We start from the raw sequence: 47,510 nt of genomic DNA, 5'->3' as shown, positions 1-47,510 counted from the left end.
CCGTAGGGCACCCAGGTCGTCGTAGCTGCGCCGCAGGGTCCGTTCGATCGAGCGGTTGCCCATCTGCAGCACAGGAATCTTCGCCACCCACTCCTGCCGGCGCCGGTCCCGGGGGGACAATCCGTCCCCGTCAGTATGGACGAACGACGCGGCGGGACCGGCTGCCTCGATGCCGGGCACCACGGTCAGGACCGTGCTCCACTGGCCGTGCGGTGCGACGGTCACCCGGTATGTCAGGGCTTCGGGTGTGACGTCTGCCCCGGGGGCCCGGATGACTACGCCCTGCCGGACCTCCTGCCAGAGCGCCCGGATGGTCAGCGCGTCGCCCTCCGCGTGGCGGGTTTCCTCCCACCGCCGCTGGATCCGCGCCTCCTTCACCTCGAAAAGATCCGCGAAATCCGCCTCAATCCTCACGGAGATCACGCATTCGGCCGGCTCCAGGGAGTAATTGCGGACGGTGACCTGCTCCTGGATGCCGGCCCCCACTTCACGCAGCCGCTCCACGATCAGCGGGCTGTCGGCATACCCGTCCGCGCGGGGGACGCGGCCGGCAAACAGCGCCCGGTACGGCTCCTTCGTCTCAGCCGCCAGCGGCTCCAGCGGCTGGCCGTTAACCGTCAGGCTCCAGCCGGAGAGGATGCGGGTGTCGAGGACGAAAAGACCATGCGGATGTTCGGGATGGATGTCCCCGTTCGCCAGGGAGATGCAGAAAGACGATCCCTCCACCAAGGTGACCGCCCCGGAACCCAACGGCCCGGCCGCCGTATCAGCATTCCATCCAGCCATCCCGGCTCCTTCAAGGAATCAACACCAGCGCGCCCTGGCGGCTCAGGCCACGCTGCTGCCCGTCGCCGTCATTCTCTCCGATCGACGCTACTCCTGCTGGCCCCCCGATTCCAGAGCCCGCGGCTAGATGAGGCCCTGGGCGAGCATCGCGTCGGCCACCTTGACGAAGCCGCCGATGTTCGCACCCAGCACGTAGTTGCCCGGGTCGCCGTACTCCTCGGCGGTGGCGGCGCAGCGGTCGTGGATGCCGACCATGATCTCGGTGAGCCGCTGTTCGGTGTGCGCGAAGGACCAGGAGTCGCGGCTGGCGTTCTGCTGCATCTCCAGCGCGGACGTCGCCACGCCGCCGGCGTTGGCTGCCTTGCCCGGGCCGAACAGGATCCCGGCGTCCTGGAAGACGGCGACGGCGGCGCTGGTGGACGGCATGTTGGCGCCCTCACCGACGGCGAGCAGGCCGTTGCGGACGAGCCGGGCGGCAGCGTCGCCGTCGAGCTCGTTCTGGGTGGCGCAGGGCAGCGCCACGGTGGCGTTGACGTCCCAGACGGAGCCGCCGTCGACGTAGGACACGGCCGGGCGGCGGGCCCCGTAGTCCTTGAGGCGGCCCCGCTCGACTTCCTTGATCCGGCGCAGGAGGTCGACGTCGATCCCTGCCTCGTCCACGATGTAGCCCGAGGAATCGGAGCACGCCACGACGCTGGCGCCGAGCGACTGCGCCTTGGCGATCGCGTTGATGGCCACGTTGCCGGAGCCGGAGACCACCACGCGCTGGCCGTCAAAGGACTGGCCGCGGGTTTTGAGCATTTCCTGGGTGAAGATCACCGTGCCGTAACCGGTCGCTTCGGGCCGCACGAGGGAACCGCCCCAGGAGATGCCCTTGCCCGTCAGGACACCGGATTCGTAACGGTTGGTGATGCGTTTGTACTGGCCGAAGAGGTAGCCGATCTCGCGTCCGCCGACGCCGATATCCCCGGCCGGGACGTCGGTGTACTCGCCGATGTGGCGGTAGAGCTCTGTCATGAAGGACTGGCAGAACCGCATGACCTCGCCGTCCGAGCGTCCGCGGGGATCGAAGTCGGAGCCGCCCTTGCCGCCCCCGATCGGCATGCCGGTCAGGGCATTCTTGAAGATCTGCTCGAAGCCCAGGAACTTCACGATCCCCAGGTACACCGAGGGGTGGAACCGCAGGCCCCCCTTGTACGGGCCGAGGGCGGAGTTGAACTCCACCCGGAAGCCGCGGTTGATCTGCACCCGGCCGGAATCGTCCGTCCACGGCACCCGGAAGATGATCTGCCGCTCCGGCTCACACAGCCGCTCGAGGATGGCGCCTTCCAGGAACTCGGGGTGGCGGTCGTGCACCGGACCCAGGCTTTCGAAGACTTCCGTCACCGCCTGGTGGAATTCACCTTCGCCTGGATTCCGGGCCAGCACCGTGTCCCGGATGGCTTCGAGCCGCGCGTCCATGCAAATCTCCTTAACCCGGCGCCCGTCATGGAGTGCACGCTTTCATTGAACTGATTGGTTCCGTGGCCGGGCCGCCAGCACCCGCTGCGGCTATGTCCTGCCTACGGCCTGTCTATGGCCTGCCTTTGATTAGATCACTTTCGGCGGCGCCCGCGCCCCGAACGGGGTGCCGTGGCTGTCCGACGGCACCGGGCTTCGGGACTTACAGTCCAACTTTCGACAGGATCGCCGTCAGCGCCGCCCGGACGCCGGTTGTGAGCGTGGGTTCCATGGCCGGGCCGAAGTGCGGCGAATGGTTTCCGGGCACGGGCGCCTCCGAGGCCAGGCGTTCCGCGGTGTAGCCGCCGAACATCCAATACACCGAGGGCACCCCGATGGCGTCGGCGAGGGTGCCGAAGTCTTCGCTGCCCATCAGGGGCGGGACCTCACCGACGGCGTCGTCGCCGAGCGCGGTACGGAATTCCGAGATGAGCGTGGCTGTCTGCTGCGGATCGTTGTAGCAGCGCGGGAACGTGTAGAGCTCCTCGATTTCAGGTGCCGGGGCGTTGGAGGCAGCGGCCTCGGCGTTGATGATCCGGCTGATCGCGGCGAGGACGTCGTCGCGGACCTCCTGGTCAAACGTCCGCACGTTGAGGGTGAATTCGGCGGTGCCGGGAATGATGTTTTCCTTCAGGCCGGCGTGGAAGGTCCCGACCGTGACGACGGCGGAGTCCATCGGATGCAGTTCGCGGGACACGATGGTCTGGAGCCTGACCACCATGTGGGCGCCGAGCACGATCGGATCGATGGCGTCCTGCGGCTGGGAACCGTGCGCCTGGCGCCCGTGGACTGTGACCTTCAGGGAATCGGCCATGGCCATGGCGCTGCCCTGGCTGATGCTGATGGTTCCGGTCAGGCCCGGCATCACGTGCTGGCCGTAAATGATCTCCGGGACCGGCGCCTTGTCCCACAGGCCGTCGTCGACCATCGCACGGGCGCCCGCGGCGGTCTCCTCGCCGGGCTGGAAGATGAACACAATGGTGCCGGCCCAGGCATCCGTGGCGTCCGCCAGCAGGGTGGCGACGGTCAGGGCCGCCGTGATGTGGGTATCGTGGCCGCACCCGTGCATGACCGGGACCTCGGTACCGTCCGGCAGGGTGCCGGTGGCCGTGCTGGCGTAGTCGAACCCGGTGTCCTCCTTGATGGGCAGGCCGTCGGTGTCGGCCCGGAAGGCGACCACCGGGCCGTTGCCGTTGCGGAGCACACCGACGACGCCGGTGCCGCCGCAGGCAAAGGTCTCCAGGCCCAGTGCCTTCAGGCGCCGGGTGATGAATGCCGCCGTCTGGTGTTCCTGCATCGAAAGTTCCGGGTTGGCGTGCAGATGGCGGTACAGCGCGTGCATCTCGCCGGTCTGCTCGTCGGTGAGCTCCCAGTTCCCGGATGCGAGCCTGGACGTGGTGGTGGTGGTCATCGCAAGGTCCTTTGCTGGAGTTGGAAGGGGCGGTTTCTAGCTAACGACGCAACACTGGCTGAACGTGGTGTTGATTTATGGGCCGGCCGCGCCCCGACATTGCGGCTCCAACTCATAGGCCGGATCAGCAGGACGGGTCAGCCGGACGGGTCAGCCGGTTTCGACAGGCCTTTCAGTGGCGTGTCCATATTGGGACCAGCCACCGACGAACAGTCTGCCTTGGCCTAGTCCCAATTGCTCCATAACGAGCAGGTTGTGACAGGCAGTGACACCCGATCCGCAATAGGCAATGGTGTCCCCGGCGGCGACGATGCCGGCACGCTCGAAATTCTCGCGAAGCCGCTTGGCCGGGATTAGTCTTCCTGATGGGTCGAGGTTCTTCCGGCAGGGGACATTCACAGCGCCGGGTATGTGGCCTGGGCGGGGGTCGATAGGGTCTTGGCGTCCCTCGAAGCGGTCACGATTCCTCACGTCCATGACCTTGTATTGATCAGAAGACGCCTCCGAGATATCCGCAAGCAGAGTCTTAGGCCAGGCTTGGGCTGAAAAGTCTCCTTCCAGTTTTTGCGGGGCCTCCGTAGCGAGTTCTCCTGGGTAACTGGCGATACCCCCGTCCAGGACCGCGGCCATGCGGCCCGTCGACCGGAGCATCCACACGATTCGGGCCGCTATGACGCCGCCTGCGTCGTCATAAGCGATCACGATGTCAGAGTCATCTATGCCGGCTTCGCGCATCCCTTGGGCAAACACTTCCGGATCGGGTAGCGGGTTCCTCCCGGCGTCTTTCGAAGCCGGCCCGGAAAGCCACTGATCCATGTCGACGAAGACGGCATCCGGGATATGGCCGGCATCGTAAGCGTCCTTCCCCGAGGATCCATCCAGGTACCAACGGGTATCCACGAGAACGAATCGCCCCAAGTTGCCATTGCACCAGTTCCAGTCGACAAAGGGCCGCACGTTCGAATCGCCATTACTCATGATCCGGATTCTAAAGCGAGAAACCACATGTTGAGATACCGATCTCACCAAGTGGACGGGGGACCTTCGAAACAGACCCGCTGCGTCGTTTGTTGGAAACCGCCCCCGTTACTCAACATGACGACGGCGGCGGTGCGGGCCGGCGTCGTAGGTGTTACGTTTTTGGGGAGTAATGAGACCCGGCGCCAAGCCCTGACTGGCCGGTCGGCAACCCTCCCTTTCGCGGCGGGGTGCCTCAGGTGAATACTCGGCATATCGACCATTCGAGCTGCAAGCGTGAGAGAAGGAGATCGTCGTGCCCGACGCGTCCACCCAGGCGGCACCGCCCGCCACCCCCGCCACCGAAGAAAAGCTGGCCTACCGCCTGTTCACCGGCCCCGACGACCGCTCCTTCTGCGAGCGCGTTGCCGCGGCCCTGGCCGAAGGCTACGTCCTGCACGGGAGCCCCGCCGCCACCTTCAACGGCACCAACGTCATCGTGGCGCAGGCCGTCGTGCTGCCGATCGCGAGCGCGGACGCCGCCGTCGCCAGCGCGGTGGATGACCTGGAAAGCGACGGCTTCGGCGCCGACGAAGCATTCGAGGGCCACGCATGAGCTACGCCGGAGACCTCACCCCGCAGGAAGCCTGGGCCAAGCTCGAGGCGGGCGCCGTCCTGGTGGATGTCCGCACCGAGGGCGAGTGGGCGCACATCGGGATCCCGGACACCAAGGCCACCGAAAACGATCCCCTGTTCATCCAGTGGACCTTCCCCGGCGGCATCCCGAACCCGGATTTCATCACTCAACTCCGGCAGCAGGCTCCGGACAACGACGGCGCCGAGCTCGTGTTCCTGTGCCGCTCCGGCCAGCGCTCCATCGCCGCCGCCACCGCCGCCACGGAGGCCGGCTTCACCTCCTACAACGTCCTTGAGGGCTTCGAAGGCGAACCGGACCGCTACGGCGAGCGGACGGTCAACGGCTGGAAGAACCGCGGCCTGCCCACCAACCTCGGAAAGCACTAAGTGACCTTCAATCCCGACGCCGCCGGCTGGAGCCCCGACACCCAGGCCGTCCGGGGCGGACTGGACCGCACCGGCTTCCAGGAAACCACCGAACCGATCTTCCTCAACTCCGGCTTCGTCTACGAATCCGCCGCCGCCGCCGAACGAGCCTTCACCGGGGAGGACGAGCGCTTCGTCTACTCCCGCTACGGCAACCCGTCGGTCGCCACCTTCCAGGAGAGGCTCCGGCTGCTGGAGGGCACCGAGGCCTGCTTCGCGACGGCGTCGGGCATGTCCGCGGTCTTCACCGCCCTCGGCGCGCTGCTCGGCGCCGGCGACCGGGTGGTCGCCGCACGCTCCCTGTTCGGCTCCTGCTTCGTGATCCTCAACGAGATCCTCCCGCGCTGGGGCGTGGAAACGGTCTTCGTGGATGGGCCGGACCTGGAACAGTGGCGCGAAGCCCTGTCGGAGCCGACGACGGCGGTCTTCTTCGAGTCGCCGTCGAACCCGATGCAGGAGATCGTGGACATCGCCGCCGTGAGCGGACTGGCGCACGCCGCCGGAGCGACCGTCGTCGTCGACAATGTCTTCGCCACCCCGCTGCTGCAGCGCTGCGGGGACCTCGGCGCGGACGTGGTCGTCTACTCCGGCACCAAGCACATCGACGGCCAGGGCCGGGTCCTGGGCGGCGCGATCCTGGGCACGAAGGCGTTCATCGACGGGCCGGTCAAGCAGCTCATGCGCCACACCGGACCGGCGCTCTCCGCCTTCAACGCCTGGGTCCTGGCCAAGGGCCTGGAGACCATGGCGCTGCGGGTGAACCATTCCTCGGCGTCCGCCCTGCGCCTGGCCGGATGGCTCGAGGAGCAGCCCGCCGTGAACTGGGTGAAGTACCCGCTGCTGCCGTCCCACCCGCAGTATGAGCTGGCCGCGAAGCAGATGAAGGCCGGCGGCACCGTGCTGACCCTGGAGCTGTCCCCGTCCGGCGGGCGCTCCGCGAAGGAGGCCGCCTTCGCGCTGCTGGACGCGCTGCGGATCATCGACATCTCCAACAACCTGGGCGACGCGAAGTCCCTCATCACCCACCCCGCCACGACGACCCACCGCGCCATGGGCCCGGAAGGCCGGGCCGCGATCGGCCTGAGCGACGGCGTCGTGCGGCTCTCGGTGGGCCTGGAGGACGTCGAGGACCTGATCGGCGACCTCGGGCAGGCGCTCAACCAGGTGTAGGGAGCTGGGGCCGGGGCTACGGGTGGACCAGAATCTTCACCGCGGTGTCATTGTGGTTGATCAGGGTATCGAACCCCTGGTCGACGAGGTCTTCCAGTGCGATCCTGCCGGTGATGAATGGCTTGAGGTCCACCTTGCCGTCCTGGACCAGCCTGATCGTCTCGGCGTGGTCGCGCACGTAGGCGATTGTGCCCCGCAAATCGATCTCCTTCAGCACGATTTTCTGCATGTCCACCGTCGCCGGATGGCCCCAGATGGACACGTTCACCACGACGCCGGCGGGTTTTACAGCATCAAGCAAGGTATCCAGCACTGCGTTGACGCCGGCACATTCGAAGGCCACATCTGCGCCGACGCTGTCCGTGATTTCCTGTACCCGTGTCTGGACGTCTTCCTGGCTCGGATCGATCACGTAATCCGCGACCCCGCTGGAGCGTGCCTTTTCCTTGCGGGCCGCGCTGAGCTCGCTGATGATTGTAGTGACACCCATGCTTTTCAAAACAGCCGCCGTCAGCAGCCCGATGGGTCCGGAACCGCCGATCAGTGCGACGTCGCCTGTCTTGGCGCCGCTGCGGGTCACCGCGTGGTGGGCGACCGACAGCGGCTCGATCAACGCGGCCTGATCCAACGGAATGTCACCGATTTTATGGACCCACCTCGTGTCCACAACAATTTTCTCGCCGAGACCGCCGCCCCCGCCGGACAGGCCGATGAAGCCCATCTTCGTGCACAGATGATAGTTGCCGGCCTTGCAGGGTGCGCACTCGTCGCACACGAAATAAGGTTCGACGACGACATTGTCGCCGACTGCCAGTCCGTCAACACCTTCCCCGACCTCCACAATCGTCCCGGAGAATTCATGACCCATGGTGACCGGGGCTTCTTCTCCGGAGAGAGGATGGGGGTGTCCAGGCGCTGGGACAAAGATGGGGCCTTCCAGAAACTCATGGAGATCGGTTCCACAGATGCCGCACCACGCAACCTGGATTTTTACTGTCCGGGCCCGCACCTCCGGCTCCGGAACATCGTCGATCCGCACGTCATTGCGGGCGTAAAACCGTGCTGCTTTCATGTTCTCTTCTGCCTTTGTATCGATGTCTGATTCGCCAGGCTCAGCTATACAGGATGCCGCCGTCGACGAGCAACGTTTGTCCGGTGACATAGTCCGAATCCGGGCCGGCAAAGAAGGAGACTACCTTCGCGACGTCGTCGGGCGTCTCGATGCGGCCCAGGGCAATGGCTTCGACGTTCTCACTCAGGTTCTGGCCGGCCGGCTTACCGTTGATCTTGCTCAGTTCCCGGTCGATCAGCTCCCACATTCCCGTGCCCACGATGCCCGGCGCATACGCATTTACGGTGATGCCCTTCGGCGCCAGCTCCTGCGCCGCGGCCTGGGTAATGCCCCGGACCGCGAACTTGGATGCCGAGTACGCTCCGAGAATCGGAAAGCCCTTCACCGCGGCAATCGAAGCGGCTGAGATGATCCTGCCGGCGTGTTGCAGTTCATCGAACTTTGCAGCGGCCGCCTGGATGCCCCAGATCACGGAGTTAACGTTGATCCGGAAGACTTGCTCCAGATCCTCCTCCGTGATCTCCAGCACCGGCCGGACCTGGGCGATGCCCGCGTTGTTGACGATTACGTCAAAGCCGCCGAGCTGCTGTGTGGCCGTCTCGACTGCGCCCACAACATCGGCCCGCCGCCCGACGTCGGCGGCGATGAAGACCGCCCGTCCCCCGCTGGCTTCAATTTCGGCAACAACGGCCTCGCCCTTCTCCTGCTGGGAATCAAGATCCGCCACGGCAACGTTGAATCCGTCCCGGGCCAGTCTCAGCGCTATACCCCGGCCGATCCCCTGGCCGGCGCCGGTGACGAGGGCTACTTTGTTTTGAACAGTCATGTTGTTCGCATCCTTTAGGCAGGGCGACGGCTGGGCCATGTCGGCCCAGCCGTGGCCTGGTTTGGGTGGTGATCAGCGTGTGTGGTTCGATGCCTGAAGCTCATACACCGGCGTGGGCAGCCCTTCCATCCGGGCCTTGAGCTGCAGGGCCAGGTAGTTGGAATAGTGCCGGCTCTGGTGCAGGTTGCCGCCATGGATCCAGAGGTTCTCCACGTTGGTGGGCTTCCACATGTTGCGCAGCTCCCCCTCCCACGGACCCGGGTCCTTGGGCGTCTCCGAGCCGAATCCCCAGCACTTGCCTACCCTGTCAGCCACCTCGGGTGAGACGAGGTCCGCGAGCCAGCCGTTCATCGAGCCGTAGCCGGTGGCGTAGATGATCACGTCGGCTTCCAGTTCGGTGCCGTTGTCCATCACGACGGCGTTGCCCGTGATCTTGCTGACCTGGCCGTTGGCGAGTTTCACGCGGCCGTCGATGATCAGCTGGGACGCGCCGACGTCGATGTAGTAGCCGGAGCCGCGCCGCAGGTACTTCAGGAACAACCCGGAGCCGTCCACTCCGAAGTCCAGCTCGAAGCCGGCTGCTTCGAGCTGTGAGTAGAACCCGGCGTCGCGCTGTGCCATCTTCTGGTACACCGGGATCTGGGCTTCCGGCAGGATGCGGTACGGCAGGGAGGCGAACAGGAGGTCGGCCTTTTCGGTGGTGACGCCGTTGGCCAGCGCCTTCTCGGAATAGAGGTCGCCGAGGGCCAGGTCCATCAGCGACTCGCTGCGGGCGATGTGGGTGGAGGAGCGCTGGACCATGGTGACGTCGGCCCCGTGTTCCCAGAGATCGGCGCAGATGTCGTGGGCCGAGTTGTTCGACCCGATCACCACGGCCTTCTTGCCCGTCCAGTCTCCGCCGCCCGGGTGCTTGGAGGAGTGGTACTGCTCCCCCAGGAAGCTCTCGGCGCCGTCGAACGTTGGCACGTTGGGGTAACCCGAGACGCCCAAGGCGAAGACGAGCTGCTTGGGACGCAAGGTGACCGGTTCGCCGTCGCGGATGACCTGGACGATCCATTCCTGGGCGTCCTCGTCGTAGCGGGCGTTGGTGCATTCGGTGCTGGACCAGTAATTCAGCTCCATGATCCGCGTGTAGTGCTCCAGCCAGTCGCCGATCTTGTCCTTGGCCGCGAAGACGGGCCAGTCCTCCGGGAACTTCAGGTACGGCAGGTGGTCGTACCAGACGGGGTCGTGCAGGTGCAGGGACTTGTAGCGGTTGCGCCAGGAGTCGCCGGGCTTTTCGTTCTTCTCGATGATGAGCGTGGGCACGCCGAGCCGGCGCAGCCGGCGCCGAGGCCGATGCCGCCCTGCCCGCCGCCGATGATCACCGTGTAGGGCTGGTCCTCGTGGCCGAGCCTGGCTTCCTGCTCCTCCTTCAGTTCCAGCCAGGACTTGCGGCCCTTGCTGATGTGGTGGGCCACGCCCTTCTCACGGTTGGCACCCTTCTTCTCCTCGAAGCCCTTGAGCTCCTGCATGGTGGTGAGCAGGGTCCAGCATTTGCCGTTGCGCAGGCGCAGATGTGCGTAGCCGCGGGCCTGCGAGGTCTCGAAGTTGACCCAGGCCTCGGTGCTGGCGGCGTCCCCGGTGGCGTCCTCTGCCAGGGTCCAGTTGGACGGCTGGATATCCTCCAGCGTGGCGTCCAGCATGCTCCTGATCTGGTCCTTGCCCTCGAGCGTCTTCAGATTCCAGGTGAAGGATACGAAGTCGCGCCAATACGATTCGTCCTCGAACAATTCCAGTGCGGCCCCGGTGTTGTGGCTGCGCAGCGCCTCGTCGAACTGCGCCAGCCACGCCTCGGCGATGCCGTTTGCGGTCTCAGGCATGTCTCCTCTTTCCATTGCTGACGATGAGTCATTTCCCGGTTCCGTAACAGCCGCCCGGATGGTGACTCGCATCACAAGTAAATGTCGAGGGGGGTTACAACCGGGTCACACGGGCCACGCCCCTTTCCTGTGCGGTTTTCGGGCAGATCGATTCGACGGCGAGTTGGGAGTAGACGCATGCGGCACGCGTTGGCACCCGATCCCGGGCTCCGTTTCTCCTCTCCCCTGGAATACGCCAGGACGCTCCGCAGCGCGCAGGAGGCCACGCTGGCCGGCTCGCCGGATCCGGCGTTCTCAACGTCGCTGCTTGAGTCGTGGCGACGCTCCCTCGCTCTGGGCATCAATCCCGAGCAGCACAGTCCGGTGCATCTGCATGAGGTTTCTGAAGCCCGTTCTTTGGGCGCCGACCACCGTCTGGCATCCGTGGTTCCGGCTTTGTCCCAGCTGCTCGCCGATGAGTCCGCCGCCGGCCGCCACCTGCTGATCGTCACCGACCATCAGGGCGAGGTGCTGTGGCGGGTCGGCAGCGGGTCAGCGTTGCGGCAGGCCGACTGGAGTTCGTTGAAGGTGCCGACTGGTCCGAGTCCGGTATCGGCACGAATGCCATCAGCGAAGCGCTTATTTCCGGGGGCCCGGCCCAGTTGTTTTCGGCCGAGCACCTGGTGCGGACACACCACGACTGGGCATGCACCGCCGCCCCGATCCGTGACCCCTTCAGCGGGGAAATCGTCGGCGTGCTGGATGTTTCCGGGCCGATCGATTCCGTGACGCCGGACAGCCTGCGCATGGTGCGTTGCGGCGTGCGGCTGGCCGAGGAACTGCTGCGGTCCGCGGGCCCGACGGCGGCAGCGGGTCCGCGTGCCGCCGTCGGGCTTTCCCGTCCCGGCACCGCCTCCACGCTGTTCCTGCGGCTCCTCGGCGACAAGCCGACAGCAGAGCTCGACGGCGCCCGTGGCGTTCCGATCACGCTGCGCCGAGCCGAAATACTGGCTTTGCTGGCCTCCCGGACGCAAGGCTGGAGCGCCGAAGAGCTGGCCTACCAGCTGCACGGCGAAGACGGAGCGGCCGCGGCAATCCGGACGGAGATGCACCGGATCCGTTCGGTGTTGGGTGCCGTGGTGGAGCCCAATCCGTACCGTTTTGCCGCTGGTGTGCGTGTGGTGTCCGACGCCGACGTAGCGGCCGGGCATTTGCGGGCCGGCCGCCTCGGAGAAGAGTTGGCCGGGTACCCGGCCCGCTTGCTCAACCGCTCGACGAATCTGGCCGTGGAGCTCATGCGTGACGAATTGAATGAGGCTGTTGCGGCCTCGGTCCGTTCAAGCGGAGACGCCGGGGTGATCTCACGTTGGTGCGCCAGCGACATGGGCTCGGGCGACATCGCAGCCGCTGCCGCGTTGGCAAGATTGACCGGCCCCGGGGACGCGCGTTTCCAGCTGGTGCGGGCTCGCATGGAACGGATTGATCGGGAGCTGCGTGCGTAATCCCGGCGCAGCCCCCGATCACCTGCCTCACGCCACGTTGCTGACGGGAGCCGGGCCCGCGGTGCGCGCGCCAGACGGTGCTGGGGGTCGGACTGCCTCGGGGCGCCGGTCCGGGAGGAGGGGCGCGAAGAATGCGGCGAGCTCGGCCGTCGCCGTCAGCGGCAGGACGTTGGCCACGTACTGGTCCGGTCGCACCACCACGACGACTCCGCCCCGGTCGAGGCCGCGCAGTTCGAAGATGTCCGCCGTCGGATCCGTGGCGTAGACCTTCTCGTAGTCCGTGAGCTGGAACGGTCCCACTTGCGGCATGAACGCTTTGGGAACGGCGCCGATGTCGATGCTCGTGTGGTCCTGCTGGTAGATCACCTTAACGTCGAACCACGCGTCACGGTCAGCGTCCGGCGGCGTCGCGGCGAGCGGCGATTCCGGCGAGTTCGCGATCCACTCGGCGAAGTCGGCGACGGGCGACCCCATGCGGGGCTTTGCCTGGTCGGCGAAGACGTAGATGCGCCACCGGCCGTCCGCCGTGGCGTGATGGCCGAGGTGCATCGGGTTGGCGTCGCAAACCCGGACGACGGGCGCGGACTTGAAACGCTTGCCGATGGTGAAGCCGGTGGCCAGGTCCTGGTGCGCAGGCTCGGCGGTGAGAATGGACGGGCCGTACTGGGTCATGAAGCCGGCAGGGAACTCGGCGGTGCTCACGTAGAAGTCCTCGAGCTCGGAGGGGCTATCGAACTCCTCCGGCTTCTTCGCCATGAGCGTGGACCACTCCTTGTCGAAGTCGATGAGGTTCTTCGCGACGACCTGGCGCTCGGCGGAGTACGTGGACAGCAGGCTCGCCGGGCTGCGGCCCTCGAGCACGTGCCCGAGCTTCCAGCCGAGGTTGAATCCGTCCTGCATGGAGACGTTCATGCCCTGGCCGGCCTTGGCGCTGTGCGTGTGGCAGGCGTCGCCGGTGATGAACACGCGTGGCGTGCGGGTGCCGCGCTGGTCCGGGAGGACGTCGTCGAACCTGTCGGTGAGGCGGTGGGCGACCTCGTACACGCTGTGCCAGGCGACGTTGCGGACGTCGAGCGTGTAGGGGTGGAGGATGGCATTCGCGTGGCCGATGATCTGCTCGATGGTGGTGCTGCGCACGGCGCCTTTGTCGTTCTGGTCGACCTCGCCGAGGTCGACGTACATGCGGAAGAGGTGGCCGCCTTCGCGCGGGATCAGCAGGATACTGCCGCCCGTCCCGGACTGGATGGCGCATTTCGTGCGGATGTCAGGGAAGTCCGTGACGGCGAGTACGTCCATGACGCCCCAGGCGTGATGGGCCTGGTCCCCGGCGAGCGTGCAGCCGATCGACTCCCGCACCCTGCTGCGCGCGCCGTCCGCGCCGACGACGTATTTGGCCCGGACAACGCGCTCCCGGCCCTCGTCGGGGCCGGCTGTGTGGAGGAGCGTCACGGTGACGGGGTAGTCGCCTTCGCCGGTGACCTCGAGGCCGCGGAACTCAAAGCCGTAATCGGGTGACATGCGCGTGGGCGAGTTCGCCATGTACTCGGCGAAGTAGTCCAGCACGCGGGCCTGGTTGACGATGAGGTGCGGGAACTCGCTGATGCCCATTTCGTCGTCGACCGCGCGCGCACTCCGGATGATGCGGGAGTGGTCCGCGGGGTCCGGCCTCCAGAACGCCATCTCGGTGATCCGGTACGCCTCGGCGATGATCCGCTCGGCGAAGCCGAAGGCCTGGAAGGTCTCGACGCTCCGGGCCTGGATGCCGTCGGCCTGGCCGATGGCGAGCCGCCCGCCGCGGCGCTCCACGATGCGCGTCGTGACGCCCGGGAACCGGGACAGTTGGGCTGCGGTGAGCATGCCCGCGGGCCCGGTGCCGACGATAAGCACGTCGACCTCGTCGGGAAGCTGCGCCGGCCGATTGATGCCGACGCCGGCGGCTTGCTGGACTCGCGGGTCACCGGATACGTAACCGTGGTGGTGGAACTGCACGGGATTCCTCACTTCGTTGGGTGGCCATATCGCCAGGAGTGTTCGATATTAGAACTTGAATTTCTATAATCGAACAAAGATCTTTGTCCCACACTGTACGCCAGGTGTGACGCGGGTGACAAGGATCTTATCTGAGGGTTGACGGGACCCCGTTGATGAGCGATAGTGATCGTATACGATTTCGTACTTGATGAGGAGACTCCTTGGAGCAGGTCAACCACGGCACGCTGGCAGCGGCCGGCAAGGTCATCGCTGTGCACGTGAACTACCCGAGCCGGGCCGCGCAGCGCGGCCGCACGCCGGAGCAGCCCTCGTATTTCCTCAAACCATCATCCTCCCTGGCACTCAGCGGATCCACCGTCGAGCGCCCGGCCGGCTGCGAGCTCCTAGGCTACGAGGGCGAGATCGCACTGATCATCGGCAAGCCGGCCCGCCGCGTCGGCCTCGAGGACGCGTGGAGCCACGTCGAATGGGTCACCGCCAGCAACGACCTCGGCGTCTACGACCTCCGCTCTGCGGACAAGGGCTCCAACCTCCGGTCCAAGGGCGGCGACGGCTTCACCCCGATCGGGCCGGGGCTCATCCCGGCGGACGCCGTCGACCCCGCGGGGCTCCGGATCCGCACCTGGCACAACGGCCGGCTCGTCCAGGACGACACCACGCAGGACCTGCTCTTCCCCTTCGCCCGGCTCGTCGCGGACCTCTCGCAGCTGCTCACCCTCCAGGAAGGGGACATCATACTGACCGGCACCCCGGCCGGCGCCTCCGTCGCCACCCCGGGTGACGTCGTCGAGGTTGAAGTCAGCACGACGGCGGACGGCGGCCTGGCTACCGGCCGTCTTGCCACCGCGGTGGAGGAAGGCACGACGCCGTTCGCCGACTTCGGGGCCCGGCCGAAGTCTGACGATCTCCAGCGCGAGGAGGCCTACGGTTCCCGTGACGCGGCCGGCCTGCCGGCCCCCGTTCCGGTCCTGTCCGCAGCGCTGAAGGCGAAGCTGGAAAGCGTCTGCACGGCCACTCTTTCCTCCCAGCTGCGCAAGCGGGGCCTGAACAACGTCAGCATCGACGGCCTCACGTCCACCCGGCCGGAGAAGCGGATTGTGGGCCTGGCCAGGACGCTGCGCTACGTCCCCAACCGCGAGGACCTGTTCAAGACCCACGGCGGCGGCTTCAATGCCCAGAAACGGGCCATCGACACCGTCAACGAGGGCGAAATCCTGGTCATGGAGGCACGCGGCGAAAAGGGCACCGGCACCATCGGGGACATCCTGGCCCTGCGCGCCCAGGTCCGCGGGGCCGCGGCCATCATCACCGACGGCGGGGTCCGGGACTTCGCCGCGGTCGCCGCGATGGACATGCCCACGTACTACGCCAACCCGCACCCCGCCGTGCTGGGCCGCCGGCACATCCCCTGGGACACGGACATCACCATTGCCTGCGGCGGCACCACCGTTCAGCCCGGGGACATCATCGTGGCCGACGCCGACGGCATCCTGGTGATCCCGCCGGCCCTCGCCGAGGAACTCGCCGATGATTCCATCGCCCAGGAACGCGAGGAAGTCTTCATCGCCGAGATGGTCGAGAAAGGCCAGAGCGTGGACGGCCTCTACCCGCTGAACGCCGCCTGGCGCGCACGCTACCAGGAATGGGCCGCCTCGCGGGAAGCGGTGAGCACACATGACTGACGTCGCCGCCCCGACCGGCAGCAAGTCCGAACAGGCCTACGCCGCGGTCAAGGCCCGGATCATCGACGGCGACTACTCCCCCGGCTACCGGCTGGTGCTCTCCAAAATCGCAGAGGATCTGGGCGTCAGCGTGGTGCCGGTCCGGGAGGCCATCCGCCGGCTCGAAGCCGAAGGCCTGGTGAAATTCGAGCGGAATGTCGGCGCCACGGTCGCGGGCATCGACCCCACCGAATACCTCTACACCATGCAGACCCTGAGCATCGTGGAGGGGGCGGCCACCGCACTGTCCGCCCCGCTGATCGGCGCAGCGGACATCGCGCGCGCCCGCGCCGTGAACGAGGAAATGCGGGAATGCCTGGAGCACTTCGACCCCGTCCGTTTCACCCGGCTGAACCAGGACTTCCACAGCGTCCTGTTTGAGCACTGCCCCAACCCGCACATCCTGGACCTCGTGCACCGGGGCTGGAACCGGCTCGCGTCGCTGCGGTCATCAACGTTCCGCTTCGTCCCCGGCAGGGCCCACGATTCCGTGGACGAACACGAGGGACTGCTCCGGCTCATCGAGACCGCGGCGGCAGCCGACGAGATCGAAAAAGCAGCCCGCCGCCACCGCTCCGCCACCCTGGACGCCTATCTCGCCCAAACCAACACGGGGTCACTTAGCGCCCATTAACCCGCCTCGCATGGGCCGTAAATGACCCCGCGTTGCATAAGTAGTAAGGAACCAACAATGACGTTCACCGCCGTTACAGCCAAAACCCACTACGTGCCCCAGGACCTGCCCACCCGCATCCAGCACTACATCAACGGTAAATTCGTGGACTCCGTGGGCGGGGCGACCTTCGACGTCCTGGACCCGGTCTCCAACACCAACTACGCCACCGCCGCCGCCGGCCAGAAGGAAGACATCGACCTCGCCGTCGCCGCCGCCCGCGAAGCCTTCACCAACGGCCCGTGGCCGAAAATGAAACCGCGGGAACGTGCCCGCGTCCTGAACAGGATCGCCGACGCCGTCGAAGCCCAGGAGGACCGGCTCGCCGAACTCGAGACCTTCGACACCGGCCTGCCCATCACCCAGGCCAAGGGCCAGGCGCTGCGCGCGGCGGAGAACTTCCGCTTCTTCGCGGACCTGATCGTGGCGCAGTTCGATGACGCGATGAAGGTTCCCGGCGCGCAGATCAACTACGTCAACCGCAAGCCGATCGGCGTCGCCGGCCTCATCACCCCGTGGAACACCCCGTTCATGCTGGAATCCTGGAAGCTCGCCCCGGCCCTGGCCACCGGCAACACCGTGGTCCTCAAGCCCGCCGAATTCACCCCGCTGTCGGCATCGCTGTGGGCGACAATCTTCAAGGACGCCGGGCTTCCCGACGGCGTGTTCAACCTGGTCAACGGCCTCGGCGAGGAAGCCGGCGACGCCCTGGTCAAGCACCCGGACGTCCCGCTGATCTCCTTCACCGGCGAGACCACCACCGGGCAGACCATCTTCCGCAACGCCGCGGAAAACCTCAAGGGCCTGTCCATGGAGCTCGGCGGCAAGTCACCCTGCGTGGTGTTCGCGGACGCCGACCTCGACGCCGCGATCGACTCCGCCCTGTTCGGCGTCTTCTCCCTCAACGGGGAACGCTGCACCGCCGGCTCCCGCATCCTCGTGGAGCGCGGCATCTACGAGGAGTTCTGCGAAAAGTACGCCGCCCGGGCCAGGAACATCGTCGTCGGGGACCCGCACGACCCGAAGACCGAGGTCGGCGCCCTGGTCCACCCCGAGCACTACGCCAAGGTCGCCTCCTACGTGGAGATCGGCAAGTCCGAGGGCCGGCTGCTGGCCGGCGGCGGACGCCCGGAAGGCCTCCCGGAAGGCAACTACATCGCCCCCACCGTGTTCGCGGACGTAAAACCCGACGCCCGGATCTTCCAGGAGGAAATCTTCGGACCGGTCGTCGCGATCACCCCGTTCGACTCGGACGAGGAAGCGCTGGAACTGGCCAACGGCGTCAAATACGGGCTCGCCGCCTACATCTGGACCCAGAACCTGACCCGCGCCCACAACTTCTCCCAGAACGTGGAAGCCGGCATGGTGTGGCTCAACAGCCACAATGTCCGGGACCTCCGCACCCCGTTCGGCGGCGTCAAGTCCTCCGGCCTGGGCCACGAGGGCGGCTACCGCTCGATCGATTTCTACACCGACCAGCAGGCCGTGCACATCACCCTCGGCCCTGTTCATACTCCTAAATTCGGCCACACCCCCAAATTCGGCGCCTGAGCCAAACAGAACCCTTTCAAAGAAGAGAGAACACCATGACCAACTTCATCCCCACCCCCACCGTCCCGGCCCCGGACATTGTCCGCTGCGCTTACATGGAGATCGTGGTCACGGACCTCGCCAAGTCACGCGAGTTCTACGTCGACGTCCTCGGCCTGCATGTCACCGAGGAAGACGAGAACAACATCTACCTGCGCGCCCTCGAGGAGTTCATCCACCACAACCTGGTGCTGCGCAAGGGACCCGTCCCGGCCGTCGCCGCGTTCGCCTACCGGGTCAAGTCCCCCGCCGAGGTGGACGCCGCAGAGGCCTACTACAAGGAACTGGGCTGCCGCACCGAACGCCGCAAAGGCGGCTTCACCAAGGGCATCGGCGACTCCGTCCGCGTCGAGGACCCGCTGGGCTTCCCCTACGAGTTCTTCTTCGAGACCGAGCACGTCGAACGCCTCACGCAGCGCTATGACCTCTACAACGCCGGCGAACTCGTCCGCCTGGACCACTTCAACCAGGTCACCCCGGACGTCCCGCGCGGCCGGGCGTACCTCGAGGACCTTGGCTTCCGGGTCTCGGAAGACATCAAGGACTCCGACGGCGTCACCTACGCGGCCTGGATGCACCGCAAGCAGACCGTGCACGACACCGCGCTGACCGGCGGCGACGGACCCCGGATGCACCACGTCGCGTTCGCCACGCACGAGAAGCACAACATCATCCAGATCTGCGACAAGATGGGCGCCCTGCGCATCTCGGACCGGATCGAACGCGGCCCCGGCCGGCACGGCGTGTCCAACGCCTTCTACCTGTACATCCTGGACCCGGACGGCCACCGCATCGAGATCTACACGCAGGACTACTACACCGGCGACCCTGACAACCCCACCATCACCTGGGACGTGCACGACAACCAGCGCCGCGACTGGTGGGGCAACCCCGTGGTCCCGTCCTGGTACACCGAGGCCTCCCTGGTCCTGGACCTCGACGGCAACCCCCAGCCCGTCATCGAACGCACCGACGTCTCCGAAATGGCAGTCACCATCGGGGCAGACGGCTTCGCCTACACCCGCGAACCCGGCGAGGAACGCGGCTTCAAGCTCGGGGCGCAGCTGTAGCCATGATGGATGCCGCGACGATCGAGGCGATAGCGGATGAGCTGCTGGAGGCGGGCCGGAACCGCAAACCGGTCCCCCGCCTGACGGCCCGTTATCCGGAGATGACGGTGGAGGATTCCTACGCCGTCCAGCAGCTGTGGCGCCGCCGCAACGAGGAGGCCGGCCGGAATCTGGTGGGCCGCAAGATCGGCCTGACCTCCCGGGCGATGCAGGCGGCCACGGGCATCACCGAACCGGACTACGGCGCCATTTTCGATGACATGGTGCTGGAGACGGGCTGTGCGGTGCAGTGGGACCGGTACACCCATCCGCGGGTGGAAGTGGAACTGGCGTTCGTGCTGAAGAAGGACCTGTCCGGTCCCGGCTGCACCATCTTCGACGTCCTGAACGCCACCGACTACGTGGTTCCGGCCCTGGAGATCCTGGACTCCAGGATCGAGATGGAGGGCCGGACCATCGTGGACACCATCGCCGACAACGCGGCGATGGGCGCGATGGTGGTCGGTGGAAACCCCGTCCGCCCGGACGCCGTCGACCTCCGCTGGGTCTCCGCCATCCTGTACAAGAACCAGACGGTGGAAGAGACCGGTGTGGCCGCCGGAGTCCTGGACCACCCGGCCGCCGGCGTGCACTGGCTCGCCAACAAGATCGCCGCCCACGGCGACGGGATGAAGGCCGGCGACATCATCCTCGCCGGCTCCTTCACCCGCCCCATGTGGGTCTACAAGGGGGACACCGTGCACGCCGACTACGGACCCCTGGGAGTTGTGACATGCCGCTTCGAGTAGAACCTGATCCCACCTTCCGCCACGCACTGGCCGCCTCGGACCGGCCGCTCGCCGGCATGTGGGTCTGCTCCGGCAGCCCGCTGGTCGCCGAGATCTGCGCCGGGGCCGGGCTGGACTGGCTCCTGATCGACGCCGAGCACAGCCCCAACGGGCTGGAATCCATCCTGGCCCAGCTGCAGGCCGTGCACGGCTACCCCGTCCAGGTCCTGGTCCGGCCCCCGGTCAACGACACGATCGTCATCAAGCAGTACCTGGACCTGGGCGTCCAGAACCTGCTGGTGCCGATGGTGAACTCCGCCGCCGAGGCGGAGGCGGCCGTCGCCGCGACGCGCTACCCTCCGCACGGCGTCCGCGGCGTCGGTTCGGCCCTGGCGCGGTCCGCGCGCTGGAACCGGACACCGGACTACCTCGCCCGCGCCTCAGAGACCGTCAGCCTCACCGTCCAGATCGAATCCGTAGCCGCCGTCGCCGCCGTGGACTCGATCCTGGCGGTCGACGGCGTGGACGGCATCTTCATGGGCCCGTCCGACCTGGCCGCCTCCATGGGCCTGCTGGGACAGCAGGAACACCCCGAGGTGCGCGCCGCCGTCGAACACTGCCTCGCCGCCGCGAAGCAGGCCGGCAAGCCCGCCGGCGTGAACGCCTTCAACCCGGGCACGGCCCGCTCCTACCTGGCCGCGGGGGCATCGTTCGTGCTGGTGGGCGCCGACGTTGCCCTGCTGGCCCGCGGTTCCGAGGCCCTCGCCGCCGACTTCGTCCCATCTCCGGTCGTTGAGCCTGTCGAAACCCGGACCAGCTACTAACCCGTCCCCGGTGGTTGAGCCTGTCGAAACCGAGCCTGCCGGATCTCGACAAGCTCGATCACCGGAGTCCGGTGGTTGAGCCTGCCGAAACCGGCGCCCCACACACCTTACTGAGGAGACCCATGACCAATTCCCTTGCCACCCCGGCCGCCGTCACCTCCGCACGCGAAGCCGCGCTCATCGCGTCCGTCCCCACGGGCCTGCTCATTGGCGGGCAGTGGCGCGACGCGTCCGACGGCGGCACCTTCGACGTCCACGATCCTTCCACCGGCGGGGTCCTGGCCACCCTGGCGTCCGCCACCAGCGAGGACGCCCTCGCCGCGCTCGACGCTGCGGACAAGGTCCAGGCTTCGTGGGCCCGGACAGCGCCCCGCGAACGCGCCGAGATCCTGCGCCGCGCCTTCGACCTGATAACAGCCCGGGCCGAGGACTTCGCCCTGCTGATGACCCTGGAGATGGGGAAACCGCTGGCCGAAGCCCGCGGCGAGGTCACCTATGGTGCCGAATTCCTGCGCTGGTTCTCCGAGGAGACGGTACGCGACTACGGCCGCTACCTCACCACGCCTGAAGGCAGGAACAAGATCCTCGTCCAGAAAAAACCGGTGGGACCCTGCCTGCTGATCACCCCGTGGAACTTCCCGCTGGCCATGGCCACCCGCAAGGTCGCCCCGGCCATCGCGGCCGGCTGCACCATGGTGCTCAAGCCCGCGAAGCTGACGCCGCTGACCGCGCAGCTCTTCGCCCGGACCATGCTCGACGCCGGCCTGCCCGCCGGCGTGCTCAACGTGGTGGCTTCTTCCAGCGCCGCCGGGATCTCGGGCCCGCTGCTCGCCGATCCGCGGCTGCGCAAGGTCTCCTTCACCGGTTCCACGCCGGTCGGCAAGCGCCTGATGGCCGACGCCGCCGCCAACGTCCTGCGCACGTCGATGGAGCTCGGCGGCAACGCGCCCTTCATCGTCTTCGAAGATGCGGACCTGGACAAGGCCGTCGACGGGGCCATGGCGGCCAAGATGAGGAATATGGGCGAGGCGTGCACCGCCGCCAACCGCTTCCTGGTCCAGGAGTCCGTGGCGGCCGCGTTCACCGGCAAGTTCGCCACGGCCATGGCGGCCCTCACCACCGGCCGGGGCACTGATGCGGACTCCAACGTCGGCCCGCTCATCGACGCCGGCGCCCGTGACGACGTGCACGCCCTGGTCACCTCCGCCGTCGCGGCCGGTGCAACCGCGGTCACCGGCGGCGCTCCCGTTGAGGGCGCCGGCTATTTCTACCCGCCCACGGTGCTGGCCAACGTGCCCAACGACGCCGCGATCCTCCGCCAGGAGATCTTCGGCCCCGTGGCCCCGGTCACCACCTTCGTCACCGAGGAGGACGCCATCCGGCTGGCCAATGCCAGCGAATACGGCCTGGCCTCCTACGTTTTCAGCCGCGACTTCAACCGCTTGCTGCGGGTGGCCGAACAGATCGAATTCGGTATGGTGGGCTTCAACGCCGGCGTCATCTCCAACGCCGCCGCGCCCTTCGGCGGCGTCAAGCAGTCCGGCCTGGGCCGCGAGGGCGGCTCGGAAGGGATCGCGGAATACACCACCACGCAGTACATCGGCATCGCGGACCCCTACGCCGGCTGACCGGACGGGTTCACGGCCGCTGCACCGGCCTCCGTCGGCACTTCCGCTGCCTCCGCCGTCGTCGCTTGCACCGCGTGATCGACGACGGCGCAGAGTCCTGCTTCCCGGAACGGCTGGCGCAGCTGCTGGGAACCGGTCCCCCGGGCCAGGATCCGCTGGACGCCGGCACGCACCAGATCCAGCTCGCCCTGCTCCGCGAGCACAGGTGCCACAAAGTCCACCAGGGCTTCCACCACCTCCCGGGCCGGCGCAGGGCGGAAACTGCCGAAGTCCAGCAGCGTCCCCGTCAGCCCGCAGTTGCTTGCCTGCCAGGCGGCCATCCGCAGCAGCACCGTCGGCACCGGGGCGGGCTCCACGCCGTCGTACCATTCCCGGCTCGCCGATTCCACGAGCGCCCGCACCAGCACCGCGATCAGCGCCGCGTCCTCGCCCCGAAGGCAGACGTCGGCAACCCGGACCTCCACGGTGGGATGGTTCCGGGAGAGCCGGGCATCGAAGTAGACCATCCCCTCGTCGAACAGAACGCCGCTCTCCTGCAGCCTGGTCACCACCCTCCGGTAGACCGGCAGGCTGCCGAAAATCATCGAGGGCCCCGCCCCCGGCCACCGGTTCCACGCCTGGGTGCGGTAACTTTCAAAACCCGTCTCGTGGCCGTTCCAGAAAGGGGAATTGGCGCTGAGCGCTATCAGCACGGCCAGCTTGTCGCGGATCCTGTCCATGACGGCCACGCCCTCCTCGGGCGACTCCACGAAGGTGTGGACGTGCATGCCGCAGGTCAGCTGGTCATGAACCGTGAGCCCGAAGCGTTCCTGCATGGTCGCGTAGCGCGGATTGGGCGTCGTGTGGGTGGCGACGGGCAGCGGGGAGGTGGCCAGGGCTACCACGCGCGCGCCATGCGCCCGGGCCGCCCGGTCCGCGATGGCCCGTCCCCGCCTGATGCCGTGGAGCAGGCCCGCGTGGTCCAGGCACGGCACCGTCTGGGTTTCAATCTGTTCAAGCTTGAGCTCGAAGCTGAAGCCGGTGGTGTCGTGGCCCGTGGTGTGTCCCGGGTTCAGGCCCGACATCAGGGCGTCGGCGAGCGCAATCGGGGAACCCGTCCCCGGGTCCACAATCAGCAGCTCTTCCTCAACACCGAAGGTGCGCATGCATCCATTGTGCGCGGGATGGGGGGAAGTGCGCCACAACGCGGGGTCACTCCGCGCCCATGCCGGGCCGCCGCATGGGCGCGATGTGACCCCGCGTTGCTTGAATCAGTGGCGGTCAGTCCTGGAAGTACTCGATCTTTGCGCCCAGGGTGTTCAGCCGTTCGGCCAGGTCCTCGTAGCCTCGTTCGATCACGTAGATGTTGCGCAGTAGCGAGACCCCGCGGGCGGCGAGCATCGCCAGCAGCAGGCAGGCGGCCGGGCGGAGCGCCGGCGGACAGCCGACCTCCGCCGCACGCCACCGGGTGGGCCCGTTGACATAGATCCGGTGCGGATCGAGCAGCTGCACCTGGGCGCCGAGCTTGTTCAGCTCGGTCAGGTAGATGGCGCGGTTGTCGTACACCCAGTCGTGGATCATCGTCTGGCCCTGCGCGTTCGCGGCAATGACCGCGAAGAACGGCAGGTTGTCGATATTCAGGCCCGGGAACGGCATCGGGTGGATCTTGTCCTCGGGCGCGTTCAGCGCGGAGGGCTTGGTGGTGACGTCCACGAGCCGGGTGCGGCCGTTGCGGGCCAGGTACTCACCGGACACCTCCAGCCGCTGGCCCATCTGCTCCAGCGTGGCGAGTTCGATTTCCATGAACTCGATGGGCACCCGGCGGATGGTCACTTCCGAATCCGTCACGATGCCTGCGGTGATCAGGCTCATCGCCTCGATCGGGTCTTCGGACGGGAAGTACTCGATGTCGACGTCGATCGACGGGCGGCCGGTGATCCTCAGCGTCGTGGTGCCCACGCCCTCGATCTGGACGCCGAGCATCTGCAGGTAGAAGCAGAGGTCCTGGACCATGTAGTTGGGGCTGGCGTTGCGGATGATGGTGCTGCCAGGGCGGTGGGCGGCGGCCATGATCGCGTTTTCGGTCACGGTGTCGCCGCGTTCGCTGAGCACGAAGGAACGGTCTTCGGTGTCCGACGGCGGCGCCTGCACCGCGTAGAACCCGGACTTCGCCTCCACGCCGAGGCCGAACTGCCGCAGCGCCTGCATGTGCGGCTGCACGGTGCGGGTGCCAAGATCGCAGCCGCCGGCGTACGGCAGCCGGTATTCGCCGGATTCGTCCAGCAGCGGGCCCAGCAGCATGATGACGCTGCGGGTCCGGCGGGCGGCTTCCACATCCATGGACTCCAGGTCCAGGACCGCGGGGCGGCGGATCCGGAGATCGTTCGCGTTGAGCCAGGTGCATTCGACGCCGATGCTGGTCAGCACCTCGACGATCCGGTTGACCTCCTCGATCCGGGCCAGGCGGCGCAGCGTGGTGGTTCCGCGGTTGATCAGGCTGGCACACAGCAGGGCCACGCCCGCGTTCTTGCTGCTGTTGACGTCCACGGACCCGGACAGCGTGCGGCCGCCTTCCACCCGCAGGTGGGTCATCTGCGGCCGGCCCACCTTGACGATGGGCCGGCCGAGGATCGCCTCCAGCCGCTGGATCATTTTCAGGCTCAGGTTCTGTTTGCCCTGCTCCATCCGGGCGATGGCGCTCTGGCTGGTCCCCAGTTCGGTGGCGAGCTGTCCCTGGGTCCAGCCCTTCTCCCCGCGGGCCTCGCGGAGCAGCAGGCCTACATGTTCGGCAGTCTGTTGAGTCATTCCAACAAAATATCACGGATGAGTTATTCACCCCAGCGATTGGGGCCTGAGAGCCATTGATCTCACACGAATACCCGTCCCGTGCGATAAAGCCGGGGTGTGATCCCGCCGGGTGTGATCCGCGGCGGCTACTGCCGCGTCAGAAAGACGAGGTTCCAGGTGCCGGCGGCCAGGGCCGCTGCGACGGCAGCCGCGGCGATCCCGAGTCCGCCCAGCAGCACCCAGAGGTCCAGGCCGCTGAACGTCGAGGGCCGCGCCCAGGTCCGCTGCGCCCCGCCGAAGCCGCGGGCCTCCATGGTCACGGCGAGCCGGGAGGCACGCCGGATGGCCTGCACGAGGAGCCCGAAGCCCTGCCCCAGGGTGGCCCGGACGCGCTGGTAGGGGTTGCCGTGCGAGCCGACGCCGCGGGCCCGCCGGGCCATGCCGATGGTCTGCCATTCCTCGGCCATGAGTCCCACCAGCCGCATGGCCGCGAGGGTGCCCAGGACGAAGCGGTGCGGCAGTTTTGCGTTCTGGGCCAGGGCGTCGGCCAGATCCGTGGGGTCCGTGCAGCTCATCAGCAGCACGGCCGGCAGCGCGATCGCGAGCCCGCGCAGCATGAAGCCGAGTCCCAGCTGCAGGGAGCCGGCGCTGATCGACCAGATGCCGGCGTCGAGCAGTATGCTCCCGGTGTCCGGCGCCAGGATGGCGGTGCTCCAGCCGCCCAGCGCTGCCGCCAGGATCAGCGGCCAGCCGCGCCGCCACAGCAGCGTGGGGCCCAGCCCGGCCAGCGGGAAGAGCAGCAGCTCGCAGGCCAGCGCCACCGACGCCGAAACCCAGTCGATGGACAGCGCCAGCACCAGGGTGATCAGTACGACGGCGGTGAACTTGGCCAGCGGATTGGCGCGGGTCAGGAGCGCATGGTTGCCGCCCAGGCTTAGGGCTTCCCTCATGGCGCCGCTACCCCGGGCAGCTCACGGTGCGGCGCCCCGGCCCCGGGTGCGGCCAGGCTGAGCTGGGTGCCGCCCAGGACGGCGGTGAATTCCTCGTCGTGCGTCACGGAGACAACGGCGGTGCCGGCGTCGAGGAGCCCGGAGAGGAGGGAGGCCAGTTCGGCCCAGGTGTTGGCGTCCTGGCCGAAGGTGGGTTCGTCCAGGACGAGGACCTGCGGGTGGGCGGCGAGCACGGTGGCCACCGAGAGGCGCCGCTTTTCGCCGCCGGACAGCGTGTAGGGGTTGGCGTCCACCAGTTCCGCCAGCCGCAGCCGTTCCAGCAGCTCGTCCACGCGTTCTTCGCCCCGGCCCAGGTGGCGCGGGCCGAACATCAGCTCGTCGAGCACCCGGCCGGTGACGAACTGGTGCTCCGGTTCCTGGAACACCGTCCCGATCCTGGCGATCAGTTGATCGGCCTTCCATTTGTACGGGTCGATCCCGGCGCCCGCGCTGAGCTCCAGCGTGGCGGAGACCGCGCCGGAGACCGGCCGCAGCAGGCCGGCCAGGGTCAGGGCGAAGGTTGATTTCCCCGAGCCGTTCGGGCCGGTGATGGTTAGCGCCTCGCCGGCACGGACCTGGGCGGTGATGCCCGATTGGACGGGACGCGGCGGGATGGAACGGAAGCCGCCGCGCGGCCCGGCCCGGCGCGGCCGTTCCCGGGACACCGCGAGGTTCTCCGCGGCCAGCAGCAGCTGTCCGGCGGCCGGTCCGGCGGCCGGTCCGGCGGCCAGCCCGGCGCCATCCGGCGCCCCGGTACCCGCGCGGGCCCGTGCCGGCGGGACATGTCCCGGAACCCAGACACCCGCAGCGATGAGCATGTCCCGTGCCTGCGCCAGGACCCGGTCCGGCGGCCCGTCGATCAGCACCCCGGACCCGGCGGCGGATCCCGGCTGCAGCACCACGATCCGGTCCACGAGGTCTTTCCACACGGCAACCCGGTGCTCCACGACCACCAGGGTGGCCCCGGTCTTGTCCAGGCAGCGGCCCACGGCGTCGCGGACCTCCAGGACGCCGGCCGGGTCCAGGTTGGCGGTGGGTTCGTCGAGCAGGAGCAGCCCGGGCCGCATCGCCAGGATCCCGGCGAGCGCGAGGCGCTGCTTCTGGCCGCCGGAGAGGGCCGCCGTCGGATGGTCCAGCGGCAGCCCGGCCAGCCCGACGTCGTCGAGCGCTTCGTGCACGCGCCGCCAGATCTCGGCCGGGGGTACTGACAGGTTCTCCGCCCCGAAGGCGACGTCGTCGCCGAGGCGCGAGAGCACAACCTGGGTCTCCGGATCCTGCTGCACGAGCCCGGCCCGGCCCCGCTGGGCGCGGGGCGGGGCGCCGTCGATCAGCAGGCTGCCGGTCTCGTCGGCGTCCCCGGAGTCCGCCGGGGACGTCGGGGAGCCAGCAGCCGCCGCGCCGGCGGAACTGTCGCCGAGCACCCCGGCGAGGGCGTGGAGCAGGGTGGATTTGCCGGCGCCGGAGGGGCCCAGCAGCAGCACCCGTTCCCCGGGGCCTATATCGAGATCCAGCCCTTGGACCGCGGGCCGGGGCCGGCCGGCGTGCCGCCAGCCCCAGCCGCGGGCCGTGACCGCTGCCGGGCGGACGCCGTTGGAGGTCATGAGTTTTTAACCGTCGTCATGAGCGGAGCAGCCGGGAGCGGCGCCGTCAGGAAAAGACGGGTTCCGTGGCGGCCCTGCGGGAGGCGAAGGCACTCAGCACCCCGGTCCTGGCCAGGCCGCGCGTGGCCAGCCAGGACAGCGCGCCGGCGATGATGGCACCGGAGATGGCCATGAACAGGATGTACGCGAGCTTGTCCCCGGCGGCGTAGGCGATGTTCCAGCCCCATGGCAGGAAGGAGTCGTTGAGGGCACCGAAGAGTCCCGCGCCGGCGCCGGCCAGCAGGGACACGGGAAGGTTGAACTTCTTGTACAGGATTGCGGCGAACACCAGTTCGGCACCGAGACCCTGGAGCACGCCGGAAATCAGCACCGTGGTGCCGTACTGCGAGCCCATGATCAGCTCGCCGGTGGCCGCCACCGTTTCGCAGAACAGCGCCGCGCCCGGCTTGCGGATGATCAGCATGCCCAGCACCGCCGGGATCAGCCAGCCGCCGGCGTAGAGTCCGGTCAGCGGCGGGTAAATCGCATTGACGGGTGCGGAAATCAGGTTGGCGCCCTGGGACCAGGCCCAGAAAATCACGCCGCCGGCAACCGCGATCAGTGCGGCCACCACAATGTCCACCACACGCCAGTTGTAGCCGGACCGGGTGAGCGTCTTCCGTGCAGAAATATCAGTCATGTCGTCCTCCTGAGGAACAGGAGGGGAGCCGGCTCCGGCGGGCCGCGGCTTTTGCCGCCGCCCCGGGCCCTCTGAGAACTCGACTCCCTTGCGCCGGTACTAACCGGATCAGGTTCGAGGGTCTGCGGCTGTCCGCACTCTCAGCGCCCACCGGTGGTTTCCCTGGATTCCTCCAGTGATGCCCGACGGCGGCGCTCCCCTGTCGTATTAAAATCATGTCGTATTAAAATCACCCTTATGGGCATTGCTCAGTTTACACCCGTCAGCCCGCGTTTCCCCGCGCTGACTGGCCACGGCTCACTGACCGGAAGCTGAATCACTTGACGCACACACCAGCCCCACCAGCCCCTTCCCCGGCCAGGACCCGGCCGATGACCGGGCCTATGACCCGGACTCCACCGGACCGCAGCCGGAGGGATCCCTGGCGGCGCTCATCGGGCGCATCCTGGCCGAAATGGACGAGCTGCAGTTCCAGTCGTTCAGCAAGGACGACGCCCTGGACCTCGGACTCCTCCTGGTCGATTTCGGCAGGCAACGCTCGCTGCCCATCGCCATCGACATCAGCAAGGGCGAGCAGGTGCTCTTCCACGCGGCGCTGGAGGGCGCCACTCCCGACAACGAACTCTGGATCCGGGCCAAGCAGCGCACCGCCGTCCGGTACGAGGTCCCGTCGCTGCTGGTGGGCCTCCGGGCACGGGCCACGGGCGGAAGGATCGAGGACAACGCCTGGTTCGACCAGAAAACGTACGCCGCCCACGGCGGCGCCTTCCCCATCTATGTGCGGGGCACCGGGGCGGTTGCCACTGTCGCGGTCTCGGGCCTGCCCCAGAAGGCTGACCATGAGCTGGTGGTGGAGGCCCTGTCCGAAATCCTCGGCCGGGCCGGGACGCTAGGCTAGGGGCAGCCCTGTTCCCTCCCGCAAGGAGTCCGAAGAATGAACATCATGATCAAACTGCTCGGCACCGGCATCAGCCTCCTCGCCGGATTCGCCGGGACCAAGCTCGTGGACGCGGTCTGGGAGAAGTCCACCGGCAACAAGCCCCCCAAGGGCCACGACGACGACATCCCCACCACCCTGCGCTCCGCCCTGACCTTCGCGCTGATCTCCGCCTCGGTCAGCGCCATCATCCAGGTCCTCGCCAACCGCGGCACCCAGCGCGCGATCACGCGCTTCGCCAAAACCCGGGACCTGGTCTAGGCGACGCTGTTGGTCGAGCTTGTCGAGACCCGGCGGTTGTAACTCGGATTTCGACAAGCTCAATCACCGGACAACCTCGGCCGCCGGACTGTTCAGCGTTCGGCCGGCCCGCCGTCGTCGTCGAAACCGTGCCTGCCGGCCGCCTGCTGCACCACGGCCTCCAGCTCGTCGGTGCTCAGCAGCTCCCGGTGCAGGTGCTTGGTGCGGTACCCGGCCCGGCCCACCATGTGGGCGGACACCGGCACCGTGAGCAGCTGGAAAATCCAGGCCACCGCCAGCACGGGCCACACCCACCAGGTGCGCAGCTGCAGCCCCACCGCGGCGAGCAGCAGGAACAGGCCCAGCACCTGGGGCTTGGTGGCGGCGTGCATCCTGCTCATGAGGTCGGGAAAGCGCAGCAGCCCGATGGCCGCGGCGAGCGACATCAGGGCGCCAAGCACCATGAAGACCGCCGAGACGGCGTCGATCACGGCGTCGGCGGAGAGCGGCTCAGGATTCATGGACGTTCCCCCGCCGGTCCGCGACGAACCGTGCCACCGTGACGGAGCCGACGAACCCGATGATCGAGATCGCCACCAGCAGCATCAGGTTGTTCAGGTGGCGGTTGACGGCCATGTCGATGCACAGCGCCGCCCCGAAGATGGCCAGCAGCACATCCGCGGCGAGCACCCGGTCCAGCAGGGACGGTCCCCTTCCGATCCGGATGATCGCCCCGGCCGCGGCCAGGGACAGCACGACGGCGGTCACGGTCAGGACAAGCTGCATCATGCGGCCGCCTCCTGGTTCAGTGCGGAAAGTTCGTCCCTGGTCCCCATGATGCGGATGAGTCTGGCCTCGGTGTCCCGGACGTCCTTGCGGAGCCTCGCGGCGTCCTCGGGGTTGCGGACATTGATGCCGTGGATGTAGAGCGTGGACGTGGACCTGTCCACCTCCACCACGAGCGAGCCCGGAATCAGTGAGATCACGTGCCCGGTGGCGGTCACCAGGAGATCGGAATGGCTCCGCAGCGGGACGGCGACGACGGCGCTGATCACCCTGGGGCCCTTGGCCACGGCCAGGTACAGGATCTGGAAGCTCGCTGCCACGACCTTGGCCAGGAAGGTCGCGGCAAACGGGATGGCGCGGAGCACGTTGAAGCGGCCGCCGAGCTCCACCGGTGGCAGGTAGAACAGCCTGGCCACCACCACGGCGATGAGGGCGCCGAAGAGCAGGTTCCCCGGGCTGAAGTCCTGCCACAGGGCGTCCCAGACGAACAGCAGCCAGATGAGCAGCGGCAGTTCCTGCCGCAGCGAGACGCGCCGCCGGCTCATTTCCCGCCGCCCCGCTGCTGACTGCCCGGCGGAACGCCCGGGACGCCGCCGGGGTCCTGGCCGGGCCCGGGCTGGGCGATCGCCGGCACCCGCGCCTCCTCGCCGAGCACTGCCTGGATATAGGATGACCGGTCCAGCATCTCCCGGGCCGACTGGTCGGCCACCTTGAACAGCGGTCCGGCGAAGACCGTCAGCCCCACGCCCAGCAGCACCAGCCCCAGGGTGGAACCCACCATGGTCCGCGGCAGCAAGGTCACGTTCGTCCTGCCCGCACGGTCCCCGGTGGCCGAATCCTCCGGGGCCGCGAGCAGCACCGGATCGGGATGCTCCGCGTCCGCGGGCTTGCGCCAGAACGCGCGGTTCCAGACCCTCGCCACGGCCAGCAGGGTCAGCAGGCTCGTCAGCACTCCCCCGATCACCAGGGCGTAGGCCAGCGGGGTGCCCAGCTGGACGCCGGCCTGCAGCAGCCCGAGCTTGCCCAGGAACCCGGAGAACGGGGGGATGCCGGCCAGGTTCATGGCGGGGACGAAGAACAGCACCGCCAGCAGCGGCGAGAGCTTGGCCAGCCCGGCCACCCGGTCCACCGAGGAACTGCCGCCCCGGCGCTCAATCAGCCCCGTCACCAGGAACAGGCTGGTCTGGATGGTGATGTGGTGCGCCACGTAGAAGACGGCGGCGCCCAGCCCGGCGGCCGTGGACATGGCCAGGCCGAACACCATGTAGCCGATATGGCTGACCAGCGTGAAGGACAGGAGCCGCTTGATGTCACTCTGCGCCAGGGCGCCGAGGATCCCCACCACCATGGTCAGCAACGCCGCAATCATCAGCGGGGTGTTGAGCGTGTCCCCCGGGAAGAGCAGCGTCTCGGTGCGCACCATCGCATAGACGCCCACCTTGGTCAGCAGGCCGGCGAACACGGCCGTGACGGGCGCGGGCGCGGTCGGGTAGGAGTCCGGGAGCCAGAAGGACAGCGGGAACACGGCGGCCTTGATGCCGAAGGCGACGAGCAGCATGACGTGCAGCAGGGTCTGCGTGCCCTGGTCCAGGCCCGCCAGCTTGATCGCGAGATCCGCCATGTTGATGGTTCCGGTGGCGCCATAGACCATGGCGATTGCGATCAGGAACAGCACCGAGGACACCACCGAGACCACCACGTAGGTCACGCCGGCGCGGATCCGCGGGCCCGTCCCGCCCAGGGTCATCAGCACGTAGCTGGCGGTCAGGAGGATCTCAAACCCCACATAGAGGTTGAACAGGTCCCCGGACAGGAAGGCGTTGGACACCCCGGCCACGAGGATCAGGTAGGTGGGGTAGAAGATTGAGACCGGCGCGTCCCGGTCGCCGTCGGCCATGCCCTGGCCGGCGGCGTAGATCAGCACGGCGAGGCTCACGGCGGAGGACACCACCAGCATCAGCGAGGAGAACTGGTCCACCACCAGCACAATGCCCCACGGGGGAAGCCAGCCGCCGATGTTCACCGCCGCGGTGCCGCCCTCCCAGACGGAGGCGAGCAGCCAGCATTCCAGCAGCAGGGTCAGGGACAGCAGACCGATGCTGACCGCCCGCTGGGCCCGCGAGTACCGGATCAGCAGGAAGGTCAGGGCGGCGCCCAGGACGGGAAGTACGACGGCGAGCGGGGCAAGACTGGCGATGTTCACGCTCCGCCTCCTTCCGGGTGTTGGGTCAGGTTCTGCGAACCGGGCCGTTCTTCCGCCGCGGCGGCCTCGGCCGGGATCAGGCGGCCGCCCGCCAGCACGCCGGCGGTGCTGGTGCCGGCGGCGGCGTCCATGGCCAGCGGGAACTCCGAGGTTTCCACCGGAACTATGGAGTCGTCCTCCGCGTCGAAGCTGGGCGTCCCGGCCACCCGGCGGTCCTCGGCGTCGTCCTGGATTTCATCCTGGCGGCCCAGCACCCAGGTGCGGTAGATGATCCCCAGCATGAACGCCGTGACGGCGAAGGAGATCACGATCGACGTCAGGATCAGGGCCTGCGGCAGCGGATCGTTGTAGTCCCGCGGGTCCGTGTCCCTGTTGAAGATCGGCGCCAGCCCGGCGTAGCCGCCGGTGGCCAGGATCAGCAGGTTGGTGGCGTTTGCCAGCATCATCAGGCCCAGCAGGACGCGGGTGAGGCTGCGCTCCAGGATCAGGTAGATGCCGCACGCGTACAGGGCTCCCATGACCGTCAGCAGGGTCAGGTTGACGCTCATGCTTTCCCCTTTGCCGTGGTTTCGGCGGGAATGCCGCCGGTTTCCTGTTCCGCGTACGGCTCCGCAGGGTGTTCCTCGAAGTGCTCGTCGATCTCCGCGCCCAGGCTGCGGAGCACATCCACGACCAGGCCGACGACGACCAGGTACACGCCGATGTCAAAGATCGTCGAGGTGACGAACTTGATGTCGCCGAAGACGGGCAGCCACAGCTCGACGATGGCGCTCTGGAACACCTGGCCGCCCAGCAGCAGCGGCACCACCCCTGACGCCGCCGCCGTGGCGAGGCCGATCCCCAGCAGGGTGCCGGCCCGGACGGGGGTGGCCTCGCGCAGCTCGAAGCGGCCGCCCGCGAGGTACCGGATCGTCAGCGCCAGGCCGGCGGTCAGTCCCCCGGAAAAGCCTCCGCCGGGCAGGTTGTGCCCGGCCAGGAGCAGATAGACGGAGAAGACGATCACGGAGTGGAAGATCAGCCGGGTGACCACCTCGAAAATGATCGAGCGGCGTTCCGGTGCCATGGTCCGCCCGGCCACCAGCCAGGCGTCGCGGCTGGCGGCGGCGAACCGGCGGCTCATGGCCAGCGCGGCGTCGGCGCGGGTGTTGCCCCGGGCACCTCTCCAGCGGCCCACCGTCCCTTCGGCCACTGTCGAGGACGCCTGGAGGCGGTCTCCGCGGCCGCGGACGAAAATCAGGCTGGCAACACCTGTCGCGGCCAGGGCCAGCACGGAGATCTCGCCGAAGGTGTCCCAGGCGCGGATATCCACCAGGGTGACGTTGACGACGTTCAGGCCCCCGCCGCCCTCGTACGCGAGTTTCGGGAACTCGAGCGAGACCGGCAGCGCCACGCGGGCCCCGAGGGCGTGGATCGCCACGAAGACCATGGTGACCCCGAAGGCCGCGCCGATGATGACCCGGATGACCCGGTATTTTCCGCCGGTGCGGTCCCGCAGCCCGGCGGGGAGGCTGCGCATGGCGAGGACAAACGCCACCAGGATGATGGTCTCGACCAGCATCTGGGTCAGCGCGAGGTCCGGGGCGCCCTGCAGGGAGAACATCAGGGCGATGCCGTAGCCGCTCACGGAGACCATCAGCACGGCCAGGAAGCGCTTGTTGGCACGCACGGCGGCCACCGCAGAGATCACGATCCCGGCGCCTGCCACGAGCTGCAGCGGGGAATTCGGGTCGATGAAGTACAGGCCCTGGGGAAGCGGCCTGTCGGCGAGGACCAGCGCCGTGAGCGGGAGCACGGTGGCCACGGTGAGGATGACGGAGAGGTAGAAGAACAGCGAACCCCGCTGGGTCCGGCCGGTCACCCAGACCGCCGCGTCGTCGAGCGCGCCGATGGTCTGCTGGTAGGCGCGGTCCCCGTCGATCCAGCCGGGGACCAGGCCCTGCAGCCGGGAAACGGCGTCGCGCCCGTAGAACATCGCCAGTCCGAGCGCAAAGGTCAGGGCGGTCAATCCGAGCGCCGGGGTGAAGCCGTGCCACAGGGAGAGATGACCGGCGGCGCCGGCCGCGGATCCGCCGGCGGGGTCCGTGCCGGCGAAGAGCGCCGCGTACGGCTGGATCCAGCCGTCCACTGCGCTCGGCCACAGCCCGTAGACAACCGTCAGGAGGCTCAGGAGGGCGGGGGCGGCGAGGAACGCCGGCTTGATCGGCTTGAACGGGGTGGCCTCGACGCCGGGTTTCACCGCGAAGGCGCCCCACATGAAGCGGGCGCTGTACGCGAAGGTCAGGATGGAGCCCAGGACCAGCCCGGCCAGGATCAGCAGGCCTGCCGGCGAGCCGGTTCCATAGTGGACGAAAGCCTCGAAGACGGACTCCTTCGCCACGAACCCGGCCAGCGGGGGGACTCCCGCCATCGAAGCCGCACCAATGGCTGCCACCACGGCCAGTGCCCGGGCGGAGCCGTAGACGCCGGAAAGTTTACGGATGTCGCGGGTGCCGGCCTGGTGGTCGATGATGCCCACCACAAGGAAGAGGGCGGCCTTGAAGAGCCCGTGAGCCAGGAGCAGGGCGAGCCCGGCGAGCGCCGCGTCGGGCGTGCCGAGTCCTACCACCATGGTCAGGAAGCCCAGCTGGCTGACGGTGCCGTAGGCCAGGATGAGCTTGATATCCGTCTGCCGGAGCGCCCGGTATCCGCCCACCAGCATGGTGGCCAGGCCCAGGCCCAGGACCAGGGGCAGCCAGAACGCCGTGTCCGCGAACCCTGGGGCGAGCCGCGCCACGAGGTAGATGCCCGCCTTCACCATGGCGGCGGCGTGCAGGTAGGCGCTCACCGGTGTGGGGGCCGCCATGGCGCCGGGCAGCCAGAAATGGAACGGGACCAGGGCCGACTTGGTGACGGCACCGATCAGGATGAGGACGACGGCGGCGCCGACGGCCGCCCCGGCCGGTCCGGTGGCCAGCTGGGGGGCCTGCGCCAGGATGGCCGAGATCCGGTAGGTCCCGGCGCTGAAGCCCAGCATGATCAGGCCCACGAGCATGGCCAGCCCGCCGGCGGTGGTCACCATGAGCGCCTGGAGCGCCGAGCGGCGGGCGGCCAGCCTGGTGCGGGCGTAGCCGATCAGCAGGTAGGACAGCACGGTGGTCAGTTCCCAGAAGATGAACAGCAGGAGCAGGTCGTCCGCGGTGACCAGCCCGAACATCACCCCGGCGAAGGCGAGCAGCTGGGCGCCGAATCCGCCCAGGTAGTCATCCTGGTCCTTGAAGTACCGGGCGCAGTATACGAGCACCAGCGCACCCACCCCGAGGACCAGCAGCGACATGACCCAGGCCAGGGCATCCATCCGGAAGGCGAGCTCAAGCCTGAGCTCGGGGATCCAGGGCAGCACCTCTTCCGTAAACCCGGCGTCCGAATAGACCTGCCCCTGCTGCAGGAGCAGCCAGAGGAAGGAGCCGGCGGGAACCGCTGCGAGCGCGTAGAACGAATTCCTGCCGAACTTCCGGAAGAGGAAAGGCGCCACAGCGGCCACCGCAAAGTGCACGGCAAGGACTGTGATCACTGGTATCTCCGCAACGTCAGGGTTTCGATTGTCAATAAGTTGGAGCAGGCGGTTATTCGTTAGGTTCGGTACGGACAGTTTACCAAGCGTTGACAAATGCTTTACGCAAGAACTCCCGGCGGAGGCGGCTACCATTCAGGCTATGAACTCCGCCGCGGCCCCCGGGGCCACCCGCCCGTCCTCGGACCTCGAATCCGGGAGCCAGGCCGCCCACAAGGGGCGGGTCCTGGCGTGGGCCGCCTGGGACTGGGGCTCTGCAGCCTTCAATGCCGTCATGACCACCTTCGTCTTCACCGTCTATCTGACGTCCGGGTCCTTCGGCGGCGGGGACCAGGCCTCGGCCGTCCTGGGCAGCGCACTGGCCATCGCCGGCGCAGCCATTGCCCTGCTGGCACCTGTCACCGGCCAGCGCTCGGATACGGGCGGACGGCGCAGGCTCTGGCTGGGCGTCAACACGGCCGCCGTCGCGCTCCTGACGGGCCTGTGCTTCTTCGTCTTCCCGCGGCCTGAATTCCTGCTGCTTGGCGTGACGCTGATTGCGCTGGGCAATGTCTTCTTCGAATTCGCCGGCGTGAACTACAACGCCATGCTGGCGCAGGTCTCCACCCCCGGGAACATCGGCAAGGTGAGCGGTTTCGGCTGGGGGATGGGGTATCTCGGCGGCATCGTGGCGCTGCTGATAGTGCTCCAGCTGTTCGTCCAGCCCAGCTTCGACTGGTTCGGCTCGTCCACCCAGGACAGCCTCAACATCAGGCTCGTGGCCGTTTTCTCCGCCCTCTGGTTCTTCGTCTTCGCCCTGCCGGTACTGTTCGCCGTGCCCGAACTCCCCAAAGCCGGGCCGGGCGCGGGCCTGGGCTTCCTCGCGTCCTACGGCCTGCTCATCCGCCGCATCAAGGCGATCTACAGGACGAGCCCGCACACCATCTTCTTCCTGCTCGCGAGCGCCGTCTTCCGGGACGGGCTGGCCGCCGTCTTCACTTTCGGCGGGATCATTGCCGCCGGCACCTTCGGCTTCGAACTCAAGGACGTCATCTTCTTCGCCATCTTCGGCAACATCGTGGCGGCGGCCGGGGCCATCGCCGGCGGCTTCCTGGATGACAGGATCGGCCCGAAGGCGGTCATCATCGGCTCCCTCGTGGGGCTCCTGATCGCGGGCACCGTCATCCTGGTCCTCGGCAACGGCAGCTATGTGTTCTTCGGCCTGGACTGGTCCGGCAGCACCACGTTCTGGATTTTCGGCCTGTTCCTGTGCCTCTTCGTGGGGCCCGCCCAGTCCTCCTCGCGCGCCTACCTCGCGCGCCTCGCCCCGCACGGCGAGTCCGGGGAGCTCTTCGGCCTCTACGCCACCACGGGCCGGGCCGTGAGCTTCCTCGCCCCGGCACTCTTCACCCTCTGCATCACCATCGCGTCCCCGCTCGTGGCTCCCGGCGAGGCCCAGCGCTGGGGCATCCTCGGCATCATGGTGGTGCTGCTGGCGGGGCTGCTGGTATTCCTGCCTGTCAGGCCTCCGGGAAAGACGGAAATCGCCGTCGTGCAGGAAGCCTGAGGCCGCCGAAACACCGGCGGGCGGACTAGGCTGGAGCCATGAACGTGGACGAGGTAGACCTCCCAGGCCTGGGCCGGCGCAAGGACTTCATGACCGCCTCGGGGCGCCGGATCGGCGTCGTCGAATACCGCGAAGGCCAGACCGAACTGATCGTCTCGACGTGGGACGATCCCGACACCTGCCAGGCATCCATCCCGCTGACCGCCGACGAAGCCGCGACCCTGGGCAACCTGTTGGGCGGCCAGCGGCTGGCCATGCAGCTCTCGGAAGCGCACCGGGAAGTCCCGGGGATCGTCACCCGCCAGTTTTCGATCGGCGCGGAATCCCCCTTCCATGACAAGGCGATGGGAGATGCCTGCATCCGTACCCGCAGCGGCGTCTCCATCGTGGCCATTATGCGCGAAGGTGAGGTGCTCCCCTCGCCCGGACCCGACGTCGTCCTGCACCCCGGTGATCTCCTCGTCGCCGTGGGAACGCAAGAAGGCCTGGACACGGCGGCCGGCATCCTGCGCAACGGCTGAGCGGCATGGATCCGCTCGCACTGACCCTGATCGAGCTGGGGGCCGTCGTCTTCTGCCTCGGCATGCTGGCGAGATTGGCCGGACGGATCGGGATGTCCCCCATCCCGCTGTACCTCGTGGGCGGGCTGTTTTTCGGGGCGGGCGGACTGGTCAAACTCGAAGGCATGCACGAGTTTGCACATCTTTCCAGCGAGATCGGCGTGATCCTCCTGCTGCTTATGCTCGGCTTGGAATATACGGCTGCCGAGCTGGTGACGGGCCTGCGGCGGTCCTGGCAGGCCGGCGTCCTTGACCTGGTGCTGAACTTCCTCCCCGGCGCCGGGCTGGCGGTGATGCTGGGCTGGGGGGTGGTGGGCGCCATGGTGATGGGCGGCGTCACCTATATTTCGTCCTCCGGCATCGCGGCCAAGGTGATCACGGACCTCGGCCGGATCGGCAACCGTGAAACACCGGTGATCCTGTCCATCCTGGTTTTCGAGGACCTGGCCATGGCCATCTACCTGCCAATCCTGACGGCCACCCTGGCCGGAGTCAGCTTCCTGGTGGGCCTGCAGACGGTGGGGATTTCCCTCGCCGTCGTCAGCCTGGTGCTGCTGGTGGCCCTGCGCCACGGCCACCATGTGTCCAAGGCCGTCCACAGCGAAAACTCCGAAGTGTTCCTGCTCAACCTGCTGGGCCTTGCGCTGCTCGTGGCCGGGCTGGCTGCCGCCATGCAGGTCTCGGCGGCCGTGGGCGCCTTCATGCTCGGGATCGCCATTTCCGGTGCGACGGCGCACAGCGCCACCCGTATCCTCGAGCCGCTGCGGGACCTCTTCGCGGCGATCTTCTTTGTCGTCTTCGGGCTTAACACTGATCCGCGGACCATCCCGCCGGTCCTCGGCTGGGCACTGCTGCTGGCCGTCGTGACGGCGGCCACCAAGATGATCACCGGAATCTGGGCGGCGAAACGCGCGGGGATCGGCGTGCCGGGCCGGTTCCGCGCCGGGGCGGCGCTGATCGCCCGGGGCGAGTTCTCAATCGTCATCGCAGGCCTCGCCGTCGCCTCCGGCGTCGTTCCGCCGCAGCTGGCAGCCCTGGCCACCGCCTACGTGCTGATCATGGCCATCATGGGTCCGCTGGCTGCCCGCTTTGTCGAACCGCTCGTAAAGATGCTGCGTCCCGCGAAGCCGCGGGTGGTCGGCGCCGCCTGAACCGGACCGCGCCGCCGGATGGCCTGGAACTTCCCAGCGACGTCGTCGAAGTAATCTACGCGGCCTATCAATCCGCGGAAGCGGCCAGCGGATAGCGCTGGAGAGCCACTGATTTCCCACCACGCCACGAAAAGAGCAATCGCATGATCTACGAACTCAATCACTTCGGAATATTCGTTCAGGACATCGAAGCGTCGCTGGACTTCTACCGGAAGCTGGACACCAAGATCGTCTTCCACCACACCATTGAAGGTCCGCAGGTGCAGGTTGTGTATCTGCAGCTTGCGGGGGGCATGATCGAGCTCATTTTCAACCCGCGGCCCCGGGAGGGAACACAATTCGGCATCGACCATCTGGCGTTCATGACGGATGACCTCGAGGGCGACTACCAGCGCCTGATCGACGCCGGCTGCGCAGCAGACGAGGCCCCGAAGAGAGCAGGCACCGGCAACGGCACCCTGGCGTTCCTGCGGCGTCCGGATGGTGGCCGCCTGGAGTTGCTGGAACGCGACGTCGATTTCCGCGTCCCGGAGCCGGCCGGCGGACTCGTGCAGGGATTCGACCACTACGCCTACAGGGTGGATGACCTTGACGAGGCCGAGGAGTTCTTCGCCAAGACCATCGGGATGGCGCCCCTTCAGGACATGCCGACGGCCGGCGCGAAGGCGACCCGGTCCTTCTACAACTTCGGCTACGACGTCCTCGGTCTCCGTAGCACGGGGGAGGACACCGATCGCTTCCCGCACTTCGCGCTTCGCGTCGACGACGTGGATCAGGCCCTCGAGGTGCTCGCCGAACGAGGCGTAGAGTCCATTGCCCCGTCGGCGCCCTCCAAGTCCGGGATCGGCCGGAACGCATTCCTGACTGACCCCGACGGCGTTCGGATCGAGCTGCTCGACAGGCCCGATCTTAGGTCCTAGAGCACCGTGCGGTGGAAGTTCAGGTGGCTGCGGCTTGCCGTCGGGCCGCGCTGGCCCTGGTAACGGTTGCCGTATTCACCGGAGCCGTAGGGAAACTCGGCCGCCGAGCTGAGACGGAAGAAGCACAACTGGCCGATCTTCATGCCCGGCCACAGCTTGATCGGCAGCGTGGCCATATTGGACAACTCGAGCGTGACGTGGCCTGAGAAGCCGGGGTCGATGAAACCGGCCGTCGAGTGTGTCAGCAGGCCCAGGCGGCCCAGCGAGGACTTGCCCTCGAGCCGGGCGGCGATGTCATCGGGAAGGGTGACGGTCTCATAGGTGGAGCCCAGGACGAACTCCCCCGGGTGCAGGATGAACGGCTCACCGGAGTCGACCTCGACCAGGCGGGTCAGCTCGGGCTGTTCCTCCGAGGGATCGATGTGGGCGTACTTGTGGTTGTCGAAGAGCCGGAAGAACTTGTCGATCCGCACATCCACCGACGACGGCTGGACCATGGCAGGGTCGAACGGCTCCAGAACAATCCGTTGGGAATCTATTTCGGCACGAATGTCGCGGTCAGAGATCAGCACACGATCAAAAATACCGCATCCGCCGCAGGCGTGACGCAGGGGCGGGACGCACGGGGCCGTTGGGAACAGGTCCGGGGCCCCTGCCCCTGAGTCCGCGCCGACACTTGGCCGGTGGCCGCTGCGGCGGCCGCTTATTCCGTTTCAGGCATGTCTTCCAGCACGGCCTTGAGCTGGTCAAGCTGGCCGACTTCAGCCCTCATCCGCCGGCCGAAGACGTTCGTGAGCCGGTCCAGGAGCCCCCTGGGCTCATATTCCAGCGCGAAGCGGACGCGCGTGTTGTGACCCTCGGTGCTCAGGTAGTAGCCGCCGTGCGGCCGTTCCGGGCCGACGATGACCCGGTACTGGATCTCGGCGCCCGGCCGCGCTTCGATGATCTCAAAATCTGCGGCGACGGGCCGGCCGCCGGGGCCGGTGCGGGTCTGCCGGTAGACGGCGCCCTTCGCGCCTTCGGTGCCCGATTCCAGCTCGACGCTCCTGATCCCCTCACGCCAGATCGGGAGATTCCGGCCGTCCAGCAGGAAGTTGTACACGCTCAGCGCGTCGCGCGCGATGACGACGTCGTACTCTGCGAATGCCACGGAAATCCTTGCTCGGCGATGGCTGGTGGGTGTAGCCCGTTCCCCCGAGACTGCAGCTAGCCATTTCAGGATAAACAGCAAGCCCGGCGCCGGCAGCCGCGCGGCCGGGTTTTACCGAAGAGTTATCCGAAGCGTTATGGGACCCTGCCGGGTCCGGCTGCGCTGACCCGGCTGCGCTCACCGCCGTACCGCGGCGGGCAAAGCCCCCCGGCTGTTGTAAGCTAGGTTCCGCGGCGCTGGAAAGCGCGGCAACGCGGCTGTAGCTCAATGGTAGAGCGCTAGCTTCCCAAGCTCGATACGCGGGTTCGATTCCCGTCAGCCGCTCCAATCCACGCACCGCGCAGCGCCCATGACTACCCCTGACTGCCCCGGGGCGCGTTAGGCCGGTACCTGTATCGTTCGAAGTCAGGAACCTCTTCGGTTCCGCTACAGGAGCGATCATGGCTGACAAATCCCCCCGTCAAGCAGCATCCAAGAAATCCGGCAAGTCCATCAAGGAAAAGCGCGCCGACAAAAAGGCCACTGCAGCGCCGCCCAGCTCCATGGACAAGGCCACCGCCGCCAAGCCGGCGAATCCCAAAAAGAAGTGACCGGTTCGACGGACCGCCTCACCCTGGGAGTCCTTGCCGGCTCGCGGAAACCTGACGAGCGTCGCCTCCCGATCCATCCCCTGCACCTGGAGCGCATCGATCCGGAACTCCGGCAGCAGCTGATCCTCGAAGAAGGCTACGGCGAGCGGTTCGGCGTTTCGGACGCCCATCTGGCACCGCTGGTGGGGCGCATCGCCCCGCGCGCGCAGCTGCTGGCGGAGGCCGACGTCGTCCTCCTGCCCAAGCCGCAGCCCGAGGACCTTGCCGAGCTCCGCGACGGGCAGGTCCTCTGGGGCTGGCCGCACTGCGTCCAGGACCGGGCCATCACCCAGCTGGCGATCGACAAGAAGCTCACGCTGATCGCCTTTGAGGCGATGAACCACTGGGCCAGCGACGGCGGCTTCGGCCTGCACGTTTTCCACAAGAACAACGAACTGGCCGGCTACTGCTCGGTGCTGCATTCCCTGGCCCTCAAGGGCTCCACCGGGGACTATGGCCGGAGGCTCAGCGCCGTCGTCATCGGTTTCGGCGCGACGGCGCGCGGGGCCGTCACGGCCCTCAACGCCCACGGCATCCACGACGTCCAGGTCCTGACCAGCCGGGGTGTGGCCGCGGTGGCCTCGCCCATCCATTCGGTGCGGATTGCCCAGTTCGACCACGATGACAAGGCGCCGTTCCTCAGCGAGGTCATCACCGAACGCGGGCGGGTGCCGCTGGCGCCCTTCCTCGCCCAAAGCGACGTCGTGGTCAACTGCACCCTGCAGGATCCCAACGCGCCGCTGACCTACCTGCGCGCCGAGGACCTGGGCGCCTTCCGGCCCGGCAGCCTGATCGTGGACGTTTCCTGCGATGAGGGCATGGGCTTCAGCTGGGCGAAAAACACCACCTTCGCCGAGCCGATGTTCCAGGTGGGCGACCACATCGACTACTACGCGGTGGACCACAGCCCCTCCTACCTCTGGGATTCCTCCAGCTGGGAGATCAGCGAGGCCCTGCTGCCGTTCCTGGAGACCGTGATCTCCGGCCCCGGGGCGTGGACGGAAAATGAGACCATCCGCCGGGCGGTGGAAATCCGCGACGGCGTTATCCTCAACAAGGATGTGCTGCAGTTCCAGCGGCGCGAGCAGGAGTACCCGCACCCCCCGCTGGGCGCGTAGGGGCCCTGCCGCGGGCCGATTCGAGCGTAATGGTTACGGCGATTTTGACGCGGCGGTTTGCGTGTGGCCCGAATAACGGCTAAATTGTGAGTCGGATCACTCACAAGTGATCGTGCTTATGATCTGCGGCGGGAGAGTCCTGCCGGTACGTTCAGCAGGCGCCGTAGGAGCAAATCCTCCCCAGGAATCTCTCAGGCCCACGTACCGCCGCGGCAAGGCAACTCTGGAAAGCAGTCCGGGAAACCGGGCTCACCGACGGTGCAAGCGGCGCCCTGCGAGAGCGGGCAATGCGGAAACTCTCAGGTCCAAGACAGAGCGGGGAGGAACCCGAATCATCGTGGCGCTATTGCACCACCTGAATTATGGAGTTCCTCATGACCGTCCAATCCAAACCCACCGTCTTTGCAGACCGGCACATCGGCGCCCGCCGCCAGTCCGACGTCGACACCATGCTTAAGTTTGTCGGCTACGACAGCGTCGACGGCCTCGTCGACACCGCCGTTCCGGACTCCATCCGCCAGGCAAGCCCCCTGCTCCTGAAGGACGCCCTCAGCGAGGTCGAGGTTCTCGCCGAGCTGCGCCGCCTGGCTTCGAAGAACAAGACCGCGGTCCAGATGATCGGCCAGGGCTACTACGACACCGTGACGCCGCCGGTGATCCGCCGGAACATCCTCGAGGCCCCGGCCTGGTACACCGCCTACACGCCGTACCAGCCGGAAATCTCGCAGGGCCGGCTGGAGGCGCTGCTGAACTTCCAGACCATGGTCCAGGACCTGGTGGGCCTGCCGGTCGCGAACGCGTCGCTGCTGGATGAAGCGACGGCGGTCGCCGAGGCCGTGCTGATGATGCGCCGGGCCAACAAGAACAAGGCCGCCCACGACGGCAAGACCGTCCTGGATGCCGACTGCCTGCCCCAGACCATTGCCATCGTCAAGGGCCGCGCCGAGGCGCTGGGCTTCGAGGTCGAGGTCGCCGACCTGTCCAAGGGCCTGCCCGACGGCGTCATCAACGGCGTCGTGCTGCAGCAGCCCGGTGTTTCGGGCCGGGTGTTTGACCACGCTGAAGCGATCGCGGCGGCGAAGGAACGCGGCGCGCTCGTCACCGTCGCCGCCGATCTGTTGGCCCTGACCCTGATCGTTCCGCCGGGTGAGCAGGGCGCGGACATCGCCGTCGGCTCCACGCAGCGTTTCGGTGTTCCGTTGTTCTTCGGCGGCCCGCACGCGGCCTACATGGCCGTGCAGAAGGGCCTGGAGCGGTCCATGCCGGGCCGGCTGGTCGGTGTGTCCAAGGACTCCGCCGGCGTTCCGGCGTACCGCCTGGCGCTGCAGACCCGCGAGCAGCACATCCGCCGGGAGAAGGCGACGTCCAACATCTGCACCGCGCAGGCGCTGCTGGCCATCGTGTCCTCGTTCTACGCCGTCTACCACGGCCCGGACGGCCTCAAGGCAATCGCCGAACAGGTCCACAACAACGCCCGCACCCTGGCCGCCACCCTTCAGGCCGCCGGCCGCGAACTGGTCGCCGATACCTTCTTCGACACCGTCACGGTCCGGGTCCCGGGCAAGGCCGCCAAGGTCATCGCCGCCGCCCAGGCACGCGGCATCAACCTGCGCCACATCGACGGCGACACCATCGGCGTGTCCGCTGATGAAACCACGACGACGGAGGTCCTCTCAGCCATCGCCGTCGCCTTCGGTGCCGGTCCGGTTGCCGACGCGAAGGGCTTTGAACTGCCCGGATCGGTGCTCCGCACCTCCGATTACCTGCAGCACCCGGTGTTCAACACCCACCGCTCCGAGACCCAGCTGCTGCGCTATATCCGCAGGCTGAGTGACCGGGACCTGGCACTGGACCGCACCATGATCCCGCTGGGCTCGTGCACCATGAAGCTGAACGCCACCGCGGAGATGGAAGCCATCTCCTGGCCCGAATTCGCCTCCATCCACCCGTTCGCCCCGGACTCCCAGACCGAGGGCTGGCGCGAGCTCATCAGCGGGCTGGAAGCGGACCTCGCCGAAATCACCGGCTACGACCAGGTGTCGCTGCAGCCGAACGCAGGATCCCAGGGCGAGCTCGCCGGCCTGCTGGCCATCCGCGGCTACCACCGCTCCCGCGGTGACGACCAGCGCAACGTCTGCCTGATCCCGGCCTCGGCCCACGGCACCAACGCCGCCTCCGCGGTCCTCGCCGGCATGAAGGTCGTCGTCGTGGCCACCGCATCGGACGGCACGATCGACCATGCCGACCTGAACGCCAAGATCGAGGCCAACAAGGACGCCCTCTCGGCCATCATGATCACCTACCCCTCCACCCATGGCGTGTACGACGCCGACGTCACCGAAATCTGCGACGCGGTGCACGCCGCCGGCGGCCAGGTCTACGTGGACGGCGCCAACCTCAACGCCCTGGTGGGACTGGCCCAGCCGGGCAAGTTCGGCGGCGACGTTTCGCACCTGAACCTGCACAAGACCTTCTGCATCCCGCACGGCGGCGGCGGACCCGGCGTCGGCCCGGTCGCTGCCAAGGCCCACCTGGCACCGTTCATGCCGGGGGACGCCAACAAGGCAGCCCACGACGACGGTCACGGCGGGTCAAAGGGTGTGGCCATCTCCGCGTCCAACTACGGTTCCGCCGGCGTCCTGCCGATCTCCTGGGCCTACGTGAAGCTCATGGGCGGCGAAGGCCTGACCGAGGCGACAAAGTCGGCGCTCCTCGCGGCCAACTACGTCGCCGCACGGTTGAACGAGTACTTCCCGGTCCTGTACACGGGTGAGGGCGGCCTCGTGGCGCACGAGTGCATCCTGGACCTCCGTGACCTGACTGCCCGGACCGGCGTCACGGCCGAGGACGTGGCCAAGCGCCTCATCGACTACGGCTTCCACGCCCCCACGCTGGCGTTCCCGGTTGCCGGCACGCTGATGGTGGAGCCCACCGAGTCCGAGGACCTGGCCGAGATCGACCGGTTCATTGAAGCGATGATCACCATCCGGCAGGAAATCGACCAGGTGGCCGACGGTGACTTCACCGTGGAGAACAGCCCGCTGCGCAACGCACCCCACACCGCGTCCGCCGTCGTCTCCTCAGAGTGGACGCGGACCTACAGCCGTGAGCAGGCCGTGTTCCCGGTACACCACCTCAAGCAGGACAAGTACTTCCCGCCCGTGGGCCGCATCGACGGCGCCGGCGGGGACCGCAACCTGATCTGCTCCTGCCCGCCGCTTTCCGAGTTTGAAAACTAAGGACCCCGCCATGACTGAGAACTACACCGCGCTCTACGAAGAGCACAAGAAACTCGGCGCCTCCTTCACCGACTTCGGTGGCTGGCAGATGCCCCTGAAGTACAGCTCCGAACTGGCCGAACACCACGCCGTGCGCAACGCCGCCGGCCTGTTCGACCTCTCCCACATGGGCGAGGTCTGGGTCACCGGCCCCGAAGCCGGCGCCTTCCTGGACTATGCCCTGGTCGGCAAACTCTCCGCAATCGCGGACGGGAAAGCCAAATACTCGCTGATCTGCAACGCCGACGGCGGCATCATCGATGACCTCATCACCTACCGTTTCGGCGACGAGAAGTACCTGGTGGTCCCCAACGCGGGCAACGCACCCACCGTCGCCGCTGCCCTGGCTGAGCGGGCCGGGAATTTCGATGTGAAGGTCGAGAACGTCTCCGCGGAGATGTCCCTCGTCGCGGTCCAGGGTCCCAAGGCCGAGGCCATCCTGCTCAAGCTGACCGATGAGTCCCAGCACGCGCTGGTCACCGACCTGAAGTACTACGCGTTCAACGAGGTCACCGTGGCCGGCCACGAGGTCATCCTGGCGCGCACCGGCTACACCGGTGAGGACGGCTTCGAGCTCTTTGTACCGAACGACGGCGCCGCCCCCCTGTGGGCTTCGATCGCCGAAGCGGGGGCTGAGTTCGGCATCGTTCCGTGCGGCCTAGCCTCCCGCGATTCGCTCCGGCTCGAAGCCGGCATGCCGCTGTACGGCAACGAGCTTTCGCTCGAACGGTCGCCGTTCGACGCCGGCCTGGGTCCTGTCGTGGCGCTGAAAAGCAAGGAAGGCGACTTCGTGGGCCGCTCGGCACTGGAGGCCGCCAAGGAGGCCGGTTCCGAGCGCAAACTGGTGGGCCTGAAGGGCCTCGGCCGCCGCGCCGGCCGCGGGCACTACCCGGTGCTCAAGGACGGCGTAGTGGTTGGTGAAGTCACGTCCGGCCAGCCCTCCCCGAGCCTGGGCTACCCGATTGCGATGGCCTACGTGGATGTTGCACACACCGAGCCGGGCACTGCCCTCGAT

42 protein-coding genes, 1 tRNA gene, 1 pseudogene and 4 riboswitches are annotated in these 47,510 nt (G+C 67.6%); of the genes and pseudogenes, 22 read left to right on the top strand and 22 right to left on the bottom strand.

The window, feature by feature from the left end:
* The 4 genes from J9611_RS13750 to J9611_RS13735 all read right to left on the bottom strand — a co-directional run.
* Nucleotides 1–786 (bottom strand): glycogen debranching N-terminal domain-containing protein (locus tag J9611_RS13750; RefSeq protein WP_281414568.1); only part of this gene is annotated, 786 nt, incomplete at its 3' end.
* 123 nt (nt 787–909) lie between these two features.
* On the bottom strand, nt 910–2,247 hold the full coding sequence (gene gdhA, locus J9611_RS13745) for an NADP-specific glutamate dehydrogenase (protein ID WP_211880923.1): 1,338 nt from the start codon (nt 2,245–2,247) through the stop codon (nt 910–912).
* A 202-nt stretch (nt 2,248–2,449) separates the two neighbouring features.
* Nucleotides 2,450–3,697, bottom strand: a complete 1,248-nt coding sequence (locus J9611_RS13740) for an amidohydrolase (protein WP_211880922.1) — start codon at nt 3,695–3,697, stop codon at nt 2,450–2,452.
* Between the two features lie 150 nt (nt 3,698–3,847).
* Nucleotides 3,848–4,675, bottom strand: a complete 828-nt coding sequence (locus J9611_RS13735) for a sulfurtransferase (RefSeq protein ID WP_211880921.1) — start codon at nt 4,673–4,675, stop codon at nt 3,848–3,850.
* Nucleotides 4,676–4,843: 168 nt separating this feature from the next.
* A riboswitch (SAM riboswitch) is annotated at nt 4,844–4,958 on the top strand.
* Nucleotides 4,959–4,970: 12 nt separating this feature from the next.
* Here J9611_RS13735 and J9611_RS13730 point away from each other — a divergent pair.
* Genes J9611_RS13730 through J9611_RS13720 form a run of 3 tightly spaced genes read left to right on the top strand, consistent with a single transcriptional unit; the run spans nt 4,971 to nt 6,886 of the window.
* Nucleotides 4,971–5,270, top strand: a complete 300-nt coding sequence (locus J9611_RS13730; protein WP_211880920.1) for a DUF1737 domain-containing protein — start codon at nt 4,971–4,973, stop codon at nt 5,268–5,270.
* On the top strand, nt 5,267–5,677 hold the full coding sequence (locus tag J9611_RS13725; protein WP_211880919.1) for a rhodanese-like domain-containing protein: 411 nt from the start codon (nt 5,267–5,269) through the stop codon (nt 5,675–5,677). The genes J9611_RS13730 and J9611_RS13725 overlap by 4 nt, the downstream gene beginning before the upstream one ends.
* Nucleotides 5,678–6,886 carry an O-succinylhomoserine sulfhydrylase gene (locus J9611_RS13720; RefSeq protein ID WP_211880918.1) on the top strand — a complete coding sequence of 403 codons (1,209 nt, stop codon included), beginning with the start codon at nt 5,678–5,680 and terminating at the stop codon, nt 6,884–6,886.
* 16 nt (nt 6,887–6,902) lie between these two features.
* On the opposite strand, the gene J9611_RS13715 is transcribed toward J9611_RS13720, so the two are convergent.
* From J9611_RS13715 to J9611_RS22550, 4 genes and pseudogenes are all read right to left on the bottom strand, one after another.
* Nucleotides 6,903–7,958, bottom strand: a complete 1,056-nt coding sequence (locus J9611_RS13715) for a 2,3-butanediol dehydrogenase (RefSeq protein ID WP_211880916.1) — start codon at nt 7,956–7,958, stop codon at nt 6,903–6,905.
* 40 nt (nt 7,959–7,998) lie between these two features.
* Nucleotides 7,999–8,784 (bottom strand): acetoin reductase, encoded by a 786-nt coding sequence (locus J9611_RS13710; RefSeq protein ID WP_211880914.1) that lies wholly within the window; start codon nt 8,782–8,784, stop codon nt 7,999–8,001.
* Between the two features lie 72 nt (nt 8,785–8,856).
* Nucleotides 8,857–10,646 (bottom strand): annotated as a pseudogene (locus J9611_RS13705) (NAD(P)/FAD-dependent oxidoreductase).
* Nucleotides 10,647–10,940: 294 nt separating this feature from the next.
* Nucleotides 10,941–11,144, bottom strand: coding sequence for a hypothetical protein (locus J9611_RS22550; protein ID WP_307857107.1), 204 nt, complete (start codon nt 11,142–11,144; stop codon nt 10,941–10,943).
* A gap of 14 nt (nt 11,145–11,158) precedes the next feature.
* Between J9611_RS22550 and J9611_RS13700 the strand changes: the two genes are divergently transcribed.
* The gene (locus J9611_RS13700) at nt 11,159–12,127 is read left to right on the top strand and encodes a helix-turn-helix domain-containing protein (RefSeq protein WP_307857106.1); all 969 of its coding nucleotides are present in this window, start codon (nt 11,159–11,161) and stop codon (nt 12,125–12,127) included.
* Between the two features lie 27 nt (nt 12,128–12,154).
* On the opposite strand, the gene J9611_RS13695 is transcribed toward J9611_RS13700, so the two are convergent.
* A complete protein-coding gene (locus J9611_RS13695) occupies nt 12,155–14,116 on the bottom strand; it encodes an FAD-binding monooxygenase (RefSeq protein WP_211880912.1) in 1,962 nt (653 codons plus the stop codon).
* Nucleotides 14,117–14,319: 203 nt separating this feature from the next.
* Here J9611_RS13695 and J9611_RS13690 point away from each other — a divergent pair, with 203 nt between their 5' ends.
* The 7 genes from J9611_RS13690 (at nt 14,320) to J9611_RS13660 (ending at nt 22,392) form a co-directional block, all read left to right on the top strand.
* Nucleotides 14,320–15,801, top strand: a complete 1,482-nt coding sequence (locus tag J9611_RS13690; protein ID WP_211880911.1) for a fumarylacetoacetate hydrolase family protein — start codon at nt 14,320–14,322, stop codon at nt 15,799–15,801.
* Nucleotides 15,794–16,474, top strand: a complete 681-nt coding sequence (locus J9611_RS13685; RefSeq protein WP_211880910.1) for a GntR family transcriptional regulator — start codon at nt 15,794–15,796, stop codon at nt 16,472–16,474. Before J9611_RS13690 ends, J9611_RS13685 begins: the two co-directional genes overlap by 8 nt.
* Nucleotides 16,475–16,531: 57 nt before the next feature.
* Entirely contained in the window at nt 16,532–18,064 is a 1,533-nt protein-coding gene (gene hpaE / locus J9611_RS13680; RefSeq protein ID WP_211880909.1) for a 5-carboxymethyl-2-hydroxymuconate semialdehyde dehydrogenase, read from the top strand.
* A 35-nt stretch (nt 18,065–18,099) separates the two neighbouring features.
* The gene (gene hpaD, locus J9611_RS13675; protein WP_211880908.1) at nt 18,100–19,173 is read left to right on the top strand and encodes a 3,4-dihydroxyphenylacetate 2,3-dioxygenase; all 1,074 of its coding nucleotides are present in this window, start codon (nt 18,100–18,102) and stop codon (nt 19,171–19,173) included.
* A gap of 2 nt (nt 19,174–19,175) precedes the next feature.
* Nucleotides 19,176–19,961 (top strand): 2-oxo-hept-4-ene-1,7-dioate hydratase, encoded by a 786-nt coding sequence (gene hpaH / locus J9611_RS13670; protein ID WP_211880907.1) that lies wholly within the window; start codon nt 19,176–19,178, stop codon nt 19,959–19,961.
* The gene (locus J9611_RS13665; RefSeq protein ID WP_211880906.1) at nt 19,946–20,764 is read left to right on the top strand and encodes an HpcH/HpaI aldolase family protein; all 819 of its coding nucleotides are present in this window, start codon (nt 19,946–19,948) and stop codon (nt 20,762–20,764) included. Before hpaH ends, J9611_RS13665 begins: the two co-directional genes overlap by 16 nt.
* A 122-nt stretch (nt 20,765–20,886) precedes the next feature.
* Nucleotides 20,887–22,392, top strand: coding sequence for an NAD-dependent succinate-semialdehyde dehydrogenase (locus J9611_RS13660; RefSeq protein WP_211880905.1), 1,506 nt, complete (start codon nt 20,887–20,889; stop codon nt 22,390–22,392).
* Here the strand turns inward: J9611_RS13660 and J9611_RS13655 are convergent.
* The 5 genes from J9611_RS13655 to J9611_RS13635 form a co-directional block, all read right to left on the bottom strand.
* A complete protein-coding gene (locus J9611_RS13655; RefSeq protein WP_211880904.1) occupies nt 22,380–23,537 on the bottom strand; it encodes a glutamate--cysteine ligase in 1,158 nt (385 codons plus the stop codon). The two genes, J9611_RS13660 and J9611_RS13655, sit on opposite strands and share 13 nt — an antisense overlap.
* 115 nt (nt 23,538–23,652) lie before the next feature.
* On the bottom strand, nt 23,653–25,176 hold the full coding sequence (locus J9611_RS13650) for a UDP-N-acetylglucosamine 1-carboxyvinyltransferase (RefSeq protein ID WP_211880902.1): 1,524 nt from the start codon (nt 25,174–25,176) through the stop codon (nt 23,653–23,655).
* Nucleotides 25,177–25,304: 128 nt separating this feature from the next.
* Nucleotides 25,305–26,108, bottom strand: coding sequence for an energy-coupling factor transporter transmembrane component T family protein (locus tag J9611_RS13645; protein WP_211880900.1), 804 nt, complete (start codon nt 26,106–26,108; stop codon nt 25,305–25,307).
* Entirely contained in the window at nt 26,105–27,748 is a 1,644-nt protein-coding gene (locus tag J9611_RS13640; RefSeq protein ID WP_211880898.1) for an ABC transporter ATP-binding protein, read from the bottom strand. The genes J9611_RS13645 and J9611_RS13640 overlap by 4 nt, the downstream gene beginning before the upstream one ends.
* Nucleotides 27,749–27,794: 46 nt before the next feature.
* Complete coding sequence (locus tag J9611_RS13635) at nt 27,795–28,427, bottom strand: ECF transporter S component (protein WP_211880896.1); 633 nt, start codon at nt 28,425–28,427, stop codon at nt 27,795–27,797.
* Between the two features lie 67 nt (nt 28,428–28,494).
* A riboswitch (TPP riboswitch) is annotated at nt 28,495–28,638 on the bottom strand.
* 243 nt (nt 28,639–28,881) lie between these two features.
* Here J9611_RS13635 and J9611_RS13630 point away from each other — a divergent pair.
* Together J9611_RS13630 and J9611_RS13625 are read left to right on the top strand one after the other, a co-directional pair.
* Nucleotides 28,882–29,325 (top strand): heme-degrading domain-containing protein, encoded by a 444-nt coding sequence (locus tag J9611_RS13630; RefSeq protein ID WP_246527799.1) that lies wholly within the window; start codon nt 28,882–28,884, stop codon nt 29,323–29,325.
* Nucleotides 29,326–29,361: 36 nt separating this feature from the next.
* Nucleotides 29,362–29,625 carry a DUF4235 domain-containing protein gene (locus tag J9611_RS13625; RefSeq protein WP_211880895.1) on the top strand — a complete coding sequence of 88 codons (264 nt, stop codon included), beginning with the start codon at nt 29,362–29,364 and terminating at the stop codon, nt 29,623–29,625.
* A gap of 92 nt (nt 29,626–29,717) precedes the next feature.
* Here the strand turns inward: J9611_RS13625 and mnhG are convergent, their stop codons facing one another.
* The 6 genes from mnhG to J9611_RS13595 are packed head-to-tail and all read right to left on the bottom strand — an operon-like array spanning nt 29,718 to nt 36,143.
* Nucleotides 29,718–30,125 carry a monovalent cation/H(+) antiporter subunit G gene (gene mnhG, locus J9611_RS13620; RefSeq protein WP_211880893.1) on the bottom strand — a complete coding sequence of 136 codons (408 nt, stop codon included), beginning with the start codon at nt 30,123–30,125 and terminating at the stop codon, nt 29,718–29,720.
* A complete protein-coding gene (locus J9611_RS13615; protein WP_211880892.1) occupies nt 30,115–30,393 on the bottom strand; it encodes an MrpF/PhaF family protein in 279 nt (92 codons plus the stop codon). Before J9611_RS13615 ends, mnhG begins: the two co-directional genes overlap by 11 nt.
* Nucleotides 30,390–30,935 carry a Na+/H+ antiporter subunit E gene (locus J9611_RS13610; protein WP_211880891.1) on the bottom strand — a complete coding sequence of 182 codons (546 nt, stop codon included), beginning with the start codon at nt 30,933–30,935 and terminating at the stop codon, nt 30,390–30,392. Before J9611_RS13610 ends, J9611_RS13615 begins: the two co-directional genes overlap by 4 nt.
* Nucleotides 30,932–32,593: a Na+/H+ antiporter subunit D gene (locus J9611_RS13605; RefSeq protein WP_211880889.1), complete on the bottom strand. Its 1,662-nt coding sequence runs from the start codon at nt 32,591–32,593 to the stop codon at nt 30,932–30,934. The genes J9611_RS13610 and J9611_RS13605 overlap by 4 nt, the downstream gene beginning before the upstream one ends.
* Complete coding sequence (locus J9611_RS13600; protein ID WP_211880888.1) at nt 32,590–33,141, bottom strand: Na(+)/H(+) antiporter subunit C; 552 nt, start codon at nt 33,139–33,141, stop codon at nt 32,590–32,592. The genes J9611_RS13605 and J9611_RS13600 overlap by 4 nt, the downstream gene beginning before the upstream one ends.
* On the bottom strand, nt 33,138–36,143 hold the full coding sequence (locus tag J9611_RS13595) for a Na+/H+ antiporter subunit A (protein ID WP_211880887.1): 3,006 nt from the start codon (nt 36,141–36,143) through the stop codon (nt 33,138–33,140). Before J9611_RS13595 ends, J9611_RS13600 begins: the two co-directional genes overlap by 4 nt.
* Before the next feature lie 142 nt (nt 36,144–36,285).
* Here J9611_RS13595 and J9611_RS13590 point away from each other — a divergent pair, with 142 nt between their 5' ends.
* The 4 genes from J9611_RS13590 to J9611_RS13575 all read left to right on the top strand — a co-directional run bounded on the left by J9611_RS13590 (nt 36,286) and on the right by J9611_RS13575 (nt 40,320).
* The gene (locus J9611_RS13590; protein ID WP_211880886.1) at nt 36,286–37,689 is read left to right on the top strand and encodes an MFS transporter; all 1,404 of its coding nucleotides are present in this window, start codon (nt 36,286–36,288) and stop codon (nt 37,687–37,689) included.
* A 38-nt stretch (nt 37,690–37,727) separates the two neighbouring features.
* Nucleotides 37,728–38,210, top strand: a complete 483-nt coding sequence (locus tag J9611_RS13585) for a cation:proton antiporter regulatory subunit (protein ID WP_211880885.1) — start codon at nt 37,728–37,730, stop codon at nt 38,208–38,210.
* A 5-nt stretch (nt 38,211–38,215) separates the two neighbouring features.
* On the top strand, nt 38,216–39,400 hold the full coding sequence (locus J9611_RS13580) for a cation:proton antiporter (RefSeq protein WP_211880884.1): 1,185 nt from the start codon (nt 38,216–38,218) through the stop codon (nt 39,398–39,400).
* Between the two features lie 143 nt (nt 39,401–39,543).
* Nucleotides 39,544–40,320: a VOC family protein gene (locus J9611_RS13575; RefSeq protein ID WP_211880883.1), complete on the top strand. Its 777-nt coding sequence runs from the start codon at nt 39,544–39,546 to the stop codon at nt 40,318–40,320.
* Here the strand turns inward: J9611_RS13575 and dcd are convergent.
* Both dcd and J9611_RS13565 read right to left on the bottom strand, forming a co-directional pair.
* Complete coding sequence (dcd, locus tag J9611_RS13570; RefSeq protein ID WP_211880882.1) at nt 40,317–40,892, bottom strand: dCTP deaminase; 576 nt, start codon at nt 40,890–40,892, stop codon at nt 40,317–40,319. The two genes, J9611_RS13575 and dcd, sit on opposite strands and share 4 nt — an antisense overlap.
* A gap of 131 nt (nt 40,893–41,023) precedes the next feature.
* Entirely contained in the window at nt 41,024–41,470 is a 447-nt protein-coding gene (locus J9611_RS13565) for an SRPBCC family protein (RefSeq protein WP_211880881.1), read from the bottom strand.
* A 253-nt stretch (nt 41,471–41,723) separates the two neighbouring features.
* On the opposite strand from J9611_RS13565, the gene J9611_RS13560 reads away from it, so the two are divergent.
* From J9611_RS13560 to gcvT, 5 genes are all read left to right on the top strand, one after another.
* Nucleotides 41,724–41,797: transfer RNA gene (locus J9611_RS13560), tRNA-Gly, on the top strand.
* 113 nt (nt 41,798–41,910) lie between these two features.
* Nucleotides 41,911–42,060, top strand: coding sequence for a hypothetical protein (locus tag J9611_RS13555; RefSeq protein WP_211880880.1), 150 nt, complete (start codon nt 41,911–41,913; stop codon nt 42,058–42,060).
* On the top strand, nt 42,057–43,217 hold the full coding sequence (locus tag J9611_RS13550) for a N(5)-(carboxyethyl)ornithine synthase (RefSeq protein WP_211880879.1): 1,161 nt from the start codon (nt 42,057–42,059) through the stop codon (nt 43,215–43,217). Before J9611_RS13555 ends, J9611_RS13550 begins: the two co-directional genes overlap by 4 nt.
* 119 nt (nt 43,218–43,336) lie before the next feature.
* Nucleotides 43,337–43,434: riboswitch (glycine riboswitch) on the top strand.
* A 1-nt stretch (nt 43,435) separates the two neighbouring features.
* Nucleotides 43,436–43,541: riboswitch (glycine riboswitch) on the top strand.
* Between the two features lie 50 nt (nt 43,542–43,591).
* Nucleotides 43,592–46,456: an aminomethyl-transferring glycine dehydrogenase gene (gcvP, locus tag J9611_RS13545; protein ID WP_211880877.1), complete on the top strand. Its 2,865-nt coding sequence runs from the start codon at nt 43,592–43,594 to the stop codon at nt 46,454–46,456.
* 10 nt (nt 46,457–46,466) lie between these two features.
* The coding region (gcvT, locus tag J9611_RS13540; protein WP_211880876.1) for a glycine cleavage system aminomethyltransferase GcvT at nt 46,467–47,510 on the top strand (1,044 nt) is incomplete at its 3' end.

Source organism: Pseudarthrobacter albicanus (assembly GCF_018224015.1).
In the GTDB taxonomy this organism is placed as follows: domain Bacteria; phylum Actinomycetota; class Actinomycetes; order Actinomycetales; family Micrococcaceae; genus Arthrobacter; species Arthrobacter albicanus.
This window is presented reverse-complemented; position numbering and strand designations above follow the sequence as displayed.

Excerpts from the sequence above, each read along its gene's own strand:
- gdhA (WP_211880923.1), bottom strand. The coding sequence starts at position 2,247 with ATGGACGCGCGGCTCGAAGCCATCCGGGACACGGTGCTGGCCCGGAAT.
- J9611_RS13740 (WP_211880922.1), bottom strand. The coding sequence starts at position 3,697 with ATGACCACCACCACCACGTCCAGGCTCGCATCCGGGAACTGGGAGCTC.
- J9611_RS13735 (WP_211880921.1), bottom strand. The coding sequence starts at position 4,675 with ATGAGTAATGGCGATTCGAACGTGCGGCCCTTTGTCGACTGGAACTGG.
- J9611_RS13725 (WP_211880919.1), top strand. The coding sequence starts at position 5,267 with ATGAGCTACGCCGGAGACCTCACCCCGCAGGAAGCCTGGGCCAAGCTC.
- J9611_RS13715 (WP_211880916.1), bottom strand. The coding sequence starts at position 7,958 with ATGAAAGCAGCACGGTTTTACGCCCGCAATGACGTGCGGATCGACGAT.
- J9611_RS13710 (WP_211880914.1), bottom strand. The coding sequence starts at position 8,784 with ATGACTGTTCAAAACAAAGTAGCCCTCGTCACCGGCGCCGGCCAGGGG.
- J9611_RS22550 (WP_307857107.1), bottom strand. The coding sequence starts at position 11,144 with ATGGTCGGTGACGATCAGCAGGTGGCGGCCGGCGGCGGACTCATCGGC.
- J9611_RS13685 (WP_211880910.1), top strand. The coding sequence starts at position 15,794 with ATGACTGACGTCGCCGCCCCGACCGGCAGCAAGTCCGAACAGGCCTAC.
- hpaE (WP_211880909.1), top strand. The coding sequence starts at position 16,532 with ATGACGTTCACCGCCGTTACAGCCAAAACCCACTACGTGCCCCAGGAC.
- hpaD (WP_211880908.1), top strand. The coding sequence starts at position 18,100 with ATGACCAACTTCATCCCCACCCCCACCGTCCCGGCCCCGGACATTGTC.
- hpaH (WP_211880907.1), top strand. The coding sequence starts at position 19,176 with ATGATGGATGCCGCGACGATCGAGGCGATAGCGGATGAGCTGCTGGAG.
- J9611_RS13665 (WP_211880906.1), top strand. The coding sequence starts at position 19,946 with ATGCCGCTTCGAGTAGAACCTGATCCCACCTTCCGCCACGCACTGGCC.
- J9611_RS13660 (WP_211880905.1), top strand. The coding sequence starts at position 20,887 with ATGACCAATTCCCTTGCCACCCCGGCCGCCGTCACCTCCGCACGCGAA.
- J9611_RS13655 (WP_211880904.1), bottom strand. The coding sequence starts at position 23,537 with ATGCGCACCTTCGGTGTTGAGGAAGAGCTGCTGATTGTGGACCCGGGG.
- J9611_RS13650 (WP_211880902.1), bottom strand. The coding sequence starts at position 25,176 with ATGACTCAACAGACTGCCGAACATGTAGGCCTGCTGCTCCGCGAGGCC.
- J9611_RS13645 (WP_211880900.1), bottom strand. The coding sequence starts at position 26,108 with ATGAGGGAAGCCCTAAGCCTGGGCGGCAACCATGCGCTCCTGACCCGC.
- J9611_RS13640 (WP_211880898.1), bottom strand. The coding sequence starts at position 27,748 with ATGACCTCCAACGGCGTCCGCCCGGCAGCGGTCACGGCCCGCGGCTGG.
- J9611_RS13635 (WP_211880896.1), bottom strand. The coding sequence starts at position 28,427 with ATGACTGATATTTCTGCACGGAAGACGCTCACCCGGTCCGGCTACAAC.
- J9611_RS13630 (WP_246527799.1), top strand. The coding sequence starts at position 28,882 with ATGGACGAGCTGCAGTTCCAGTCGTTCAGCAAGGACGACGCCCTGGAC.
- J9611_RS13625 (WP_211880895.1), top strand. The coding sequence starts at position 29,362 with ATGAACATCATGATCAAACTGCTCGGCACCGGCATCAGCCTCCTCGCC.
- mnhG (WP_211880893.1), bottom strand. The coding sequence starts at position 30,125 with ATGAATCCTGAGCCGCTCTCCGCCGACGCCGTGATCGACGCCGTCTCG.
- J9611_RS13615 (WP_211880892.1), bottom strand. The coding sequence starts at position 30,393 with ATGATGCAGCTTGTCCTGACCGTGACCGCCGTCGTGCTGTCCCTGGCC.
- J9611_RS13610 (WP_211880891.1), bottom strand. The coding sequence starts at position 30,935 with ATGAGCCGGCGGCGCGTCTCGCTGCGGCAGGAACTGCCGCTGCTCATC.
- J9611_RS13600 (WP_211880888.1), bottom strand. The coding sequence starts at position 33,141 with ATGAGCGTCAACCTGACCCTGCTGACGGTCATGGGAGCCCTGTACGCG.
- J9611_RS13590 (WP_211880886.1), top strand. The coding sequence starts at position 36,286 with ATGAACTCCGCCGCGGCCCCCGGGGCCACCCGCCCGTCCTCGGACCTC.
- J9611_RS13585 (WP_211880885.1), top strand. The coding sequence starts at position 37,728 with ATGAACGTGGACGAGGTAGACCTCCCAGGCCTGGGCCGGCGCAAGGAC.
- J9611_RS13580 (WP_211880884.1), top strand. The coding sequence starts at position 38,216 with ATGGATCCGCTCGCACTGACCCTGATCGAGCTGGGGGCCGTCGTCTTC.
- J9611_RS13575 (WP_211880883.1), top strand. The coding sequence starts at position 39,544 with ATGATCTACGAACTCAATCACTTCGGAATATTCGTTCAGGACATCGAA.
- J9611_RS13555 (WP_211880880.1), top strand. The coding sequence starts at position 41,911 with ATGGCTGACAAATCCCCCCGTCAAGCAGCATCCAAGAAATCCGGCAAG.
- gcvP (WP_211880877.1), top strand. The coding sequence starts at position 43,592 with ATGACCGTCCAATCCAAACCCACCGTCTTTGCAGACCGGCACATCGGC.